This is a genomic window from Ewingella americana (assembly GCF_006438725.1).
In the GTDB taxonomy this organism is placed as follows: domain Bacteria; phylum Pseudomonadota; class Gammaproteobacteria; order Enterobacterales; family Enterobacteriaceae; genus Ewingella; species Ewingella americana_A.
In genome coordinates this window covers 1-57,671 of sequence record NZ_RCZD01000005.1, presented here as the reverse complement: position 1 = coordinate 57,671, position 57,671 = coordinate 1, and the positions used below count along the sequence as shown (strand labels likewise).

52 protein-coding genes (1 of these 52 running past the window's edge) are annotated in these 57,671 nt (G+C 53.5%); 32 read left to right on the top strand and 20 right to left on the bottom strand.

The window, feature by feature from the left end; all coding sequences use genetic code 11:
* A protein-coding gene (gene aaeR, locus EAH77_RS10330) for an HTH-type transcriptional activator AaeR (protein WP_140472339.1) crosses the window boundary here: on the top strand, nt 1-119 show its final stretch. 823 nt of this gene lie to the left of the window's left edge; the window shows 119 of its 942 coding nt (coding positions 824-942); its start codon lies beyond the left edge, outside the window; the stop codon is at nt 117-119.
* A 46-nt stretch (nt 120-165) separates the two neighbouring features.
* Here the strand turns inward: aaeR and tldD are convergent, their stop codons facing one another.
* The 8 genes from tldD to csrD all read right to left on the bottom strand — a co-directional run bounded on the left by tldD (nt 166) and on the right by csrD (nt 12,899).
* Complete coding sequence (tldD, locus tag EAH77_RS10325; RefSeq protein WP_140472337.1) at nt 166-1,611, bottom strand: metalloprotease TldD; 1,446 nt, start codon at nt 1,609-1,611, stop codon at nt 166-168.
* 150 nt (nt 1,612-1,761) lie between these two features.
* A complete protein-coding gene (gene yhdP / locus EAH77_RS10320; RefSeq protein ID WP_140472336.1) occupies nt 1,762-5,598 on the bottom strand; it encodes an AsmA2 domain-containing protein YhdP in 3,837 nt (1,278 codons plus the stop codon).
* Nucleotides 5,599-5,704: 106 nt separating this feature from the next.
* A complete protein-coding gene (gene rng, locus EAH77_RS10315; RefSeq protein WP_140472334.1) occupies nt 5,705-7,174 on the bottom strand; it encodes a ribonuclease G in 1,470 nt (489 codons plus the stop codon).
* Entirely contained in the window at nt 7,164-7,757 is a 594-nt protein-coding gene (locus tag EAH77_RS10310; RefSeq protein WP_140472333.1) for a Maf family protein, read from the bottom strand. The genes rng and EAH77_RS10310 overlap by 11 nt, the downstream gene beginning before the upstream one ends.
* A 7-nt stretch (nt 7,758-7,764) precedes the next feature.
* Complete coding sequence (mreD, locus tag EAH77_RS10305; protein WP_140472331.1) at nt 7,765-8,253, bottom strand: rod shape-determining protein MreD; 489 nt, start codon at nt 8,251-8,253, stop codon at nt 7,765-7,767.
* Complete coding sequence (mreC, locus tag EAH77_RS10300) at nt 8,250-9,257, bottom strand: rod shape-determining protein MreC (protein WP_140472329.1); 1,008 nt, start codon at nt 9,255-9,257, stop codon at nt 8,250-8,252. Before mreC ends, mreD begins: the two co-directional genes overlap by 4 nt.
* A 290-nt stretch (nt 9,258-9,547) precedes the next feature.
* Nucleotides 9,548-10,591, bottom strand: coding sequence for a rod shape-determining protein MreB (gene mreB, locus EAH77_RS10295; RefSeq protein ID WP_140472328.1), 1,044 nt, complete (start codon nt 10,589-10,591; stop codon nt 9,548-9,550).
* A 370-nt stretch (nt 10,592-10,961) separates the two neighbouring features.
* Nucleotides 10,962-12,899, bottom strand: a complete 1,938-nt coding sequence (csrD, locus tag EAH77_RS10290; RefSeq protein ID WP_140472326.1) for an RNase E specificity factor CsrD — start codon at nt 12,897-12,899, stop codon at nt 10,962-10,964.
* Between the two features lie 260 nt (nt 12,900-13,159).
* Between csrD and EAH77_RS10285 the strand changes: the two genes are divergently transcribed.
* The 19 genes from EAH77_RS10285 (at nt 13,160) to EAH77_RS10195 (ending at nt 31,297) form a co-directional block, all read left to right on the top strand.
* Nucleotides 13,160-14,140 carry an MDR family oxidoreductase gene (locus EAH77_RS10285; protein WP_140472324.1) on the top strand — a complete coding sequence of 327 codons (981 nt, stop codon included), beginning with the start codon at nt 13,160-13,162 and terminating at the stop codon, nt 14,138-14,140.
* A 163-nt stretch (nt 14,141-14,303) separates the two neighbouring features.
* Nucleotides 14,304-15,305, top strand: coding sequence for a protein-methionine-sulfoxide reductase catalytic subunit MsrP (gene msrP / locus EAH77_RS10280; protein WP_140472322.1), 1,002 nt, complete (start codon nt 14,304-14,306; stop codon nt 15,303-15,305).
* A gap of 30 nt (nt 15,306-15,335) precedes the next feature.
* Nucleotides 15,336-15,938, top strand: coding sequence for a protein-methionine-sulfoxide reductase heme-binding subunit MsrQ (gene msrQ, locus EAH77_RS10275; protein ID WP_140472320.1), 603 nt, complete (start codon nt 15,336-15,338; stop codon nt 15,936-15,938).
* A gap of 241 nt (nt 15,939-16,179) precedes the next feature.
* Nucleotides 16,180-16,632, top strand: coding sequence for a type II 3-dehydroquinate dehydratase (aroQ, locus tag EAH77_RS10270; RefSeq protein WP_140472318.1), 453 nt, complete (start codon nt 16,180-16,182; stop codon nt 16,630-16,632).
* A gap of 32 nt (nt 16,633-16,664) precedes the next feature.
* Complete coding sequence (gene accB, locus EAH77_RS10265) at nt 16,665-17,126, top strand: acetyl-CoA carboxylase biotin carboxyl carrier protein (RefSeq protein ID WP_140472316.1); 462 nt, start codon at nt 16,665-16,667, stop codon at nt 17,124-17,126.
* A gap of 11 nt (nt 17,127-17,137) precedes the next feature.
* Nucleotides 17,138-18,487: an acetyl-CoA carboxylase biotin carboxylase subunit gene (gene accC / locus EAH77_RS10260; protein WP_140472314.1), complete on the top strand. Its 1,350-nt coding sequence runs from the start codon at nt 17,138-17,140 to the stop codon at nt 18,485-18,487.
* Between the two features lie 85 nt (nt 18,488-18,572).
* Nucleotides 18,573-18,815 carry a YhdT family protein gene (locus tag EAH77_RS10255; RefSeq protein ID WP_140473044.1) on the top strand — a complete coding sequence of 81 codons (243 nt, stop codon included), beginning with the start codon at nt 18,573-18,575 and terminating at the stop codon, nt 18,813-18,815.
* Nucleotides 18,805-20,250 (top strand): sodium/pantothenate symporter, encoded by a 1,446-nt coding sequence (panF, locus tag EAH77_RS10250; protein WP_140472312.1) that lies wholly within the window; start codon nt 18,805-18,807, stop codon nt 20,248-20,250. Before EAH77_RS10255 ends, panF begins: the two co-directional genes overlap by 11 nt.
* A 42-nt stretch (nt 20,251-20,292) precedes the next feature.
* Nucleotides 20,293-21,177, top strand: coding sequence for a 50S ribosomal protein L11 methyltransferase (gene prmA, locus EAH77_RS10245; protein WP_140472310.1), 885 nt, complete (start codon nt 20,293-20,295; stop codon nt 21,175-21,177).
* Between the two features lie 155 nt (nt 21,178-21,332).
* Complete coding sequence (locus tag EAH77_RS10240) at nt 21,333-22,070, top strand: carbonic anhydrase (protein WP_140472308.1); 738 nt, start codon at nt 21,333-21,335, stop codon at nt 22,068-22,070.
* 414 nt (nt 22,071-22,484) lie between these two features.
* Entirely contained in the window at nt 22,485-23,450 is a 966-nt protein-coding gene (gene dusB, locus EAH77_RS10235; protein WP_140472306.1) for a tRNA dihydrouridine synthase DusB, read from the top strand.
* A gap of 21 nt (nt 23,451-23,471) precedes the next feature.
* The gene (gene fis / locus EAH77_RS10230) at nt 23,472-23,768 is read left to right on the top strand and encodes a DNA-binding transcriptional regulator Fis (RefSeq protein WP_004097144.1); all 297 of its coding nucleotides are present in this window, start codon (nt 23,472-23,474) and stop codon (nt 23,766-23,768) included.
* Between the two features lie 217 nt (nt 23,769-23,985).
* On the top strand, nt 23,986-24,417 hold the full coding sequence (locus EAH77_RS10225; protein ID WP_140472304.1) for a DoxX family protein: 432 nt from the start codon (nt 23,986-23,988) through the stop codon (nt 24,415-24,417).
* Nucleotides 24,418-24,832: 415 nt separating this feature from the next.
* Nucleotides 24,833-25,756 (top strand): kdo(2)-lipid IV(A) palmitoleoyltransferase, encoded by a 924-nt coding sequence (lpxP, locus tag EAH77_RS10220; RefSeq protein WP_140472302.1) that lies wholly within the window; start codon nt 24,833-24,835, stop codon nt 25,754-25,756.
* Between the two features lie 166 nt (nt 25,757-25,922).
* A complete protein-coding gene (locus tag EAH77_RS10215) occupies nt 25,923-26,618 on the top strand; it encodes a CTP synthase C-terminal region-related (seleno)protein (protein ID WP_206664887.1) in 696 nt (231 codons plus the stop codon).
* 369 nt (nt 26,619-26,987) lie between these two features.
* Nucleotides 26,988-28,013, top strand: coding sequence for an amino acid ABC transporter substrate-binding protein (locus EAH77_RS10210; protein WP_140472298.1), 1,026 nt, complete (start codon nt 26,988-26,990; stop codon nt 28,011-28,013).
* A 216-nt stretch (nt 28,014-28,229) separates the two neighbouring features.
* Complete coding sequence (locus EAH77_RS10205; RefSeq protein WP_140472296.1) at nt 28,230-29,408, top strand: amino acid ABC transporter permease; 1,179 nt, start codon at nt 28,230-28,232, stop codon at nt 29,406-29,408.
* Nucleotides 29,409-29,417: 9 nt separating this feature from the next.
* Entirely contained in the window at nt 29,418-30,527 is a 1,110-nt protein-coding gene (locus tag EAH77_RS10200; protein ID WP_140472293.1) for an amino acid ABC transporter permease, read from the top strand.
* Nucleotides 30,528-30,535: 8 nt separating this feature from the next.
* Nucleotides 30,536-31,297, top strand: a complete 762-nt coding sequence (locus tag EAH77_RS10195) for an amino acid ABC transporter ATP-binding protein (RefSeq protein ID WP_140472291.1) — start codon at nt 30,536-30,538, stop codon at nt 31,295-31,297.
* 686 nt (nt 31,298-31,983) lie between these two features.
* Here EAH77_RS10195 and EAH77_RS10190 read toward each other — a convergent pair.
* The gene (locus tag EAH77_RS10190) at nt 31,984-32,673 is read right to left on the bottom strand and encodes an LrgB family protein (protein WP_140472289.1); all 690 of its coding nucleotides are present in this window, start codon (nt 32,671-32,673) and stop codon (nt 31,984-31,986) included.
* Nucleotides 32,666-33,088: a CidA/LrgA family protein gene (locus tag EAH77_RS10185; RefSeq protein ID WP_140472287.1), complete on the bottom strand. Its 423-nt coding sequence runs from the start codon at nt 33,086-33,088 to the stop codon at nt 32,666-32,668. The genes EAH77_RS10190 and EAH77_RS10185 overlap by 8 nt, the downstream gene beginning before the upstream one ends.
* Before the next feature lie 113 nt (nt 33,089-33,201).
* Between EAH77_RS10185 and EAH77_RS10180 the strand changes: the two genes are divergently transcribed.
* Nucleotides 33,202-34,110, top strand: a complete 909-nt coding sequence (locus tag EAH77_RS10180; RefSeq protein WP_140472285.1) for a LysR family transcriptional regulator — start codon at nt 33,202-33,204, stop codon at nt 34,108-34,110.
* A gap of 40 nt (nt 34,111-34,150) precedes the next feature.
* Here the strand turns inward: EAH77_RS10180 and EAH77_RS10175 are convergent, their stop codons facing one another.
* The 3 genes from EAH77_RS10175 to EAH77_RS10165 all read right to left on the bottom strand — a co-directional run bounded on the left by EAH77_RS10175 (nt 34,151) and on the right by EAH77_RS10165 (nt 39,141).
* Complete coding sequence (locus tag EAH77_RS10175) at nt 34,151-35,800, bottom strand: Na+/H+ antiporter (RefSeq protein WP_140472283.1); 1,650 nt, start codon at nt 35,798-35,800, stop codon at nt 34,151-34,153.
* 715 nt (nt 35,801-36,515) lie between these two features.
* Complete coding sequence (locus EAH77_RS10170; protein WP_140472281.1) at nt 36,516-37,883, bottom strand: NCS2 family permease; 1,368 nt, start codon at nt 37,881-37,883, stop codon at nt 36,516-36,518.
* 589 nt (nt 37,884-38,472) lie between these two features.
* Nucleotides 38,473-39,141, bottom strand: coding sequence for a glutathione S-transferase family protein (locus tag EAH77_RS10165; RefSeq protein WP_140472279.1), 669 nt, complete (start codon nt 39,139-39,141; stop codon nt 38,473-38,475).
* 264 nt (nt 39,142-39,405) lie between these two features.
* Here EAH77_RS10165 and EAH77_RS10160 point away from each other — a divergent pair, with 264 nt between their 5' ends.
* Entirely contained in the window at nt 39,406-41,484 is a 2,079-nt protein-coding gene (locus tag EAH77_RS10160; RefSeq protein ID WP_140472277.1) for a putative bifunctional diguanylate cyclase/phosphodiesterase, read from the top strand.
* A 76-nt stretch (nt 41,485-41,560) separates the two neighbouring features.
* Here the strand turns inward: EAH77_RS10160 and EAH77_RS10155 are convergent, their stop codons facing one another.
* Entirely contained in the window at nt 41,561-42,346 is a 786-nt protein-coding gene (locus EAH77_RS10155) for an inositol monophosphatase family protein (protein ID WP_140472275.1), read from the bottom strand.
* 159 nt (nt 42,347-42,505) lie between these two features.
* On the opposite strand from EAH77_RS10155, the gene EAH77_RS10150 reads away from it, so the two are divergent.
* The 3 genes from EAH77_RS10150 (at nt 42,506) to modA (ending at nt 45,101) form a co-directional block, all read left to right on the top strand.
* Nucleotides 42,506-43,138 carry a LysE family translocator gene (locus EAH77_RS10150; protein ID WP_140472273.1) on the top strand — a complete coding sequence of 211 codons (633 nt, stop codon included), beginning with the start codon at nt 42,506-42,508 and terminating at the stop codon, nt 43,136-43,138.
* 94 nt (nt 43,139-43,232) lie between these two features.
* Nucleotides 43,233-44,306, top strand: coding sequence for an ABC transporter substrate-binding protein (locus EAH77_RS10145; protein WP_277752558.1), 1,074 nt, complete (start codon nt 43,233-43,235; stop codon nt 44,304-44,306).
* A gap of 54 nt (nt 44,307-44,360) precedes the next feature.
* Nucleotides 44,361-45,101: a molybdate ABC transporter substrate-binding protein gene (modA, locus tag EAH77_RS10140; protein ID WP_140472269.1), complete on the top strand. Its 741-nt coding sequence runs from the start codon at nt 44,361-44,363 to the stop codon at nt 45,099-45,101.
* A 36-nt stretch (nt 45,102-45,137) separates the two neighbouring features.
* Here the strand turns inward: modA and EAH77_RS10135 are convergent, their stop codons facing one another.
* Nucleotides 45,138-45,995, bottom strand: a complete 858-nt coding sequence (locus EAH77_RS10135; RefSeq protein ID WP_140472267.1) for a PA4780 family RIO1-like protein kinase — start codon at nt 45,993-45,995, stop codon at nt 45,138-45,140.
* Nucleotides 45,996-46,061: 66 nt separating this feature from the next.
* On the opposite strand from EAH77_RS10135, the gene EAH77_RS10130 reads away from it, so the two are divergent.
* On the top strand, nt 46,062-46,340 hold the full coding sequence (locus EAH77_RS10130; protein WP_140472266.1) for a hypothetical protein: 279 nt from the start codon (nt 46,062-46,064) through the stop codon (nt 46,338-46,340).
* Nucleotides 46,341-46,579: 239 nt separating this feature from the next.
* Nucleotides 46,580-47,695, top strand: coding sequence for an SDR family oxidoreductase (locus tag EAH77_RS10125; protein WP_140472264.1), 1,116 nt, complete (start codon nt 46,580-46,582; stop codon nt 47,693-47,695).
* 77 nt (nt 47,696-47,772) lie between these two features.
* Here the strand turns inward: EAH77_RS10125 and EAH77_RS10120 are convergent, their stop codons facing one another.
* The 3 genes from EAH77_RS10120 to EAH77_RS10110 all read right to left on the bottom strand — a co-directional run bounded on the left by EAH77_RS10120 (nt 47,773) and on the right by EAH77_RS10110 (nt 49,937).
* Entirely contained in the window at nt 47,773-48,396 is a 624-nt protein-coding gene (locus EAH77_RS10120) for a glutathione S-transferase family protein (RefSeq protein ID WP_140472262.1), read from the bottom strand.
* 62 nt (nt 48,397-48,458) lie between these two features.
* The gene (locus EAH77_RS10115; RefSeq protein ID WP_140472260.1) at nt 48,459-48,989 is read right to left on the bottom strand and encodes a GNAT family N-acetyltransferase; all 531 of its coding nucleotides are present in this window, start codon (nt 48,987-48,989) and stop codon (nt 48,459-48,461) included.
* 78 nt (nt 48,990-49,067) lie between these two features.
* Nucleotides 49,068-49,937 carry an AraC family transcriptional regulator gene (locus tag EAH77_RS10110; RefSeq protein ID WP_140472259.1) on the bottom strand — a complete coding sequence of 290 codons (870 nt, stop codon included), beginning with the start codon at nt 49,935-49,937 and terminating at the stop codon, nt 49,068-49,070.
* Nucleotides 49,938-50,129: 192 nt separating this feature from the next.
* On the opposite strand from EAH77_RS10110, the gene EAH77_RS10105 reads away from it, so the two are divergent.
* The 3 genes from EAH77_RS10105 to EAH77_RS10095 all read left to right on the top strand — a co-directional run bounded on the left by EAH77_RS10105 (nt 50,130) and on the right by EAH77_RS10095 (nt 52,131).
* A complete protein-coding gene (locus EAH77_RS10105; RefSeq protein WP_140472257.1) occupies nt 50,130-51,038 on the top strand; it encodes a DMT family transporter in 909 nt (302 codons plus the stop codon).
* A gap of 129 nt (nt 51,039-51,167) precedes the next feature.
* Entirely contained in the window at nt 51,168-51,548 is a 381-nt protein-coding gene (locus EAH77_RS10100; protein WP_140472255.1) for a tautomerase family protein, read from the top strand.
* 97 nt (nt 51,549-51,645) lie between these two features.
* The gene (locus EAH77_RS10095; RefSeq protein WP_140472253.1) at nt 51,646-52,131 is read left to right on the top strand and encodes a hypothetical protein; all 486 of its coding nucleotides are present in this window, start codon (nt 51,646-51,648) and stop codon (nt 52,129-52,131) included.
* A gap of 38 nt (nt 52,132-52,169) precedes the next feature.
* Here EAH77_RS10095 and hpxO read toward each other — a convergent pair whose 3' ends face one another.
* Both hpxO and EAH77_RS10085 read right to left on the bottom strand, forming a co-directional pair.
* Nucleotides 52,170-53,327 (bottom strand): FAD-dependent urate hydroxylase HpxO, encoded by a 1,158-nt coding sequence (gene hpxO / locus EAH77_RS10090; protein ID WP_140472251.1) that lies wholly within the window; start codon nt 53,325-53,327, stop codon nt 52,170-52,172.
* Between the two features lie 297 nt (nt 53,328-53,624).
* Complete coding sequence (locus tag EAH77_RS10085) at nt 53,625-54,194, bottom strand: single-stranded DNA-binding protein (protein ID WP_140472249.1); 570 nt, start codon at nt 54,192-54,194, stop codon at nt 53,625-53,627.
* A 286-nt stretch (nt 54,195-54,480) separates the two neighbouring features.
* Between EAH77_RS10085 and uvrA the strand changes: the two genes are divergently transcribed.
* Together uvrA and EAH77_RS10075 are read left to right on the top strand one after the other, a co-directional pair.
* Nucleotides 54,481-57,336 carry an excinuclease ABC subunit UvrA gene (uvrA, locus tag EAH77_RS10080; RefSeq protein ID WP_140472247.1) on the top strand — a complete coding sequence of 952 codons (2,856 nt, stop codon included), beginning with the start codon at nt 54,481-54,483 and terminating at the stop codon, nt 57,334-57,336.
* A 120-nt stretch (nt 57,337-57,456) separates the two neighbouring features.
* Nucleotides 57,457-57,671, top strand: a 215-nt coding sequence (locus EAH77_RS10075; protein WP_194150507.1) for a transposase domain-containing protein, incomplete at its 3' end; no start/stop codon positions are given.

Sequence of the window (57,671 nt, the reverse complement as noted above, 5' to 3'; positions counted from 1 at the left end):
ATAAAATGCCGCTGAAAGTGCAGGTGTGTATTAACTATCTGACCGGGTACTTCAAACAGGTTGGGAAGGTGTACCAGGGTTATCGGCAGGGAAAGGCAGGACCGAACGCATCGAAATAAAAACGGGAACCCTGAGGTTCCCGTTAATCTGCTGAAGAAGCCGGAATTACGCGCTGCCACCCACGGTAATGTTGTCCAGCTTCAGCGTCGGTTGGCCGACACCGACCGGCAGGCTCTGGCCCTCTTTTCCACAGACACCGACGCCTTTGTCGAGCGCCAGATCATTACCGACCATGGAGATCTGCTGCATGGCTTCAATACCTGAACCAATCAGCGTCGCGCCTTTCACCGGTTTGGTGATACGGCCATTTTCAATCAAATAGGCTTCAGTGGTGGAGAAGACGAACTTGCCAGAGGTGATATCCACCTGGCCGCCACCAAAGTTTGGCGCGTACAGACCGTATTCCACGCTGCTGATGATCTCTTCCGGCGTGGACTTACCCGCCAGCATGTAAGTATTGGTCATGCGTGGCATCGGCAGATGCGCGTAAGACTCACGACGGCCGTTACCGGTTGGCAGCACGCCCATCAGGCGCGCGTTCAGCTTGTCCTGCATATAGCCTTTCAGCACGCCGTTTTCGATCAGCACGTTGTACTGGCCCGGCACGCCTTCGTCATCAATGGCAAGCGATCCACGACGCCCTGGCATAGTGCCATCATCCACCACGGTGCAGAGTTCAGAAGCCACTAACTGGCCCATCTGACCGCTGAACATCGAGGTGCCGCGACGGTTAAAGTCCCCTTCAAGACCATGACCCACCGCTTCGTGCAACAGCACGCCCGGCCAGCCCGCGCCCAGCACGACGGGCATTCCGCCCGCTGGCGCTGCGACGGCGTTCAGGTTTAGTAATGCCATGCGAACCGCATCACGCGCGTAAGCTTCGGCACGTACTTCGCCGTCAACGCTTTCGAGGAAGTAGTCGTAACCGCAACGCCCACCGCCACCGCTGGAGCCACGTTCGCGGCGGCCATCATCTTCCACCAGCACGCTGACAGACAACCGCACCAGCGGGCGAATATCCGCCGCCAGTGTGCCGTCAGTGGCGGCTACCAATACGCTTTCATACACGCCGGTGATGCTGGCGCTGACTTCCTGCACCCGCTTGTCGGCGGCGCGCGCAACGCGGTCAACACGATGCAGTAATTCAATTTTGGCTTCACGCGACAAGCTTTGCAGCGGGTCGAGGATCGGATAGAGGGACTGATAAGCAATTTCGCCCAAGGTGTGGACTTTGCCATTGCCCTGTTCACGCACAATGCTGCGCGCCGCAGCGGCACTTTGGTTCAGGGCATTCAGGGTGATTTGATCCGCATAAGCAAAACCGGTTTTCTCACCGCTGACGGCACGCACGCCCACGCCCTGATCGATATTGTAAGAACCCTCTTTGATGATGCTGTCTTCAATCACCCAGGCTTCGTGGAAACTGGATTGAAAAAAGAGATCTGCATAGTCGAGACGGCGTTCAGCCAGTTGACCTAATACGGAAAACAGGTCTTGATGACTCAGATTATTAGCGGTTAGCAACCGCTCACTGACTAATGCCAGACTCATAGATTCTTCACTCTCTTTGGGATGAATTGATCCGGCCGGAAGAATTTTCATTCACGGCCAGGCAATGCCATCGTAACACGGGTTTTGATCAGCCTAACACAGCTCTGTCATGGATTCCTGCTGCGCTCAGGGCGCAGCAGGTGCGTTAGGTTACTTTGCAGGTCTTGGCTGGCGCAGAACCTCATTAATTTTTGGTTCTGCGATGGTGCCATCGATGTGATAGCGGATCAGCGAGATTTTATTCCACAGCGGTGCCAGAACTTTACTGGCCGCAAATACCGCCGCCCCGACAATCGGGTTGATAACGAACGCCGTTGCCACACCGACGGTCGCAGAGATTTCCGGGGCAATCACAGCCTCCATGTCCAGACGCTGGTTCACCAGGTCCATACTGCCTGTGATGGCGATATCGGCTGCAAGACCGTCAACCAGCAGGTCATCGGTATGGACGACGCCATCTTTAATCCACGCCGTAGATTTGATGGAGTCGAAATAGAACCCTTTGCCGAAGGTATCGCTGAAATCCAGCTGGAGTTTACGTATCAGGGCGTCAAAGCTGACCAGACGCAATAGTTGCCCGGCACGGCCGCCGCCGAGATTCACTATTTCGCCTTTGCCAAGATCGGTTTTCATCGTGCCGTTCAACGTTTTCAGATCCGGCTTCCACGGGATGGATTTCCAGTGCAGGTCAAAATCGAGAGTAAACGGAGCACCGCGCAATGGTGTCGTCACCCCGAAGAAAGAGGTGGCGGCTTCCACATCTTTCCCCGTCAGTTTACCTTTCAGCCCGGTACTTTCACCCGTGCCGTTCTGTTTCCAGTCACCCTGCACATCAAGCCGCGCCACGCCGGTATCGATAAGGCCATTGCTCAGCGTCAGTTGATCCCCACTCGGCGTCAGATCAGCATTGACCCGGCGGAAACTCTGCCCGAGGAACCAGCAGGCTTCACAGCGAATCTGCAACGCTGGCCAGTTTGAGAAGGAAATTTTGCCATCAGCAAACGGATTTTGCGACGCTTTGCCGCCACTCGCTGCATCGGCCGCGGTCCACTGCGGGTTAAAATAGAAATACTGTAAATCGGCTTTCCAGGGGCCGCGCTCACTCATCATCAGCGTCCCGTCGATCTCTTTGCCTTTCGCCATCACACTCATACCACTGTCGGTCTGCGTGGAGCGTAACAACAAGTCATTCCATACCTGTCCACCCAGCGTCAACTGAGGGGTGGTCAGCGTGATCTCATGCGGGAAACTGAACGCCGTCATGCTCTCCTTGCTGGAGCCTTTGCTGTTACTGCCAGTCTTGCTGGCCGGGGGGCTGTCTGCCAACAGCAAGGACATCCAGCTTCCACCATCGAGCGCTGGCAGATGCAGTGTCAGGCTGCTGGTTTCCGGCAACGCCGGGGTTTTCGGTGTATCCATCTGCCAGGACGCACGATCCAGTTTTAACTGTTTGCCCAGTAGCCAGCGGCTGTTAAAACGGTCTTTACCGCCCAGTACCCCGGTGAGATCGAAGCTTTTCAGGTCACCTTTGACGTTCACATTGAACGGCAGACTGTGACCCGGTTTTTTATCCAGCGGGCTGGGTAAGTCACTGCTCACACTCTTCAGGTCGGTATTGATTGCTACGCTGTAATTTGGCTCGCCTTTGTGCGGTAAAGAGACATCGACCGTGCCTTTCCATGGAGCACTACCACTGATTTTGCTGGCGGCAGCGGCAGGCATACCGGTGATTTTCGCCAGTTGCCAGTCGCCATCTAGCCCGACATTAATGGTGTAGTCATCCTTCAGTTCGTGGGTGCTGAACTGCACATTGAGTGGCTGACCGAACCAGTTGCCGGTGAGCTGAGTGCTTTGCAAGTTGCCGTTGTCATAACTGAACTGGCCGCTAAGGTGTTCAATGGTGCTGTTCAGCGGTTTGATAAACAGGCTGTTATTGTTGAGGCTGACGCCGCCCGATGCGCGAGTCATTTCACCATTGAGCGGAATATCCAAATGTAAGGGACCACTGACATCACCGCTGATCTGCAAGTCTGCCAAGGCAGCCCCCAGAGAATCTTTCAGCGGGGTATCCATAAAGTAGGCCCCAATGTCTTTGCCCGTCCCTTTGATCTCCGAATCAATGAACAGTTTTTCTTTAAGATAGTCAGGGATATTGGCGACGATGTTGTTGCCATCCACATTACCCAGTTTGGTATTGGCCGCTTTCATGAACAGACCGTCATTGAGAAAGTCGAGATCAATATCCAGATTAGTCAGCGCCGGCCATTCTGGCTGGAACTGGAAGGTCGAATGACGCAACGGCACCCAAACCTGGAACTGGCCTTGGTTATTTTTGAACGGAAAATCCTGTGGATTACCGTTAAAGGTGAGCGTCGCGTTATCCACCTGCCCGCCCTGAATCGCACCGGAGAGGTAATCCACCAGATGTTTGCCCATCAGGGTTTCAGGGAAGTAGCGCCAGGCCTGCCCGGCATCGTACAGGCGAATGCCCGCCAGAATGTTCAGCCATGGCTGGCCGTTGGCCGGACTGTCATAGTGGAAGTCGCCATGTGCCCACAGCGCATTAGCTTTCACGTCCACACCTTTGGCCCACAAACCCCATCCGTCTTTGTCATTGCTCCAGTCGAACGTCCCTTGTGCGGAGCTAACCTCGAGCGGCGCACGGAACATTTCGCCATACGGCAGTGTGCTGTCTTGCAAATTTACAGTCAGTTGGCCACGCTGGACGCTGCCTTTCAGTGCTCCGCTGAAATGATTGATGCCCGGCAGCAATTCCCAGCGCTGCCAGGTGACATCGTGCCATCTGGCATCAAAACGGGTGTGGTCGGGCTGTTTGAGCGGAATATCGAGAGCCAGCGCATCGATCGTCCCTTTGGGTTGCAGATCCTGCCAGCGTTCAAGCAGCTCCGGCGTAAGGAATGAAAAGGTCGGAATGATCGGTCCAAGGCGCTCAAGCTGAAGTTGCGTGCCGCGCAGGCGTAACTCATCCCCCGGTGACTGCCCGAGGAACCCGCTGTTTTCTGGCAGATACAATGCGCTCAGGCTGCCTTTTGGCCACGCCTGCCCGTCAGTTTTCAGATTAAGTTGCTGGGCATCCACCTGCCAGCCATTACCCTGCCGGCTGCCGTGCAGCGTCAGATTTTCCACATCCAGCCGGTGCCCTTGGCCACCGCTTGTCCAGGTCGCTGCGCCATTTTTCACCCAGACATCACCGGCATAGATATCGCCATTGCGCACCGTCAGCCAGGCCGCAAGGCTGAAATCAGCACTTTCCAGCCCGGTGTTGCTGCGTAACCAGCGGCTAAACCAGGGTTTCATGTCGATATCATCGGCCTGAAGGTAGATCTTGCCGTCGTTGAGCAGGCCATTATTGTCGTTGAGATCCATACGTAACTGCACGACGCCGTGCTGGCCGGTAAAGCTCGACAGACTCACCAGACCTTCGGCACGGTGACGGTCATGACTGTTAAGCCAGGTCATCTGGGGAACAGATATTTCGGCGCGCGAACCCGACGGTGTCAGGAAAGAGATGTGGCTATTGCGCAGATCGAAATGGTCGACCTGTTTGAGGAAAATATCACTGATGCGGTTGGCTTCGAATCCCTTGGTATCTTTAGCACTGCCGCCAAGCGTGGCGTTAGTATCTAAATCAAGGTTATAGAATGTCAGATCGCGGAACTGCCAGCGCATATGCAGCAATGACTGCCACACATCGAGCGCCAGCGTGACACGTTCCACTTTTACCGACGAGTCTGGCAGCGTTACGCTGAGCTTTTTCAGCTCCAGCGTCGGCCCGAAAGTTTGCCAGTTACCACTGATTTGGTCGAGGGTAATGGGTACACCAGTGATCGACTGCACCTTGTCAACCAACTGCTCCTGGAAGCGATGGAGTTGAGGTAAGGCCAGACGCAAACCACTGATCACCAGCGCCACAATGACGACAATTGTTGCGCACGTGGTTAACAATATTCCGGGCAATCGCCTCACACACCTCTCCTTGTCTTCCATTCTGCGCGGTGCTTCACCGGCTCAGACTGCAATGGAAATTACTCCCGCCACTGCCTCATGCCAGACCCATGAAGCCGCTACGGATTTACATCATGACGACGTCAAATTGTTCCTGGTTATACAACGGCTCAACCTGAACTTTGACCTGTTTACCGACAAAGATTTCCACTTCAGCCAGCGCATGCGACTCTTCACTTTTCAGCGCTTCGCCGACGGCAGCAGAGGCATAAACCAGGAAACGGTCTGAATCATAGGCGTGATGAACCCGCACAATTTCACGCAGGATTTCATAGCAGACGGTTTCAACCGTTTTCACCGTGCCACGGCCGTGACAGGTCGGGCAATCACTGCACAACACATGCTCGACACTTTCGCGGGTGCGTTTACGCGTCATTTCGACCAGACCCAGCGCCGAGAAACCGTGGATACCGGTTTTTACGCGGTCTTTCGACAGCGCTTGTTCAAGTGAATGCAGTACGCGGCGGCGGTGGTCTTCATTAGACATATCAATGAAGTCGATGATGATAATGCCGCCGAGGTTGCGCAAACGCAGTTGGCGTGCAATGGCCTGAGTGGCTTCGGTGTTGGTATTGAAGATGGTCTCTTCGAGGTTGCGATGACCGACAAACGCACCGGTATTGATGTCCACGGTGGTCATGGCTTCGGTCTGATCAATAATCAGGTAACCGCCTGACTTGAGTTCGACTTTACGCTCCAGTGCTCTCTGGATTTCGTTCTCAACGTCAAACAGGTCAAAAATAGGCTGCTTACCGCTGTAGTGTTCGAGCTTGGCGGTCATTTCAGGAATGTATTCGCTGGTGAATTCCACCAGTAACTCATAGGTCAGACGCGAATCGACGCGGATCCGGTCCAGCGCCTCACCGGCAAAATCACGCAGTACGCGATGTGCCAGCGCCAGTTCACCATACAGTTTATATTTGGTTTTATTGCGGCGTTTGCGCTCCATCACTTTGGTCCACAAACGCTTGAGGAAGGCGGCATCTTGTTTAAGTTCTTCTTCGCCAACCCCTTCAGCGGCGGTGCGGATAATATAGCCACCGTGCTCATCACAATATTCCGACACGACCTTTTTCAGGCGATCGCGTTCGGCTTCACTTTCAATACGCTGAGAAACACCCACGTGTGACGCACCCGGCATAAAGACCAGATAACGCGAGGGCAACGTGATGTCTGTGGTCAGACGCGCTCCCTTGGTGCCGAGCGGGTCTTTCACCACCTGCACCATCAGGTCCTGGCCTTGATGCACCAGCTCTGCGATGTCACGCACGTTGAAGTTTTTCTGCTCATCACGAGCCACACACTCGGTGTGCGGCATGATGTCCGATGCGTGTAAAAAAGCGGCTTTTTCTAAGCCAATATCTACAAAGGCCGCCTGCATGCCCGGAAGAACCCGGCTCACGCGCCCTTTGTAAATATTGCCTGCTATACCGCGCTTGGCTTCACGCTCAATGTGGATCTCTTGCAAAATACCACCGTCAATGTAAGCCACGCGGGTTTCCGACGGGGTGACATTGACCAGTAATTCAGCTGTCATGCTTTCTCCTAAGCTCGCGTAATGCAACAAAGTCACCGTACAGCTCCTGAGTCTCCACCAGAGGAAGCCCCATGACTGCGTAGTAACTGCCGCGAATTTCACGGACGAAACAACCGCCCTTTCCCTGAATACCGTATGCGCCCGCTTTATCCATGGGCTCTCCGCTCAGAATATAGTGCTGAATATCCTCCGCGGATAGTGAACGGAAGGTGACATCAGTCACAACCAGCGTACTGCGATATGTATTTCGGTCAGCAAGCGCCACAGCGGTCATCACCTGATGCTGACGACCCGAAAGCGCGGCAAGCATTTGAGCCGCATGCGTTTCATCGCGCGGCTTCTCCAGCACGTTACCATCGAGGACCACAATTGTGTCCGCACCGAGCACCGGAAGATCCTGCGGGGCAACGTTCACCCCGGCCAGCGCTTTATCACAGGCGAGCCGAACCACATAGTCGGCCGGTGCTTCATCCGGCTGTTGTTCTTCCGTCACATCGGTAACCAGACGCTCAAATGCGTATTCAAGAACAGCAAGTAATTCACGACGGCGTGGAGAACCGGAAGCCAGATAAAGTGCGGTCATTATTTCCTCATTGAACAGCGAACTGACGGCGAATTTTACGCATCAGCAGGAACAGCCATGGCCACAGAATACCGTCCACCACACTATTCCAGAAAACCTCAGGGCGGAACGAGACGTTAACCACCAAAAACTCGGCCCAGAAAACCATCACATCCACGGCCAGCGATAGCAGCATGACAATCAATGCCTGCTGCCAAAGTGCCATATTGCGAAACAGCTGGAATTTGAACGCCACCAAATAGGCCGTCATTGCCAGCGCCAGGGCGCGAACACCCAGCGTGGAACCGAGGACCAAATCCATCACGAACCCAACGATAAAACCGGAACCTACGTTAACCCGATGCGGCAGTGCCATGACCCAGTAAATCAGGATCAGCATCAACCACGATGGCCGGAACATGTAAATTTCATCGGGCCACGGCATGACCTGCAATAACATGGCTATCAAAAAGGATAGCCAAATTATCCAGCGTCCGTGGCTCCGGTAGCGATTCATTGCGTGCCCCGGGTGGCAGGTTTTGGCGATGCCGGAGTGGTAACTGTCCCTGTTGCCGGTTGTGGAACCGGCGCCGGAGGGCCCATGTCACCCGGAGGTGGCAGGACCTGTGGCATCATTTGCATCAGACGCTCATTGGCAACACGGTGGACTTCTTCAGGAGGCAGCGGTTTATCCCCGTTGCGATCCGAACCCCACAGCAGTAACAAATAGCGCAAGCGCTGCAGACCCGCAGTAGGCCGCGCCTGAATCACCGTGTATGCACGCTGATTATCGACTTTCACCGAGGAGACCACGGCAACCGGATATCCTTCAGGGAAGCGTCCGCCCAGGCCGGAGGTCACCAGTACGTCACCTACGCGAATATCCGTATTGCTTGGTAAATGTTCCAGCTGGAGATCGTCGGTACAACCGCTCCCGGCGGCAATGACGCGGATGTCATTACGTAATACCTGAATCGGCAAGGCATGCGAGGCGTCGCAAATCAGTAATACGCGGCTGGTCAGAGCACCGACGGCAACCACTTGCCCAACCACACCTTTGTCACTGATCACTGGCTGGCCGACATAGACGCCGTTTTTGCTGCCCTGATCGATAACGACCTGGTCGCTATACGGGTCATTGCTGGTCGACAGTACCTGCGCCACCATTTTGTGCTCGTCCTGACGCAATGGTGAACCCAGCAGTTCACGTAGCCGGGCATTTTCCTGTTTGAATTGACCAAGCAGCAGCAGATCGCTGTTTTTAAGGAGCAATTCCTGACGCAATGCGCGGTTTTCGAGTTCAAGGGACTGGCGGGTCGCGAACGTCGTGGAGACCTGATCCAGGAATTCACGCGGCGCATTCGACAAAAAATAGAAAGGGCTGACGGCAGTGTCCATATAAGTACGGATCTTAACGAACGTACCTATTTTACTGTCGGCAAAAATCAGGACAATGGCCGTAAGAATAGCCAAAAAAAGTCGCAGCTGCAGGGATGGCCCCCTGCTAAAAATCGGCTTCATAAAATATGCGAGTTCCTCGGCAACAAAAGGTTTCAGCCAATCGAAGTGAAAGACAACCCTGACAGGAAAAGCAGCAAGCGAATGGGATCGTGCACGCTCTGCCCGAATAATTGCTCATTCGGGCAGTTTAGCGCTCGACTCCAATTTGACACTGCATACTTTAACGCAGCAGGTTTCACCAGACAGACAGCCACCTTTGCGGGCAAGACTATTTTTCGCTAAAAGAGCCTTCGCTAAAAAGAGTCTTTGCGAAAGCGAACTTCGCTGAAACTCTAAACACTTCGCTCAGATTACTCTTCGCTGAATAAGTCGCCGCCGTGCATGTCGATCATTTCCAACGCTTTACCACCACCGCGCGCAACGCAGGTCAGTGGATCTTCTGCAACAATCACCGGAATACCGGTTTCTTCCATCAGCAGACGATCGAGGTTACGCAGTAATGCGCCCCCCCCGGTCAGAACCATGCCTCGCTCGGAGATGTCTGAAGCGAGTTCTGGTGGACACTGTTCAAGAGCAACCATCACCGCGCTAACGATTCCGGTCAGAGGCTCCTGAAGTGCTTCCAGAATTTCGTTGGAATTCAGGGTAAAGCCGCGCGGAACGCCTTCAGCCAGGTTACGGCCACGCACTTCGATCTCGCGGACTTCATCACCTGGGTAAGCAGAACCGATACCGTGTTTGATACGTTCGGCCGTTGCTTCACCGATCAGTGAGCCATAGTTACGGCGCACATAATTGATGATGGCTTCATCGAAGCGGTCACCGCCGATACGAACAGAAGAAGAGTAGACAACACCGTTAAGCGAGATGACGGCCACTTCTGTGGTGCCACCACCGATATCAACAACCATAGAACCTGTTGCTTCGGAAACAGGTAAACCTGCACCGATCGCCGCAGCCATTGGCTCTTCAATCAGGAACACTTCACGGGCACCCGCACCTTGTGCAGATTCACGGATGGCACGACGTTCTACTTGCGTAGCGCCGACCGGCACACAAACCAACACGCGCGGACTCGGGCGCATGAAGCTGTTGCTGTGAACTTGCTTGATGAAGTGCTGCAGCATTTTTTCGGTCACGAAGAAGTCGGCAATAACGCCATCTTTCATCGGGCGAATGGCCGCAATGTTGCCGGGAGTACGACCCAACATCTGTTTAGCATCATGGCCGACAGCCGCAACACTTTTAGGTGAACCAGCACGATCCTGACGAATAGCCACAACTGAGGGCTCATTCAGCACGATGCCTTGTCCTTTTACATAGATGAGGGTATTGGCGGTACCCAGGTCGATGGACAAGTCGTTGGAAAACATGCCACGAAATTTCTTAAACATAACGAAAGGATAATCCTGCTAGCTGGGGGCGGAAAATAAAATCCGCCTACTTTACCAACCACGCGAAGCAGCGACAAGGCGCAAAAACATCCTGCTTCGGTGAAATTGTCCACGATGTCGGCCGCTTAACCTGCAATTACTCTGACTGCAAAAAAATACCGCATTCAATTTCCGAATCCCAGATTCAGATACTCTGATTGCAGATTTTTTGCAGGAATAAACATAAGCACCAACACCGCACATGAATTCTTGCACTTACACCGGGATCCCCTGCTAAAGCAAGCTGCTTAAGTCATAACACAGGCTTTCTGTAACAAGAACCGGTTAAAGGCTGGGCCATTCTACGTTAAATATTCCCATTACGGTCAGTTTAAACATCACCGTTGTGTGAATATTTTTTGCTGACGGGATCGACGGCTTGCGGGACGGCAAAAAAATCACCTTGGCCACCGTGAATGCCCTTTTCAACCAGCATTGCCCACTCTTCTTTGGTGCGGACACCCGAGGCAAATACTCTTGCTTGTGTTCCCTCACACGCGCTGATCAGACTTTGCACAAACAGTTGATTTTCAATCCTCTTATCAATATCGCGCACCAACCCAGGGTGGAGTTTGACCCGTTCTACTGGGAACGTTTTGAGATAAGAAGTACTGACCACGGTCAATCCGGCCTGAGAAACGGCCAGACGGCACCCCATTCCCTGCAACAAACGTACCGCAGGGCGCAGGCGGTCAGTATGTTGACAGAGATCGGCCTCTGCAAGTTCAATCAAAATCCGATGACGCTGTGCTTTTTGACACTGCATCAGCGTATCACGCAACCAGCGGATAAAAGAGCGCTGCAATAATGAATCAACCGTCAGGTGAAATGCCAACGTTTCGTCCGGCCAGCGGCTCAGTAACGGAATAATCTGAGAAAGCATCCGCCGATCATAACTTTGAGACATGCCAAACTGCACCACCAGCGGAATAAACTCCGCCGCAAGCAGTTCGTGTTCGCCATCAAATACGCGCCGCTGCACTTCACGGTGGTCCAGTTTGCGCGCCGTCGTGAAGGCCGGTTTCTGGTACAGGCGAGGCCCGCCGCGTGCCAAGGTGTTTTCCAGCAAGGTGCGCCACTTCACACTGCCGCGCCCTTTTTCAGGCACTTTTCTGTCGTAGATCAGCCAGCTGTTACTGCCCTGGAACGCCGCATTGCGGGTTGCCTGCTCGGCATAATCCATGACTTCTTCTGGCCGCTGACCAAAACGGTAGGCACTGATACCCATATAAAGCAGCGCATCGCGATCGATATTATTTGACGTTGGCAGTGCGCCGAGCGCATTGACGAGCTGCGCTGCCATCACTTCAGCCTCTTTCAGGGTGCGGTGAGGGAGCAACACGGCGAAATCACTGTGGAAATAGCGGGCCAGCAGGGCATCAGAATAACGCATGACAAAAGTAGAGAGCAGATTGACCATCGCCGAGCGTAACTCGTCAACGTGTCGCTGGCCGTGTGTGTCACGCAGCGTGTCGAAGTCCGGCAGGCGCAGCAGCATGACAATACCGTGAGCCCCCCCCTCTTCCAACTGCGTCGCCAACTGATTATCAAAAAAGAGCCGGTTGCTCAGCCCGGTCTGGGAATCCTGCTGGGCGAACGCGCGGATCAGGGTATCTACGCGGCTACGCTGTTCTCGGGCTTCGCTGAGATCGGCCAGCAGGAGATCAATCGCGCTGCTGGCAAAAGGCGGCCACTCGTTGATATCGCCCCGCGTCAGGTTCTCACGCTCACCGCGCAAAATTCGTGAAGCGCGGTCTTCCAGCTTTTCCAGCCCGGCGGTTTCAGCACGCAGCCAGCGAAAACTGAGCAATACCGCGATGATCATCAACACAATGGCCATGCTGATGGTAAAAGTAGAGCGCAGCGAACGGGTATAGGTCCCGATAGGATCCACATAGACCACGCGCATCGACATCGATGGATGTTGCATCAGAGGGAGGGTCATGGTGACGTAATCGGGATAACTGCTTTCCCAGGCGCTGTGCAGATCGGGAGTCTCGCGGTAAGAAAACACCGTGCTTTGGTGCTCAAGAATAGTGACTTCGGAGATATCGAGCATACGCATCGCCATTGGCATCCAGCGTTCCGGTTGCTGAGGGGATTGCGAAAGAAGAGATTGATCGTAGGTGGTTGCCAGTGCGCGTAAATGTTGTTCGGTATTTTGCTTGTTTAAATAGACAAAACTGAAAGTCACACCCAGCAACATCAACAACATTGCCAGTGCAACCAACATGGAAATCAGCGCCGCCAGTCTGTTAGTAAATCGCATCCCTGTGCCTTACCCGTTACTGTGGAAATGAATGAGACAATCCCCGGCAAAAGCCTTTCATCACAGACCGCCATTAAAACGCCGCCACTATAAAACAGAAGCACCGCAATGCCGGTAAGGTTTTATGCGAATTTGTGAATAAGGTTCTGCTCACCTGCACCATAGTTGTCTCACGTCAGCCCATGAGGTGTAAGTTGGGTTATATTCATAGCATAGCAACTGAATTATCAATCAATTCAGAATTCTTATGGAGATCGGTAATGCGAGCACTTTTGTTAGAGCAAAACGACGGTAAAACCCTGTCTTCCATCGGCCAGATTAGCGCCGAACAGCTGCCAGAAGGTAACGTTGTCATTGATGTTGACTGGTCCAGTCTGAATTATAAAGACGCGATGGCGATCACCGGGACGGGTAAAATTATCCGTCATTTTCCGATGGTTCCGGGGATAGATTTCGCCGGGCGCATCAGCAGCAGTCAGGACAAACGCTACAGTGTGGGCCAACAGGTGGTGCTTACCGGTTGGGGCGTGGGTGAAACCCATTGGGGCGGTCTGGCAGAACAGGCTCGCGTCAAAGGCGACTGGCTGGTTCCGCTACCTGAAGGACTCGACGCCCGCCATGCGATGATTATCGGCACGGCCGGTCTTACCGCCATGCTCTGCGTAATGGCGTTGGAAGAAGGCGGCGTGCTGCAAGACAGCGGCGATGTCATTGTCAGCGGTGCCAGTGGCGGCGTGGGCAGCACAGCGGTTACTCTGCTGGCGACACTGGGCTACAACGTCGTCGCCATCAGCGGACGCGCCAGTAATACCGACTACCTGACCAAACTCGGCGCCAAACGGGTGTTGACCCGTGAGGAGTTCAATAAAGAGGGGCGCGCCCTGGATAAACAGCTATGGGCCGGTGCTATCGATACCGTAGGTGACCAAACGCTGGCGACGCTGCTGTCGCAAACGGTGTATGGCGGTACCGTTGCGGCCTGCGGCCTGGCAGGGGGTTATCAGCTACCGACGACGGTGATGCCGTTTATTCTGCGCAACGTGCGTCTGCAGGGCGTTGACTCCGTGATGTGTCCGCTGCACCGGCGTATGGAGGCGTGGGAACGCCTGGCGCAAACCTTACCGGCTGCGTTCTATCAGAATGCAGCCACGGAAATCAGCCTGGAGCAAGTGCCTGAAACCGCTGCCGGAATCATGGCGAATACGGTCACTGGCCGGACACTGGTAAAAGTACGGGTGTAATACCCTTATTTAATACAGCGGGCATTCGTGCCCGCGAAATTGCCTAAGCATTTGTAAGGAATTTCAAATTTCCCTCCTGCCCTCTCGCTAAATCGACGTTTACCCATCATTCTTTAGTCATATCCATCAATAACTATAATGATCAAATAATACCGGAGCGGGTATGAGCAAACATCGCAAGCTGACTGAGGCGGACGTCACGCCAGAAAGTATTTTCCACGACCGCCGCAAAGTGCTGCAGGCATTAGGGATTAGCGCGGCTACGCTGGCATTGCCACAAAGTGCGAAAGCCGATGTGCTCTCATGGTTCAAAGGTCATGACCGCCCAAAAGCCCCGGCGGGCAAACCTCTCGACTTCACCAAACCAGCGGCTTATCAGAATGATTTGGCGCTGACGCCGGAAGATAAAGTCACTGGTTATAATAACTTTTACGAATTTGGGTTGGATAAAGCCGATCCGGCAGCCAATGCCGGCCAGTTGGTGACGACGCCGTGGAAAATTGTCATTGATGGCGAAGTCGGAAAACCGATCACCCTCGATATGGATGACATCATGAAGCGCTTCCCGCTCGAGCAACGTATTTACCGCATGCGCTGCGTGGAAGCCTGGTCGATGGTGGTTCCATGGATTGGCTTCCAGCTAAGCAACATTATTAAATTGGCTGAACCTAACAGCAACGCGCGGTTTGTGGCCTTTAAAACGCTGTATGACCCGGAGCATATGCCGGGCCAGAAAGACCGCTTCATCGGTGGCGGGCTGGATTATCCCTACGTTGAGGGTCTGCGATTGGATGAAGCGATGAACCCGCTGACCATGCTGACCGTTGGTGTCTACGGCAAAGCGCTGCCACCGCAAAATGGTGCGCCTATTCGCCTGACCGTACCGTGGAAATACGGTTTCAAGGGGATAAAATCTATCGTGAATATCAGTCTGACCAAAGATCAGCCGCCAACCACCTGGAACCAGATCGCCACCAACGAATACGGTTTTTATGCCAATGTGAACCCGCAAGTCGACCACCCGCGCTGGTCGCAGGCCACGGAACGCTTTATCGGCTCCGGCGGCATTCTTGACGTAAAACGCCAGCCGACGCTGCTGTTTAATGGCTACGGCGAGCAGGTTGCCTCGATGTACCGCGGACTGGATCTGCGCACTAATTATTAATTGTCGGGGTAAACAGATGAGGGAAGCGCAATGCGGCGTTTGAGTCTGACACAGATCACATGGCTGAAAGTCGTCATCTATATGGCGGCTTTTTTGCCGTTTCTGTGGCTATTACTGTCCGTCAATCAGGGCTGGTTCAGCGCCGATCCGGCTAAAGATATCCAGCATTTTACTGGCCGAATGACGCTGAAACTGCTTTTGGCAACCCTGCTTATCGCGCCGGTGGCGCGTTATGGCAAACAGCCATTGTTGATCCGCGTGCGCCGTCTGGTGGGTTTATGGTGTTTTGCCTGGGGAACTCTGCATCTTCTGAGTTACGCCTTCCTTGAGCTCGGCATTAACAATCTGGGGCTGCTTGGCAGTGAGCTGATTTCACGGCCTTATCTGACGCTCGGTATCATCAGTTGGATTATCCTGCTGGCGCTGTCCTGTACTTCAACTCTGTGGTCACAGCGCAAACTGGGCGGCAAGTGGCAAACGTTGCACAACTTTATCTATGTTGTCGCCATCCTGGCACCTATTCACTATCTGTGGTCAGTCAAAATCTTGTCGCCACAACCCATCATCTATGCCGTAATTGCAGCGATATTGTTGGCATTTCGCTATAAAAAATTCCGTCAGTGGCTGCGGTGATGTGCGGAACTTTTCTGTGTCCTACCCCTCAAATTCCCATAGTGAAAACCCTCAGCTTCAGTCTGAGGGTTGATTATCTTCGCTGATAAGACCAGTATTTAGCTGCGAATTGCCACGATATCATTATAATGCCCGACCTCGTGCTAAACAGCCGGGTGGATTTGCCGCGAAAAAGGTGACAAATCGGTGACATCAGGGTATTTTCTACAATCTTTGTCTAATTGCCGGAGATAGGCTCACAATGGCGGATAAGTTTGACATTTTGCTACTCAACGGTCCTAACCTGAACTTGTTAGGGACGCGTGAGCCTGAAACCTACGGAAGCACCACGCTCAACGATATTGTTAAAGGTTTAGAACAGCAGGCCGCAGCGGCGAATATTGCGCTGAGCCATCTGCAATCGAACGCAGAGCATCTCCTGATTGATAGAATCCATCAGGCGCGCGGAAATACCGATTTTATCTTGATTAACCCCGCAGCCTTTACCCATACCAGCGTGGCGTTACGCGATGCGTTGCTGGCAGTGCAGATCCCGTTTATCGAGATCCATCTGTCGAACGTACACGCCCGTGAAGCCTTCCGGCACCACTCCTATCTTTCCGATATCGCAGTGGGCGTTATCTGTGGACTTGGCGCAGATGGCTACCATTTTGCTTTACAGGCAGCGGTTAACCGCTTGTCTAAAACCCATTAATTTCTACGCAAAAAGAGTACGGAATCACACCCATGGATATTCGTAAAATCAAAAAACTGATCGAACTGGTTGAAGAATCAGGCATTTCTGAACTGGAAATTTCTGAAGGCGAAGAATCAGTGCGCATCAGCCGTGCAGCACCTGCACCGGCTTATCCTATGATGCAACAAGCTTACGCCATGCCAATGCAACAACAGCCGGGTCTGGCTGCTGCCGCACCGGCGGCGGCTCCTGTTGAAGCGGCTCCGGCGGCGATCAGCGGACACATCCTCCGTTCACCGATGGTGGGGACTTTCTACCGTACACCAAGCCCGGACGCGAAAGCCTTCGTGGAAGTCGGCCAGAAAGTTAACGCAGGTGACACCCTGTGCATCGTTGAAGCAATGAAAATGATGAACCAAATTGAAGCAGACAAATCTGGCGTGGTTAAAGCCATTCTGGTGGAAAACGGCCAGCCGGTTGAATTCGACGAGCCGCTGGTCGTCATCGAATAACGAGGCGTACCATGGTAGATAAAATTGTTATAGCGAACCGCGGCGAGATCGCGTTACGTATCTTGCGTGCCTGTAAAGAACTGGGCATCAAAACCGTAGCCGTCCACTCCACTGCTGACCGCGATCTGAAGCACGTCCTGCTGGCAGACGAAACCGTCTGTATTGGCCCTGCGCCTTCAGTAAAAAGCTATCTGAACATCCCGGCTATTATCTCTGCGGCTGAAATCACTGGCGCGGTGGCTATCCACCCTGGCTACGGTTTCTTGTCCGAGAATGCCGACTTCGCTGAACAAGTTGAACGTTCTGGCTTCATCTTTATCGGCCCGAAAGCAGAAACCATTCGCCTGATGGGCGACAAAGTTTCGGCTATCAGTGCGATGAAAAAAGCAGGCGTCCCCTGTGTGCCGGGTTCTGACGGCCCACTGGGCGACGACATGGACCAAAACCGTGCCCATGCAAAACGCATTGGCTATCCGGTGATCATCAAAGCCTCTGGTGGCGGCGGTGGTCGTGGTATGCGTGTTGTACGTGCCGACAAAGATCTGGAACAGTCCATCACCATGACCCGTGCGGAAGCTAAAGCGGCTTTCAACAACGACATGGTTTACATGGAAAAGTACCTGGAAAACCCACGCCATATCGAAATTCAGATTTTGGCCGACGGTCAGGGCAACGCCATTTATCTGGCAGAGCGTGACTGCTCCATGCAGCGTCGTCACCAGAAAGTGGTTGAAGAAGCACCTGCGCCGGGCATCACCGCAGAAATGCGTCGCTATATCGGCGAACGTTGCTCTAAAGCCTGTGTGGACATCAATTACCGCGGTGCGGGGACCTTCGAGTTCTTGTACGAAAACGGCGAGTTCTATTTCATCGAAATGAACACCCGTATTCAGGTAGAGCATCCGGTTACCGAAATGATCACCGGCGTTGACCTGATCAAAGAGCAGCTGCGTATTGCTGCCGGTCAGCCGCTGTCAATCAAACAGGATGAAGTACGCATTCAGGGCCATGCGGTCGAATGTCGTATCAATGCTGAAGACCCGAATACCTTCCTGCCAAGCCCTGGCAAAATCACCCGTTTCCACGCTCCTGGTGGTTTTGGCGTGCGCTGGGAATCGCACATTTACGCTGGCTACACTGTGCCGCCGTACTACGATTCCATGATCGGCAAGCTGATCACTTACGGTGAAAACCGTGATGTGGCGATTGCCCGCATGAAGAACGCACTGGCTGAATTGATCATCGATGGCATCAAAACCAACATTGATCTGCAAATGCGTATCATGACCGACGAAAACTTCCAGCACGGTGGCACCAACATCCACTATCTGGAAAAGAAACTCGGATTGCAGGAAACTTAAGAACGTATCCTTGTGTACTTTCTTACTAAGGCCGGATATTCCGGCCTTTTTTCGTTTGGGACTTTTGATGATGAAGACTCAGAAAATAGATAAGCGCTTTCTACAAGCCAACCGGGAAGCCCGCTGGGCGTTCGGTTTAACGCTGGCCTACCTGCTGGCATGGTGTCTGGCAGCCTATATACCGGACGACAAACAGGGCATTACCGGCCTTCCACACTGGTTTGAGATGGCTTGTCTGCTGGTTCCGTTGATATTTATTCTTTTGAGCTGGCTGATGGTTCGCGTGATTTACCGCGACATTCCGCTGGAGGACCCTCATGCAGACTGAAGTCTTATTGCCGCTGGTGGCCTACTTGCTGTTGGTCTTTGGGCTGTCGGTCTATGCCTATACCCGCCGACAGGAAGGCAGCTTCCTCACCGAGTATTTTCTCGGTAACCGCTCGATGGGCGGTTTCGTTCTGGCGATGACCCTTACCGCCACGTACATCAGCGCCAGTTCTTTTATCGGCGGTCCCGGTGCGGCGTACAAATTTGGTCTCGGCTGGGTCTTGCTGGCGATGATTCAGCTGCCCGCCGTCTGGCTTTCGCTCGGCGTACTCGGCAAGAAATTCGCGATTCTGGCGCGGCGCTATAACGCGGTCACCCTTAACGACATGCTGTATGCGCGGTATAAAAGCCGTCTGCTGGTGTGGCTCGCGAGTTTCAGCCTGCTGGTCGCCTTCCTCGGCGCCATGACCGTACAGTTCATCGGTGGTGCGCGATTGTTGGAAACTGCCGCCGGTATTCCCTACGACACTGGCCTGCTGATCTTCGGCATCAGTATTGCACTGTACACCTCGTTTGGTGGCTTCCGAGCCAGCGTACTTAACGACGCTATGCAAGGACTGGTGATGCTACTCGGCACAATCTTGCTGCTCGTCGCCGTGATTCATGCTGCGGGCGGCCTGCACAGTGCGGTGGATAAACTGCAGCAGATTGATCCGAAACTGGTGTCTGTGACGGGCGCCGGGGACGTGCTTTCTCTGCCGTTTATGGCGTCGTTCTGGGTGCTGGTGTGTTTTGGCGTGATTGGTCTGCCGCACACCGCCGTGCGCTGTATCTCCTACAAAGACAGCAAAGCGGTTCACCGGGGCATTGTGCTCGGTACCATCGTGGTCGCCATCTTGATGTTTGGTATGCATCTGGCCGGTGCGCTGGGCCGGGCTATTTTGCCGGATCTGAAAATTCCTGATCAGGTTATCCCGACGCTGATGATCACCGTTTTGCCACCGTACGCCGCAGGGATTTTCCTTGCTGCGCCGATGGCGGCGATTATGTCGACCATCAACGCCCAGCTGTTGCAGTCATCTGCGACTATCGTTAAAGACTTGTATCTGGGCGTTCGTCCGGAACAGATCACCAATGAGAAGCGCCTGAAGCGTTTTTCCAGCTGGGCGACCTTCGTGCTTGGCCTGCTGGTATTGCTGGCCGCGTGGCGTCCGCCAGAGATGATTATCTGGCTTAATCTGCTGGCCTTCGGCGGGCTGGAAGCGGTGTTCTTGTGGCCGCTGGTTCTTGGACTTTATTGGGAACGTGCTAACGCGGCAGGAGCGCTCAGCTCAATGATTGTTGGTGCGGTTTGTTATACCCTGCTTGCCAGTTTTGACCTGCATCTCGCCGGTCTGCACCCGATTGTACCGTCGCTGTTACTCAGCCTGATGGCTTTTTACATCGGCAATAAGTTTGGCGACCGCCATACTGAATCCGCGCTGCAGCCGTCCTGACGGGCGGCTCCATTTTTACCGCATGCTTAGAAGAGAATTGCTATGCCTTGGATCCAACTAAAAATTAACACCACGGGTAACGACGCGGAAACGCTCAGCGACGCGCTTATCGACAGTGGTGCCGTGTCAGTGACCTTCCTCGACACCCATGACAACCCGGTGTTTGAACCGCTGCCGGGGGAAACTCTGCTGTGGGGCGACACCGACGCCATCGGCCTGTATGACGCGGAAACGGATATGGCCGCCGTGGTCGCCATGCTGGAAAACGAACCGCTGCTGGGCAAAGGTTTTGCACATAAAATCGAGCAACTGGAAGACAAAGACTGGGAGCGTGAGTGGATGGATAACTTCCACCCAATGCGTTTCGGCCAGCGCCTGTGGATCTGCCCGAGCTGGCGAGACGTGCCGGACCCAACCGCCGTGAACGTAATGCTCGACCCCGGTCTGGCGTTCGGAACAGGAACTCATCCAACCACGGCCATGTGCCTCGAGTGGCTGGATGGGTTAGACCTGCAAGGCAAAACTATCATCGACTTCGGTTGTGGCTCTGGCATTTTGGCGATTGCCGCCCTGAAACTGGGTGCAGCACAGGCTATCGGCATTGATATCGACCCGCAGGCCATTCAGGCCAGCCGCGATAACGCGCAGCGTAACGGTGTCTCAGAGCGTCTGTCGCTCTATCTGCCCGAAGACCAGCCGGACACTCTTTCTGCCGATGTCGTGGTGGCTAACATCCTTGCTGGCCCATTGCGTGAACTGGCACCGCTTATCAGCATATTGCCGGTTGCCGGTGGTCATCTCGGATTGTCGGGTATCCTTGCCAGCCAGGCCCAGGGAGTGGTTGATGCCTATCAGGCGCTGTTTGAGCTTGATCCGATTGCCGAAAAAGAAGAGTGGTGCCGCATTACCGGTGTTAAAAAAGGCTAATGCTTTCCGTCCGTTTTGCAACGTGTAGCAGAACGGGCGGTTCCCTCATTTCCCAATACCCCCCCTCGCGACTTCCCGCTATAATCTGCCGCGGCCAAAAAGGCCATATTTAAAACAGGGTTATTATTCTCCATTGGCATTGAAAGGGATATTTCATGAAAGCGAAATTATTGGCGGTCGTTCTGGCGGCATTCTGTTCTCAGGCGATGGCACAAGACGCCGCACACTGGTCTTATGAAGGTGAAGCCGCACCGCAAAACTGGTCGAAACTCAATCCCGAGTTTATGTTGTGCGAAAAGGGTAAAAACCAGTCACCGGTGGATATTCATGGCGCGCTGCAAACACATTCTCAACCACTGAACATCGACTACAAACTGGCTCCAGAGAGCGTCATCAACAACGGTCACAGCATTCAGGTTGATGTGAAAGAAGGTGATGTCCTGACCCTGGATGGCGAGAGATTCGTTCTGCAACAGTTCCATTTCCATGCGCCAAGCGAAAATACCATTAATGGTAAATCCTTCCCGCTGGAAGCCCACTTTGTGCATATGGATGCGGCCGGTGAAATCGCAGTCGTCGCGGTAATGTTCGACATCGGTAAATCAAACTCCGCGCTTGAGAAAATCTGGCAGCGTATTCCTGCGCAAATCGGCCAGAAAGCCCCACTGACGGAAAAAGTGGATCTGAACAACTTGCTGCCAAAAAACCTCACCCACTACCGCTTCAGCGGTTCTCTGACCACCCCACCTTGTACCGAAGGTGTGCGTTGGTTAGTGGTGCAACAGCCGATGACCGTGACCGTTCAGCAACTGAACGCGTTCACCTCGGTTATGCACCATGCTAATAACCGCCCAGTGCAAAAACTCGACGGCCGTGTGATTGTCAGCGAATAAACTGATGCGACGCAGTGGCGCTTTACCTTTACGGTGACGCGCCGTTTTTCTGCCTGCTGGTGCTGCACACAGGGTGTTATTGATTATTACCCCGGATGACTCACTTTTTAACCAAATCAAGATCTACATCACAGAAAATTTGCGGTTATTGCTACTTTAAACAACAATTTTAACCTTAGATTCAACTGGCTTACCCTGTATATACAGCGAGTTTTAAGGAATTTTCACAAGCGCACAATTTAACCAACCACACCTAACTTAATGTTTTTTATAAATAAAAATACCCTATCGACAAATAACACCTTTCAGAGAAGTGTTTTGCAGGAGTATTGGTCAAAGTTTGGCCTTTCATCTCACTCCAAAAATGCGTAATATACGCGCCCTTGCGGACATCAGTATGGTCATTCTAAGTCTATGCGCATCGGACACCACCAGCTTACAAATTGCCTGATTGCGGCCCCAATGGCCGGTATAACAGACCGACCGTTTCGTGCCTTATGTCATGCGATGGGAGCTGGAATGGCAGTCTCCGAAATGCTCTCTTCCAATCCGGAAGTGTGGCGGACGGACAAGTCGCGATTGCGTATGGTACATAACGATGAACCGGGTATCAGAGCCGTGCAAATTGCCGGTTGCGATCCCGAAGATATGGCGGCTGCCGCCCGAATTAATGTGGCGAGCGGTGCGCAAATCATTGACATCAATATGGGTTGCCCGGCCAAGAAAGTGAACCGCAAACTGGCAGGATCTGCCTTGTTGCAGTATCCGGATCTGGTCAAACAGATTCTCTCTGCCGTTGTGAATGCGGTAGATGTGCCAGTCACGTTGAAAATTCGTACTGGTTGGGCACCGGAACACCGTAACTGTGTACAAATTGCCCAATTGGCTGAAGACTGTGGAATTCAGGCCCTGACAATTCATGGCCGAACCCGTGCCTGCCTCTTCAATGGAGAGGCGGAATACGACAGTATTCGGACAGTTAAGCAGAGTGTTTCCATTCCGATTATCGCGAATGGCGACATAACTGACCCGCATAAAGCCAGGGCAGTACTCGACTACACCGGAGCTGATGCTCTGATGATTGGACGTGCTGCTCAGGGGAGACCCTGGATCTTCCGGGAAATCCAGCATTATCTGGACACAGGGGAGCTGTTACCACCGCCACCAATTGGGGAGGTTCAGCACTTGTTGTTAGGGCACATACGGGAATTGCACGACTTTTATGGTCAAGGCAAGGGATTCCGTATCGCCCGTAAGCACGTTTCCTGGTATCTCCAGGAGCATGCCCCGAATGACCAGTTTCGGCGCTCCTTCAACGCCATAGAGGATGCCAGCGAACAGCTGGAGGCGTTGGAAGCATATTTCGAAAATCTTGCGTAACAAAAAAGAGCTGACAGAACTATGTTCGAACAACGCGTGAATTCTGACGTACTGACCGTTTCTACCGTTAATTCTCAGGATCAGGTAACCCAAAAACCCCTGCGTGACTCGGTAAAACAAGCACTTAAGGGCTATTTTGCTCAGTTAAATGGTCAGGACGTGAATGACCTGTATGAGTTGGTATTGGCTGAAGTTGAACAGCCACTGTTAGACATGGTGATGCAGTATACCCGTGGCAACCAGACTCGTGCGGCCCTGATGATGGGTATCAACCGCGGTACGCTGCGTAAGAAACTGAAAAAATACGGCATGAACTGATACTAGTCAGTAGTCTGTTGATAAAAGGCGCTTTTCCGCAAGGGGAGCGCCTTTTTTGTGATGATTTTTTAGGGTGAAAGTGTCGAATCAGAGAGCGTGAGGAACGAAATTGCGCAAAACTTAACCCAGATCAAGTTGAATGAGAATAATTACACCATTGATCTGGTGGATACGTCGTAATTTAATAGGACAAAAAGACACCTCTGAGGACACGACCATGTTACAGAAAATTATCACTCGCTTTAACGCGTCTTTAAGTAAACCGGATCTGGCTAACCTGCTGTTACGTCTGACTTTCGGTCTACTAATATTCCATGGCTGGCATAAACTTCACGGAGGTATTGGCGGCATACAGTCTATGCTCGAAGCTCACGGCATTCCGGGGTTTGTGGGTTATGGGGTACTGGTGGGTGAATTCATCGCCCCTATCATGATCATCCTTGGCATCTTTACCCGCCCGGCGGCACTGGTGGCGGCCGTGACGATGCTGGTTGCCTGGCTGTTGGTGGGTATCTCGCATACCTTCGAGCTTTCGCAGACCGGTGCCTGGGCGATTGAAGATATTGTCTATTACTTCATGGTGGCGGTGGTTATCGCACTGCTGGGTTGTGGCCGTTATTCGGTGATGAAAAATCCACTGTACCGCTAATGTTATCAATCTCGTGAAAATGCGCCTTAGCCGGGCGCATTTCTTTTTTGGTTTTTACCTATGCGATTAAGCGCTGTGCAAAAATTTGCTGTAATCCATTATTCCTGAAGACATTTTAAAAGTGTGCAAAATTAGACATCAAATAGTGGGGTTCTCGGACTATCCCCCACTCTGGATTCACATATGGCCGTGATATACTTTAGGGCAAGAGTCGTTCTCGTCCCGCTCATCGTCTACGGAAAGTCTATTAGCAACGCGATCCGGCCTTTTAATGTAAAGATTGCGTCAAGTTCGGTGCCGTTTCAAACATTGCCCCACTTATGTTGTCCCAATCTTTGCTACACAACCCGTATCGCTGTTGAGCTTTCTCTATCCGCGGTACCTCAGATTCTTCAATACCGATGATTGAGCTTATATGACATCTCCATCCCGCTTTCGTGCCTCATTTCTGCACCCCCGTTACTGGCTGACCTGGTTCGGCCTGGGCATTCTGTATCTTCTGGTGCAACTGCCTTACCCCGTGCTTTATCGCCTCGGTAACTGGCTTGGCCGCACTTCCATGCGCTTTCTGAAACGCCGCGTGTCTATTACCCGCCGCAACCTCGAACTGTGCTTTCCTCATCTCGACAAAGTCCAGATTGAACAGCGGATCGTCAGCAATTTTGAATCCCTGGGGATGGGTTTGCTGGAAACCGGCATGGCCTGGTTCTGGTCAGATGCACGGGTAAAACGCTGGTTTGATGTCAGTGGGCTTCACAACCTGAAGAAGGCGCAGCAAGACAACAAAGGTGTACTGGTGATTGGTGTGCACTTTATGTCACTGGAGCTGGGTGGCCGCGCAATGGGTCTCTGCCAGCCAATGATGGCGATGTATCGCCCGCACAACAACAAAGCCATGGAATTCGTACAAACCTGGGGCCGTATGCGCTCGAATAAAGCCATGCTGGATCGCAAAGACCTGCGCGGTATGGTACATGCGCTGAAAAAAGGCGAAGCGGTATGGTTTGCACCGGATCAGGATTATGGTCCGCGTGGTAGCGTGTTTGCCCCACTGTTTGCCGTTGATCAGGCCGCCACCACCAGCGGCACTTACATGCTGGCGCGTCTGGCAAAACCGGCACTGGTCACCGTCGTGTTGATCCGTAAAGAAAAAGCGAAAGGCTATGATCTGGTGATCCAGCCCGCCCTGAAAGATTATCCTATCGACGACGAAATGGCGGCGGCGGCCTACATGAACCGCGTCGTGGAAAAAGAGATTATGCGTGCGCCGGACCAGTATCTCTGGCTACATCGCCGCTTCAAAACGCGCCCGGAAGGGGCCCCGTCGCTCTACCTGTAAGCGATTGATGATTCAAAAAGCCTGACGAAAACGTCGGGCTTTTTTTATGTCCGCTATTGAGCAGTACCTCATCATCAAAATCCTTCATGGTCCGATAAAAATTATTCTCACGACGCCAGCTTAACTTTTCTATAACATCTCCTTTTACCTGCCCAGGAGAGAAGTGATGAGTAAGCAAATCCGTCTGGCGTTGGTCGGGGACCACAACCCCGCTATTCTTGCCCACCAGGCTATACCCCTCGCAATAAACCTTGCTGCACAACAGCTTGACCTTGATATTGATACACTCTGGCTCGCCACTGAATCCCTTGACGAAAACCTGCCCTTAGACGGTTTCGACGCCTTTTGGTGCGTACCCGGCAGCCCTTATGTCTCGGCTGAAGGTGCGTTACGCGCCATCCGCTTTGCCCGTGAAAATAACAAACCTTTCCTCGGCACCTGCGGCGGATTCCAACACGCTATCATCGAATATGCCCGTAACGTGATGGACTGGCAGGACGCAGGCCATGGCGAAACCGATACCGAAGGCCGCCTGGTGATTGCGCCGCTGGCCTGTGAAATGGTGGAGAAGAAGGCAGGGATCCGACTGGTTGCCGGCAGCATTCCTGCACGCGCCTATGGCACTTTGGATGTTGAAGAAGGCTATCACTGCCGATATGGCATCAACCCTGAGTTTCAGGATGCGCTGGAAGCACAACCGTTGAGGATGGTTGGTCACGATCAGGCCGGCGAGATCCGCGTGGTCGAACTGCCCGGCCATCCGTTCTTTGTGGCCACGCTGTTCCAGCCGGAACGTGCGGCGCTGAAAGGCCAGCTTCCCCCGCTGGTTGCAGCACTGATTCAGGCCGCAAGAAAACCATAAAGAAAACGACATACACTCTCAGACCGCCTGGTCTGGGAGTTTTTAGACCTGCCCGCAATTAACCATCACTTAACTATGCAACAACATTCATTTCACATCATCAACGCTGAGATCCAGTTCCAAATAGTGAAATAAGCCGCACCACTTTGTTGCATCCGTATTGACCGCGCACCGGATTGGGGCAATAAATTCAATAACGCGCATCAATGTTACTGTGCAATCCCCCCTCGGTACTTGATTGATGGACGTTTTGAATGTTGGCACTCCCCTTGCAATGACTCGTGCAGAGGGCAATGCCCCCATAAACAGACAGGGTGCTTCGCGCACTCACACAATAATAATTTTCGGTTTTGTCTCACAGGACGATTTATGAAAAAAATACTGCTCTCAACACTGATTGCCGCAGCAAGCTTTGCCACTTTGGCTGGTCAGGCACATGCAGGCACAACGCTGGATGCCGTGAAGAAGAAAGGATTTGTCCAATGTGGGATCAGCGATGGTTTGCCTGGTTTCTCTTACGCTGACTCAAAAGGTAAGTTTACCGGTATCGACGTTGATGTTTGCCGTGCTATCGCCGCAGCCGTTTTTGGCAATGCAGAAAAAGTAAAATACACCCCGCTGACCGCGAAAGAGCGTTTCACCGCGCTGCAATCGGGCGAAGTAGACATCCTGTCACGTAACACCACCTGGACCTCCTCGCGTGACGCAGGCATGGGTATGATCTTCGCTGGCGTGAACTACTACGACGGGATCGGCTTCCTGACTCACCAGAAAGCGGGCTTGAAAAGTGCTAAAGAGCTCGACGGCGCAACCGTTTGCATTCAGGCAGGTACAGATACCGAACTGAACGTTGCCGACTACTTCAAAGCCAATAAAATGACCTATACCCCAGTCACTTTCGACCGTTCAGATGAAAGCGCCAAAGCGCTGGACTCAGGCCGTTGTGACACGCTGGCTTCTGACCAGTCTCAGCTTTATGCACTGCGTATTAAACTCGGCAAGCCTGATGATTTCATCGTACTGCCGGAAGTTATCTCCAAAGAACCTCTTGGCCCGGTGGTTCGCCGTGGTGATGAAGACTGGCTGGAAGTGGTGCGCTGGTCACTGTACGCCATGCTGAATGCCGAAGAGATGGGTGTGACCTCTAAAAACGTTGAGCAGATGGCCGCTAACCCGACCACACCTGACATGAGCAACCTGCTGGGTAAAACCGGTAAATATGGCGAAGATCTGAAGCTGCCAAACGACTGGGTAGTGAAAATCGTCAAACAAGTGGGTAACTACGGCGAGAGCTTTGACCGCAACGTCGGCGCAGGTAGTGAGCTGAAAATCAAACGCGGCCAGAACGCCCTCTGGAATCAGGGTGGGATTCAATACGCTCCACCGGTACGTTAAATATTCTTTGTTCTTGAAGCTGTGGCGGTGTTGGCAGCGCTCTGGCCCCCGAATCACTGACCTGTGTCAGCTCATCGGGATGCCCTCCCTTGCCGCCTTGCCACAACTCCAATAACTTCGAATATTCATAGTATTGACGTGTTTTAAGAAAGAAGACGCCAGCCGTTCCCTGGCGTCTTCTTTTCTCAGGTTTACCGTATATCGAGGTTCACCCTTATGTCGCAACGCCCAGCCGAAAAAAAAACATTCTCGCTAACCAATCCGGCGGTCCGTGCCTGGCTTTACCAAATTTTCGCGGTGGTGTTGCTGGTGGCTTGTCTCGGCTACCTCCTGCACAACACCATTACCAATCTGACAACACGAGGCATCACCTCGGGCTTTGATTTCCTCAGCAGAGGTGCCGGTTTCGGCATCATTCAGCACCTTATTGACTATCAGGAGGGGGATACTTACGCGCGCGTTTTTGTCATTGGCCTGCTCAACACTTTATTAGTGTCAGCGCTGTGTATCGTGTTCGCCTCGATTCTCGGTTTCATCATCGGCCTGGGGCGGCTGTCTGATAACTGGCTGATCCGCAAAGTCTCCACTGTCTATATCGAAATTTTCCGCAACATCCCGCCTCTGTTGCAGATTTTCTTCTGGTACTTCGCCGTACTGCGTAACCTGCCCGGTCCACGCCAAAGCCTTGAGGCATTCGGCGTCGCGTTCGTCAGCAACCGTGGGCTTTATCTGCCGTCGCCTGAACTGGCGCCGGGCAGTCTGGCCACGTTTATCGCTCTTCTTTTAGCCGTGTTCGGCATTATCGCTTTGCAGCGCTACAACCATTTTAGGCAGATTCACACCGGTCGGGTCTGGCGTATCTGGCCCTGGGCGATTGTCTTGCTGATCGTGTTCCCTGCATTGGCACATTTGTTCTTCGGCCCGGCACTGCACTGGGATATCCCCGCGCTGCACGGTTTCAACTTCCGTGGCGGCATGGTGCTTATTCCTGAACTGGCCTCGCTGACGCTGGCGCTGTCGGTGTATACCTCAACATTTATTGCCGAAGTGATCCGCTCCGGCATTCAGTCGGTTTCCCATGGCCAGCACGAAGCGGCCCGCTCGCTCGGCCTGCCCAATCCGGTCACGCTGCGGCAGGTGATTTTGCCGCAGGCGATGCGGGTGATCATTCCACCGCTGACCAGTCAGTATCTCAACATCGTTAAAAACTCCTCGCTGGCAGCGGCTATCGGCTACCCAGATATGGTGTCGCTGTTTGCCGGTACGGTGCTCAATCAGACCGGTCAGGCGATTGAAACCATTGCCATCACGATGTCGGTCTATCTGATCATCAGTCTGGTGATTTCGTTCTTAATGAACATCTACAACCGGCGTATTGCGCTGGTCGAACGTTAAGGGAAACGAATGACGATGAGCACACTTCCCCATCCTCTGCGGGTTGCCAAACCCGGTACACCCGTCGGTACCGCCGTACTGTGGGCGCGTAAAAATCTGTTCTCCAGCTGGTTTAACAGCCTGCTGACTCTCTTCTGTTTGTGGTTGCTGTGGATAGTGATCCCTCCTTTGTTCAACTGGGTGATTTTCCAGGCCAACTGGGTGGGAACCACCCGCGCTGACTGCACCAAACAGGGTGCGTGCTGGGTGTTTGTTCATGCCCGCTTCGGCCAGTTTATGTATGGGTTGTATCCGTTTGAGGAGCGCTGGCGCATCAACCTGACGCTTATCGTCGGGCTGCTCACACTGATCCCGATGTTTGTACGCGCCATGCCGCGCCGTGGGCGATATATCACCGCCTGGATAGTCCTGTTCCCCATTTTCACCTGGTTCATGCTGTACGGCGGTTTCTTCGGCCTGCCGGTGGTGGAAACCCGCCAGTGGGGCGGGCTGACGCTGACGCTGATTATCGCCGCCGTAGGGATCGCTGGCGCACTACCTCTGGGGATTTTGCTGGCACTGGCGCGACGTTCACGGTTGCCGATTGTGCGCATACTGTCCGTCATTTTTATCGAGTTCTGGCGTGGTGTACCGCTGATCACTGTGCTGTTTATGTCCTCGGTGATGCTGCCGTTGTTTATGCACGAAGGCACCAACATCGACAAACTGGTGCGTGCGCTGGTAGGCGTGGTGTTGTTCCAGTCAGCGTATGTGGCGGAAGTGGTGCGTGGCGGTTTGCAGGCACTGCCGAAAGGCCAGACTGAGGCCGCAGAATCGCTGGCGCTGGGTTATTGGAGAACGCAGGGGCTGGTCATTCTGCCGCAGGCATTAAAGATGGTGATACCGGGTCTGGTCAATACCATCATCGCGCTGTTCAAGGACACCAGCCTGGTGATCATCATCGGTCTGTTTGATCTCTTCAGCAGCGTCCAACAAGCCACCGTCGATCCGGCGTGGCTCGGCATGTCGACCGAAGGTTACGTCTTCGCCGCCGCCGTTTACTGGATTTTCTGTTTCAGCATGTCGCGTTATAGCCAACATTTGGAAAGACGCTTTCACACCGGACGTTCCGCACACTGAGGTAAACCATGAGCGACCATCAAGTCACTGAACCTAAAAAAATGATGATCACGCTGCAAGACGTGAACAAGTGGTACGGACAGTTCCACGTGTTGAAAAACATCAATCTGAACGTGAAGTCGGGTGAGCGCATTGTATTGTGCGGCCCTTCAGGTTCGGGCAAATCAACCACCATCCGCTGCATCAACCATCTGGAAGAGCATCAGCAGGGGCTTATCGTGGTAGACGGCACCGAGCTCAATGACGATTTACGCAACATCGAACGGGTGCGCACCGAAGTGGGCATGGTGTTCCAGCACTTCAATCTGTTCCCGCATCTGACGGTATTACAGAACTGCACGCTGGCGCCATGCTGGGTGCGTAAGATGCCGAAGAAGGAAGCCGAAGAACTGGCGATGCACTACCTGAAACGGGTACGTATCGCCGAGCATGCTCACAAGTTTCCTGGTCAACTCTCAGGCGGCCAGCAGCAGCGCGTGGCGATCGCCCGCTCACTGTGTATGAAGCCGAAAATCATGCTGTTCGACGAACCAACATCCGCGCTGGACCCGGAGATGGTGAAAGAGGTGCTCGATACCATGATTGGCCTGGCAGAAGAGGGCATGACCATGCTGTGTGTTACCCACGAAATGGGGTTTGCGCGGACGGTGGCAGACCGGGTGATCTTTATGGATCGCGGGGAGATCGTGGAGGAGGCGCCTCCGTTGGAGTTCTTTGCCAATCCGAAGTCTGCCCGGACGCGGGAATTCCTTTCACAGGTTATTCATTAACGCGCTAATGTTGTGGGCTGCGGCCCACATCGGTAAACCTTGGGCTGCCGCCCAAACCTGCTTTTAAATCTTTAAATTCAAGGTCAAGATCGTGGGCTCGCCGCCCACACTGGCCCAAGGGAGGCGTAAACGCGCCTCCCTTGGAACCCTGCGTTTTTTAACTGCGCGCTATCGCTGAATCGGGATGGACGTGTTTCAGGTACCGCCGTGATAGCCGCAAAATGCCGCCGCTTAGGCGGTTCCTTCGCTGCGGGTTCCAACCCGCGAAAAAATACTCGCGGTTTTTCACCTCTTGCTCAGCGCCATTTTTGAATGCGGCCTCGACATTTTAAAAGATAAACACAGTCTGGATTTTGAATTTAGCAAAGCTTCGGCCGCGTTCAAAACGACGTCGAGGGAGAGGCGCAAAACCGCGCGGGGGTTTGCGCGGGTTGGAGCCCGAACTGAGAGAACCGCGGAGCGGCGGAGTTTGCGGCTGTCGCTGATATACCTGAAACACGGCCATTGTGACCTGCGCAGCTGCTGTTTTTAAAAAGCTCGGATTCCAAAGGCCCGAGCGACTGCGGGCCTTTGGTCGGTGTGGGCCGACGCCCACGACCTTGAATTTGAATTTGAATTTGAATTTGAATTTAAAGATTTAAAAGCGGGTTTGGGTAGCAACCCAAAGTCTTAGCGCTGGTGGTCGCCTACCACATCAAAACACTGATTAAGGGCGCCACCACCACCGTGATCACCCCCGCCAGCATCATCACCAGACTGGAAACCACCCCTTCTTCTGCGCCGATTTCATAGGCTTTCGCCGTGCCCGCGCCATGAGAGGCGGCACCTAAGCCTGCCCCTTTTGCCAGCCCGCTTTTTACCGCCAGCCGCAGGAATAAAATATCGCCGACCGCCATGCCAAATACGCCGGTGATCACCACAAACAGCGCGACCAAATCCGGCTGGCCGCCCAACTGTTTGGCGGCGGCCAGCGCGAAAGGCGTGGTGATGGAGCGCACCGCCAGACTGCGCTGGATCTCTTCCGGCAACGTCAACAAACGCGCCAGCCAGACAGAGCTGAAAACTGCCACAATAATGGCGGTCACCACGCCTGCCGACAATGATAGCCAGTGGCGGCGGATGATCGCCATATTCTCGTAGACCGGCACAGCAAACGCGATAGTCGACGGGCCCAGCAGCCACAGCAACCAGTGGGTTTCACCGATGTAATCCTGATAGGAAACATGCGTCACCACCAGCAATACCACCAGCACCACCGGCGTCAGGACCAGCGGCATAAACAGCAGTGTGCGCCGCTGGCGATAGAGTTTTTTATTGGCGAAATAGAGACCGAGCGTCACCAGAAAACAGGCAATGCTGATGATGATGTCAGTCATGACGCGCTCTCCTCGCGGCAAGCTTCTGCTCGAGGCGATAAACCCGGTCAACCACCAGCGATGTCGCCCCGAGTGTCAGCATCGTGCTGATACCAATCACCAGAAAGATCTTCCAGCCTTCGACCATCAGCAACTGCGCATAATTCACTACCGCCACCACGGCAGGTACGAAGAACAACAGCATTTCCGCCAGCAGCCAGCGTGAACCGGCTTTTACCCATTTCAGCGGCAACACGCGGAACATAATCAGTAACAACAGCATCAACATGCCGACGATATTGGCCGGCAGGGGTAAATGCAGCAACGTGACCAGACGGTCCGCTATCAGGAACAAAATGGCATACAGCACCACCTGAATGGGTACCTGACAGCGATTCAACAGGGACGGCGCTCGTGTGCGCAACGCCAACAACATGGGGAACGACCTCGAAGGACGAAAAAAGAACTGGCTGAATTATACGTTGGCAGGAAACCTGTGAAGAAATGAATTAAAATCATCCAAATGATTCCAAAATGGAATAGTTAATAATGGATGTCCGCACGTTACGTTATTTCGTCGAAGTGGTCCGCCAGCAGAGCTTTACCCGCGCGGCCGAAAAGCTGTTCGTCACTCAGCCGACCATCAGCAAAATGCTGCGTCATTTAGAAGAAGAGCTGGAATGTACACTGATCGTCCGGGAAGGGCGTCGCCTGCGCCTGACCGACAGCGGACAGGCGGTGTATCAGCGTGGCCTGAATATTCTGGAAGAGTTCCGCCAACTCGAGGTCGAACTGGAGGATATCAACACCGTCAAACGCGGGCGGCTGCGTTTGGGGATCCCGCCGATGGTCGGTACACAGATGGCACCGTTGATCGGCGAATTCCGCCAAAAATATCCAGGCATTGAGCTGATCATCTCAGAGTTTGGCGGCCTGACAGTCCAGCAGGCGGTGATCTCTGGCGAACTGGATTTGGCGCTGACCGCCCTGCCCGCCGACGCGGTTCCTTCAATTACGTCGCTGCCGCTCTTCAGTCACCCGCTGTGTGTGGTCGTGCCGCGCAGCGAGAAATGGCTTAACCGCACCCGAGTGCCGATTACCGAGCTGGCTGATGAAAGCATTCTGATTTATAACGAAGACTTTGCGCTGTACCGCATGCTGATGGAAGCCTTCAGCAGCCACGGGTTTACCCCTAAAATCGCTGCCCGCAGCGGCCAGTGGGACTTCCTCGCCGCCATGGTGCAGACCGGCATGGGCATCGCCATTTTGCCGGAACCTATCTGCCAGCGGCTGGATAAAAACAGTCTGATGTGGATACCGCTGGATCCCGCTATGCCGTGGCAGTTGGGGCTTATCTGGCATCAGGGAAGTTACTTGTCGCACAGTGCGCAGGCGTGGATTGCGCTTTGCCGGGCGTATTGGCAGCAGGAAGGAGAGGAAGGCGCGCACGCCGGATGACGTGCGCGCTGTAGTAGAAAAAGAAGTCGGTTGGAGACGATCACACTTCTTTTTCTACCAGCAACGCTTCGAGCAGGTCGAGATCATGCAGCAGTTTTTGCAGGGTTTCGTTACTGATTTTCTGCGTCGCACGCAGATGATACAGCTCGCCGCGCTCGGCCCGCAGCGCCGTCAGACGAAAGCGCCGTTCGAGGTTTTCCAGCTTCAGCGCGGTTTCCATGTCATCTTTATTGGCCGTTCGTCGCCGCAGCGTCCCTATTACCCGCGAGCTGATCTCCTTGAGCGTCTGCTCGTCGATGTTCTCTTCGGCATCCGCCGCCAGGCGTTCTTCCATTTTATGCAGGCTTTCGATCGCCACTTCGGCGGCAATCGACTTCGCCATGCGCTCCTCTTCCCGGTAGACCGAACCGTCGGCAAGCACCACACCTTTGAGCAGGAATGGCAAGGCAATCACCCCTGCAATCAGTGAGAACAGGATCACCCCGGTGGCCAGAAACACCAACTGGTAACGCGACGGGAAAGCGGTGCCATCCGTGAGGAACAGTGGAATAGAGAGCACACCGGCCAGGGTTATCGCTCCGCGCACTCCGGCAAAAGAGGCTATCCACAATTCACGCGTACTGTAACTGCCAAACAGCAACGGTTTCTTTTTCAGAAAACGGTTACTGATATTTTTCATCACCCACAGCCAGACAAAGCGCAGCAGCAGCAGCGCAAAGTAGATGATGCCGACGTCAGCAAACAGGTGCCAGGTGACGATAGAGGGATCATGGGTGGCCTGGTCGAGGGAGTTCTCCAAAATACCCGGCAGTTGCAAGCCCAGCATGATGAACACCATGCCGTTGAACACAAATTCGAGCATCGCCCAGACGCTGTTGGCTCGCAGGCGCATTGCCAGCGGCGCGTTACGGATAATGCCAGACTGGCTGATGGTCATACCGGCGGCCACGGCGGCCAAAATACCCGACACGCCGATGTGTTCGGCAATCAGGTAGGAGGCAAACGGCAACAGCAGCAGGAAAACGATTTGCGTCGCCGGGTCATCCCCGCTCCAGCGGCTCATAATGCGCAGCGATTTACTGTACAACCAGGTCACCGCCACACCGGCCATCAGGCCGCCAATCGCTACTTTGAGAAACTCGACCGACGCGCCGCCGACGGTGAAAATCATGGTGCCCATGGCTACCGCGATAGCAAATTTCAGCGACACCAGACCAGACGCGTCATTCATCAGCGCCTCGCCCTCCAGCACGCCCATGATCGATTTCGGAATACGTCCTTTGCCGACAATCCCGCCGAGCGCCACGGCATCGGTCGGAGAAAGCACCGCCGCCAGCGCAAAAGCCGCCACCAGAGGAATACCCGGCACCATCAGGTAAATCAGGTAACCGATGCCCACGACGGTCAGCAACACCAGGACCAGCGCCAGCCCGAGAATTTCGCGCCCGTGGTGCAAAAACTCACGCGTCGGGGTTTTCCAGCCATCGGCGAACAGCAGCGGGGGAATGAACAGCACTAAAAACAGCTCAGGGTCGAAATCCACGTGCAGACCAAAGTTGGGCCAGGCCAGCAATGCCCCGACCAAGATTTGCATCAAAGGGAGGGGAACTTGAAACGGCAACATCCTGGTCACGACACCGGAAAGTGACACCACCAGGATCAGAATCAGAATGGTAAAGAAGATTTCCATGCTTTCCTTGGACTCTTATTTTTATGATTTCAATCAGACGGGGTCTGACACATACAGGGGAATAGTAGATCAAAAAAGACGTCTTTTTAAATCAGAGCGTGCTTAAACCCGCTTTTAAACGTCCAAACCGTGGGCTAGCCGCCCACACGGGCCCAAAGGAGGTTTAAACGAACCTCCTTTGGAATCCTGCGTTTTTTAACTGCGCGCTTGGCTGGGACGAAGGACATGTCTCGTAACTTCCGAGTGAGGCGCAAAATGTCACGGCTTCGCCGTCCCCGTATTTCGGGTTCGAGCCATAGGTCTCGAACCTCTCATCCGGTGCCATTTTTGACTGCGCCTTAGTGGCTATATAAATCAAAAGATAAAAGACTAAAGACAACGCCTGGCTCTGTTTTGTCTTTTAAAAAAGTCCGGGCCGCATTCAAAAATGGCGCTGAACGAGAGGTGGAAAACCGCGTGTCTTTATTACGCGGGTTGGAACCCGAAGTGAAGGAACCGCAACGCGGCGGCATTTTGCGGCTATAACAGCGGCACCTGAAACACGGCCATTGTGACCAGCGCAGCTGCCGGTGTTCCATGAAAAAGCCCACGACTTTGACCTTGAATTAAAAAAGCGAGTTCGGATCGCAACCCGAAACTCGCCCGGTGTGGGCCGACGCCCACGACTTGGAATTTGATTTTAAAAAGGCGTTACATTTTTTCGCCCAAAAAAATCTTAAATGGCCCATCCACCGGCGTAGAACGCCACTAACGCCACCGCGATGATCACGGTGCCGACGTTCAGCTTGCGCCATTCGCCGGAGAAGATACGGCCGATGACCAGTGCGCTGAAGCCCAACATAATACCGGTCACGATATTACAGGTAAGCACGATGAAAACAGCGCACAACAGGCCGGACATCGCGTCGACGAAGTCATCAAAGTCCAGTTTGGTAACGTTACTCAGCATCAGCAGGCCGACATACATCAGCGCCGGTGCCGTGGCGTAAGCCGGAACCAGATAAGAGAGCGGAGACAGGAACAGCATCAGCAGGAACAACACGCCGACCACCGTCGCCGTCAGGCCAGTTTTACCGCCCGCCGCCGTACCCGCCGCAGATTCGATATACACCGCTGCCGGTGCTGCACCAACCAGACCCGCTAACATGCTGCTGATAGAGTCAGAAGTCAGCGCTTTACCACCGCTGATGATCTGCCCATCTTTATCCAGCAAGTTAGCCTGTCCCGCTACGGCGCGAATGGTGCCTGTGGCATCAAATACTGCCGTCATCACCAGTGCCAGCACGCTTGGCAGCACGGCCATTTTCAGCGCACCCATAATGTCGAGATTAAACAGCACTGAGCGCCCATTGGCATCAGACAGGGACGGCATCGCGAACAGACCCTGATATTTCACCGCCGGATCAAACATCAGGCCGATGATAGATATCACGATGATCACCAGCAAAATGCCGCCGGGAACGCGTAGTTTTTCCAGGCCAAAAATCACCGCCAGCCCCAGCAGCGTCATGATCACCGGGAAAGAGGTGAACGCACCGAGCGTGACCGGTAAACCGTCAAGAGGGTTTTTGATCACCAGGCCGACACCGTTAGCGGCAATCAGCAGCAAGAACAAGCCAATACCAATGCCGGTGCCATGCGCAACGCCCATCGGTAAATTGCGTAATATCCACGAACGGATGCCCGTGACAGAAATGATGGTAAACAGCACCCCCATCAGGAAGACCGCACCCAGCGCCACGGGCACGCTGATGTGCTGACCCAGCACCAGACTAAACGCAGTAAACGCCGTCAGGGAGATAGCACAACCGATAGCCAGTGGCAGGTTAGCCCACAGACCCATTAATAGTGAACCGAAACCCGCCACCAGACAGGTGGCGACAAAAACAGCACTTGGTGAGAAACCGGCTTTACCCAACATGCCTGGGACAACAATTACGGAATACACCATGGCAAGAAACGTCGTGAGACCGGCAATGACCTCCTGACGGACATTGCTGCCGCGGGCAGAAATTTTGAAAAAAGCATCAAGCGAACCGGTTGGCGCAACAGCACCGCCCGTTTTGCTGTGTGAACTAGACATGTGCAACCCTCTGAAGTGTCTTGCTGAAAAGCCTGCGTGGTCATTACGAAACCGTTTCGTCACGTTCGCTTCCCTACCCGGTGAAATGCGTGCCGACAAACAGGCAGGATCGACGCGCAAAACCAAGGCAAACGTTTAACTCTCATCGCGTAAGGCGGAAATAAAAACCACGGGTACTGCAAAGCAAACGATTATCCAGCCATTAACCCCCTCTTTTCAACTCCCGTTCACGACAAATTGGTCTTATTTGTGCATTTAAAAAGCATATCGCCCAGGAATTTGCGCAAACCCGTTCTTTTTGGCGTTTTGCAAGATACGTAAATGACGTACAGATTTATTTCGTCCGAAATTCAGGCAATACGGGCAAACGAAAAAAACGGTATGCAGAGGAGGATTTAAGATAAATCGTACGGTTCTCCCCCCGGTAAAATAAACACGGGAGGGGTTATCTCCGGCTCACTCATAATAATAGAGCAACACCGTAAAACAGATAATAGGTTTCACTTATGCTTTACCGGAAGTGTATAAAACCGAATAAATGTTCCGGCAAAACATAATATATTTGCTCAACCCGCTCTGAATCAATTAATTAACTGCCTATATGGTACACACCGCCCTGCTCCAGCGCTTTCTGATAGGCCGGACGGGCTTGTATCGTGGTTAACCATGTGCGCAGATGCGGATATCTCTCCAGCCCGCCGCGCGACACCATCGCTTCAATCGGAAAACTCATCTGAACATCTGCGGCGCTGAAGTCACGGCCCGCAAACCAGCGGTGGTCAGTCAGGTGTGTTTCGAGATAAGCACCGTGGGTGGCCAGTTGTTTATCCAGATATTTATCCTGCACGCCTTTGCCGATAGCCCCCGCAATGGGGCGAATCAGCCATGGCATGGGCGGCTTGCCGAGACGGCCAAAAATCAGCTTCATCACCAGAATTGGCATCAGTGATCCTTCGGCATAGTGCATCCAGTAACGAAACTGCTGCCGGGCGAAGTGATCGGTTGGCTTAAGATTCCCTTGTGCGTCGTAGGTTTCCTGCAAATATTCGATAATCGCGCCGGACTCGGCCAAGGTGAGATCGTTATCAACCAAAACCGGGGATTTCCCCAGTGGATGCACTTTTTTGAGTGAATCGGGCGCCAGCATGGTTTTTTCATCGCGTTGATATCTTTGGATTTGATAAGGGACTTCCAGTTCCTCCAGCATCCAGAGAATTCTCTGCGAACGTGAATTATTTAAATGGTGTACCGTTATCATGTATTTACTCCCAATTGATTAGCTTGTTTAATACTTAACTATAGCCTATGACATCACGGTCATAATTCCAGTCGACCAAAAACCCTATAATTAATAAGCCTAATAACCTGAGCCTGCACATTTTTATATTTTTCATCACACCCTTATCCTTAAGTGAATTTAATATAAAACCGCTATTTCGTTAGCGTTTATTAATTTTTAATGCCATGATCGCCGCGCTCAAATAGCCGTTTAAATAACCACTTTATTGTGTGGAGTCTTTGCATGCTTTCCAGTAATTATAACGATGTGCTCATCCTTTTTTCCTTCATCGTTGCCATGCTCGCTTCTTATACTGCTCTCGACATGGCAGGACGGGTAGCGACCACGCAGGGAAAAGCATCTCGTTTATGGCTGGCAGGCGGCGCACTGTCGATGGGAATTGGCATCTGGTCGATGCACTTCATCGGCATGCTGGCCTTCAGCCTTCCTGTCTCAATGGGTTACGACCCACTGATCACCCTGCTTTCCATGATAATCGCTATCATCTCATCAACCTTTGCCCTGTGGTTGGTCTGCCAGGAACGCTTGCCCACACGAAGTCTGCTGCTCGGAGCGCTGCTGATGGGCGGCGGGATTGCGGCAATGCATTACACTGGCATGGCGGCGATGCGCATGATGCCCGCTATCAGTTACAACACAGGCTGGGTGACACTGTCGGTGGTGGTCGCCGTGGTGGCCTCCGGCGCGGCGCTGTGGATGGCGTTTCACCTGCGCCAACAGTCGCCGAACGTCAAAATGCTGCGCGTCGGCGCGGCGGTGCTGATGGGCGCGGCCATTGTCGGCATGCACTATACCGGCATGGCGGCCGCCAATTTTCCGCACAATACCCACAGCATGGCAGCCTATTCGGGGGTCAATAACAACTGGCTTGCCCTGCTGGTGATTGTCGTCACGCTGGCGGTTCTGGCCATCACGTTAATCATTTCTGTGCTCGATGCCCGGTTGCAGGCGCGCACCTCGGTGCTGGCCTCCTCGCTTGCGCAAGCTAACCGTGAACTGACGCAACTGGCGCTGCACGACAACCTGACTAAATTGCCTAACCGCCTACTGCTGGAAGATCGCCTGAGCCAGGCTTTACAGAAAGCCGCACGCAATGAGTCGCCCTTCGCCCTGCTGTTTCTCGATCTCGACGGTTTCAAGGCGGTAAACGATGCTTTCGGCCACCACGTGGGTGACCTGCTTTTAGTGGCCGTGACCGAAAGGATACTGGCAGAGGTGCGCGCCGCAGATACCCTGGCGCGCCTCGGCGGCGATGAATTCGTGTTGCTGGTGGAAATTGCAGAGCCCAATGATGCCGCGACGCTGGCCGACAAACTGGTACATCTGATCGCCAGACCTTTCTATGTCTCACGCTATGAATTACTGGTTTCCGTCAGCATCGGAATTGCAGTCTATCCGGGCGACGGCCACGATGAGCGCGAACTGATGCTCAACGCCGATGCGGCGATGTACCACACCAAAAATTCAGGCCGCAGCGGGCATAGCTTCTTCCAGCCGTCGATGAATGCTAATGCGCAAGAACAGCTGCAATTGTTGAATGATTTGCGCATGGCAATTGAACACGATGAATTACGCCTGCAATACCAGCCCAAATTTATTGCCCCGCATGGCCCGGTGACAGGCTTCGAAGCGCTGTTGCGCTGGGAGCGTCATGGCATCATGCTCAGCCCGGACACCTTCCTGCCGATGGCGGAGAAGACCGGTTTGATTATTCCTATCGGCGAATGGGTGATTAACGAAGCCTGCCGCCAGTTGCGTCAGTGGCATCTGTCCGGTCACAGCAGCTGGACAGTGGCGGTGAATCTGTCGGCCTTACAGTTTGAACAGGCCAATTTGGTCGAGATGGTGATCGCCACCATCGAGCGGCATCAAATCCCGCCGCAGATGCTGACGCTGGAAGTGACCGAAACCACCGCGATGCGTGACCCGGACACCAGTGTGGCGATTCTCGAACAACTGACGAACTATGGCGTTAAGGCTTCAATCGATGACTTCGGCACCGGTTATTCCAGCCTGCTGTATCTCAAACGACTGCCTGCCAGTGAGCTGAAAATTGACGGTGCATTCATCAATGACCTGATTGCCGGCAGCGAAGATGCCAGCATTGTGCAGGCCATCATCGCACTCGGCCAGACGCTGAACCTGAAAGTTGTGGCCGAAGGCGTGGAAACGACCCAGCAGCAGGAGTTCCTCACCAAGCTCGGTTGTGACACCTTGCAGGGTTATCTGCTGGGCCGCCCGATGACGCCACAGCAGATTGCACAACGCCCGGATACAGAGTGGGAAGCGAAAGAGGGGTGAGAGGCGGGTCGCGGGTCGTTTTACATTCTGAGTCAGCACCGTGGAACCACCCAAACCTTGCCATTGCCTCTCTGATTTACCGTGGCTGCAAATCCCACAGCGGCCTGACGGCGGTCATCAATCCTGGCGTGCCCGCTGCTACGGACAAATGTCGGATATTTTCCGAACCAAAGCTGACCACGGTTTCCAGCCCCGCTTCCTGACATAACACCGCGCCACCGGCGATATCCCACAGCGTGGTGCGGCGTTGCAGGTGGCCGTCGGTAATGCCTTTCGCGGCGAAGACCATGCCAATGGTGGTGCAGCGATAGCATTGCACCGACCAGTCGGCGGCCCGCAGCCCCTGATAAAACTGTGCGGCTTCATCGAGTTTGTCATCCGAGCTGTCACCCAGCGAGACAATCTGCACATCGCCAAAGCGGTCATCGCGCACGAAAGGCTGGCCGTTGCGGAAAATGCCTTTACCACTCTCGGCAGCAAACTGCTCGTTGAGTACCGGCAGTGCGACTACGCCAATCACCGGTTTTTTATGTTCTACCAGCCCGAGGGAAACGCCCCACAGCGGCGAACCGCGCAGAAAATTGGACGTGCCGTCGATGGGGTCAATAACCCAGCAGGGTGCATCCGTTAAGTCACCCCCCAGTTCCTCACCAATGATGGCGTCATGCGGAAAATATTCCGCCAGTTGCGCACGGATAAACGTCTCGACGGCGACATCGGCCTGCGATACAAAGTCCTGCACCTTTTTGCTGCTGACCTGGATTTCATCACGACGATTAAAATAATCCAGCGCCAGTTCGGCCGCATGTGCGGCAATCTGGCTGGCCTTCGCCAGACGCACGGACATATCGTTATTGATCATCAATTTTTCCTGTTTTAAAAAAGCGTCAAAGCAGTCTGCCACGCCATGATGTAATTGAAATGACAACTCATCAGAGACTTGCCAAAACAGTCTAAAAAGCTCTATATCTGTTGCTTGATTATTTGTTAAATGCCTGCCCTTTCAGCCCCGGAGAATGCCATGCCTGACGCCGCCCATCTGTTACCTTTTATGCTGATTGCTTTTGGACTGGTGCTGACGCCCGGTCCCAATATGATTTATCTCATCTCCCGTTCACTGTGTCAGGGGCCAAAAGCCGGGCTGATTTCTCTTGGCGGCGTTGTGTTGGGTTTTCTGTTTTATATGGTATTTGCAGCGCTGGGTATTACGGCGTTACTCATGGCTGTTCCTTTTGCCTATGACACACTGCGCGTATGCGGTGCGGCATACTTGCTGTATATGGCGTGGCAAGCCATCAAACCGGGCGGAAGATCGCCTTTTCAGGTCAAAGACTTACCGCATGACAGCCCGAAGAAATTATTCACCATGGGCCTGGTCACCAACCTGCTGAATCCAAAAACTGCCGTACTTTATCTGTCACTGTTACCGCAATTTATCGTGCCTGAACAGGGCCATGTGTTGGCGCAATCTTTAGTGCTGGGCAGTACTCAAATTCTGATCAGTATGAGCATTAATGCACTGATTGCGATTTGCGCCGGTTATATCGCCGTCTTTCTGGCGGGCCGCCCGCTGTGGTTGCTGGTTCAGCGCTGGCTGATGGCGACGGTACTCAGCGGTTTGGCGGTGCGTATGTTGGTTGAAGCACGTAAGTAACCTGCCGTTTCTGAAACCGGTTGGGTTTTAGTCATTTGATGATAAAGCGCATCGTTATATAATCCTTTACACAACGAATCAGAGGATTACTACCGTGCGCGTTTTACCTTCCGTTTTTCTGCTCGGCCTTGCGCTGAGTTTTGCTCCCCTTTCATCATGGGCTTCGCGCCAGGTTACCGACCAACTCGGACGGCAGGTGACCCTTCCCGATAACGTCGATCGCGTGGTGGTGTTGCAGCATCAAACCCTGAATCTTCTGGTACAACTGGATGCCACTAAAGATATCGTCGGTGTCCTGAATAACTGGCAGCAACAGTTAGGCAGCGGTTATGTGCGTCTGGCGCCTGCGCTGGAGAAAACACCGGTGGTCGGCGATCTGACGACCGTCAATCTCGAAAGCGTCGTCGCGCTGCATCCGCAGGTGGTGTTTGTCACCAACTATGCGCCGCAGGAGATGATCGACCAGATCAGCCAGACCGGCATCGCAGTAGTGGCGATCTCACTGCGTGACGATCCGAAAGGTGAAGAACACAAAATGAACCCGGCGCTGCCCGATGAAGATCAGGCCTATACCGACGGGCTGAAGAATGGAATTCGGTTGATCGGCGAAGTGGTAAACCGTCAGAAACAGGCCCAGGAATTGATCGACTATACTTTTTCTCAGCGCCAGTTAACCGGCGAGCGGCTGAAAGCCCTTCAGGCAGACCAGCGCATTCGCACCTATATGGCCAATCCTGAACTGACCACTTACGGCTCCGGCAAATATACCGGGCTGATGATGGCCCATGCAGGCGCGATGAATGTGGCCGCGGCCACGGTGAAAGGCTACAAACAGGTGTCACTGGAACAGGTTATCGCCTGGAACCCACAGGTGATCTTCGTACAGGATCGTTACCCTGAAGTAGTGGACCAGATTAGCCAGGATCCGAAGTGGCAGGTGATCGACGCCGTAAAACATCACCGCGTTTATCTGATGCCTGAATACGCCAAAGCCTGGGGCTATCCGATGCCGGAAGCGCTGGCCATTGGTGAATTATGGATGGCGAAGAAGCTTTACCCGCAGAAGTTCGCTGACATCGACATGCAAACACAGGCTGACGCCTATTATGAACGCTTCTACCGGACCGACTTCAAGCCCGCCACAGAAGCGCCGCACGCGGGGAAATAACCTCATTCCCGGCGTCGTGATCTTTTCTTGAGACCAATATGATAAGGAGACCTGATGACAAAATCGATAAAAGTGCTGGCCGCAGGTAGCCTGCGCCGGGCGTGGGCGCCACTGTGTGAGGCTTTTCAGGCAGAAAGTGGCACGAATGTCGTGACAGAGTTCGGCCCTGCCGGGCTGCTTCGCGAGCGCATCGAACAGGGCGAAAAAGTGGACCTGTTTGCTTCGGCCAATACGGCGCATCCGCTGGCGCTGCAACAGCACGGCAAAGCCCTGCACGTCGAGACCATGTGCGGCAACAGCCTGTGTGTCACGGCACGCAAAGGGCCCGAACTGGAAAAGCTGAACTGGTTGAGCGTACTGCTCGACCCGCGCTTTCGGCTGGCGACGTCAACGCCGCTCAGTGATCCTTCCGGTGATTATACCTGGCAGATGTTCGAGCTGATTGAACGGCGTCATCCCGATGCCGGGGCCATTTTACGCAATAAAGCGCTGCGTCTGGTGGGGGGTGAAAAATCGGCAAAAGTGCCGGAGGGGAAACTGGCGGCAGAATGGTTGATTTGCACCGGGCAAGCCGATGTATTTATCGGCTATACCAGTTACGCCGCCCTGCTGCGGGAAAATGATACGCTGGAGGTGTTCAACATACCGGCAGATTACAACGTGCGCGCGAATTATGCGCTCGCGACCTGCACAGAAAAAGCCACACCGCTGGCGGCATTTATTCTTTCTGAAACCGGCCAGCATATTTTGCAGAATGCCGGTTTTTGTGGCCGCGATTCGGTGATGCGCGACTAGCCCTATGTTGAACAGCCGAGGGGGTTTAGACGCAAATCAGTCGTTGAAATCACGTTCCTTCAGCGCACGCTGACGGTCGTAATATTCATCTTCTGCGGCGATGATTTCATCCAGCAGCGAATCCACATCCGCTTTCGTGGTGTCTTCTGCAAACTGGCCGGTCAGGACACTTTCCGGCGTCAGTTTGCCATCTTCATAAAGCGCCCAAATCTCTTTGGCAAAACGCGTTTCCAGCAACTCTGGGGCGAACTGGCTGTAGTAGCCGCGCATGTTGTTCACGTCGCGTTCAAACATCGACTCAGCGTGGTTGTTGGCAGACGCATCCACCGCTTGCGGCAAGTCGATGATCACCGGCCCGCTGGCGTCCATGAGTACGTTGAACTCTGACAGGTCCCCGTGCACGATACCGGCGCACAGCATGCGCACAATATTGCGGATCATCGTGTCGTGGTCGGCAAGCGCCTCTTCTGGCGTTAGCATGACATCACTCAAGCGCGGCGCGACCAGCCCTTCGGCATCGGTGATCAGTTCCATCAGCAATACCCCATCAAGGCAAATGTAAGGCTGTGGGACACGCACCCCGGCGTTGGCGAGGCGAAACAGAGCATCCACCTCGGCAGTCTGCCAGGTCTCTTCCTGCTGCTTTTTACCGAACTTTGAGCCCTTCTGCATAGCACGGGCGCTGCGGCTGTTACGGACTTTACGCCCTTCCTGATATTGCACCGCCTGCTTAAAACTGCGCTGGCTGGCTTCTTTATAAACCTTGGCGCAACGGATCTCTCCACCGCATAACACGGTGTAAACGTCGGCTTCTTTGCCGCTTTTCAGTCGACGGACCACATCGTCTATCAGGCCGTCATCCACCAGAGGTTGGATTCTATTTGGGATTTTCATGCAGCCTTGTACCTTATTTACGCGCGCGAGGGAATCACCAGCTTAATATTCCCTTCAGGGACACCGATGAAGACTCCTGATTTCATCCCGTTATCGGCATCCTTTACGCTCACTATAACACTCCGCGCGCTCTCATTTTTTGGTGCGCACCTATTTATGCTTCAGTTTATCTTAATGCAGAAGCAGTGCCTACTTCCTGCGCAAAGTGTGCATGAACCAGCCACACCTGAAACGGGCCTTTGCAACCAGCGTAACAAAAACCACGACAGTCAGACAAAACCGATTTTGTCTGTGAGCTTCACGCCAGCGGAAAACAGCACGGAAAATCATAAAAATTATTCCTGAGCCTGCTAATTTGTGAAAAGCCCCACCTGACAGTGCTTCACTATAATTAATTAATACTCTTTATTACCAGATGTAATAAAGCAAAGCAGAATATATCCACATTCTCATTCTGTAATAACTCCCGTTATTTACGACTCCTTTTCGTTTACCTTACGTTTATTTATCACCTGACTTGGTATACATGCGGTTTACAGTCGCGGTGATACTGTGCGGTTACTTTCACGATATAGGTAATCGTTATGCCAAACATTTTAATTACCGGCGCATCAGGTTTTGTCGGTGGCGCTGTGGTTGAACATATTCTCCGCCAGCAATCTATGGATGATGTTCAATTACTCTTATTAGTCAGGGCAGACGATAAACAGGCAGGGCTTGGCCGAATCATTAATAATTTGAAGAAATTTGAGTTAAGTGAAAAATTACTTTCTTTGATCACCGAAGATTCAATTTTAATCGGGGATCTCGGTGAACCAGAAAACTTTATTAATGACCCGCGTCTCGACAGCGTCACTCACGTGATTAACTGCGCGGCCATCGCATCCTTCGGTAATAATCCGGTGCTGTGGAAAGTGAACGTTGATGGTTCACTGGTCTTTGCCAAACGTATGGCGCAGGTGAAAAGCCTGCAACGCTTTGTACACGTCGGCACCGCAATGGCCTCAATGCCGGATAAAGGCAGCGTGTTCTACGAAGATATGCCTGATAACGAGCACAATGAAGACCTGGTGCAATACACTGCATCCAAGCGCGCTATTGAAGTACTGATCCGTCAGGAATGCCCGCAGATGCCATTTGTGGTGGCACGCCCTTCTATCATCGTCGGTCATACACAATTCGGTTGCCGTCCATCCAGCAGTATTTTCTGGGTGTTCCTGATGGCAATAAAATTGAAGAAATTCACCTGTACGCTGGATGACAATGTTGACGTCATTCCTGTGGATTATTGCGCGATGGTGCTGGTGAACTTATGTCTTAAAAAAGATATCGAGCATGATTTCTATCATATTTCGTCGGGAGAAGCGATGTGTACGCCATTCCATGAAATTGATACTTTCGTCGCGAAAGCCAACAATGTTGATACGATTATCGGTGAATATAAACAGATCAGTTATCAGGATTTTACCGGCATCAGAAAGCAGTTCAAAGATATTCTGGGGCCATGTAATGATAAGATTATCTTACGTGCCATTAAATTATACGGCGGGTTTGCCGAATTAAATGTCAAATTTGATAACCAGCGTTTAATGGATATGGGTATGCCTAAACCGGCCCCCTTCAGAAGTTATATTGATAAATGCGTCACCAGCACACGTGGCCAGTCCATTTCTGAATTGATGATGGTCGATTTTAAATAATCTCGTCACCGTGAAAGCGTGATATTAGACAGTAAAACGGCGCAGAATTGATCATTCTGCGCCGTTTTTATTTGCGTTCAGGCAATGCCGTTACGACCAAACAGGCGAAAACCTTCCCGCTGATTCAGTCTTTCATAGTAAGCCGCGACCGCAGGCAACGCCGGGCGTGACATCGGCGTCATCAACCAGCGGTTGACCGCCAGCCCGATAGGGACGTCGGCCAGCGTAAAATTATTCCCAAGCATGTAGTCGCCGCTGCGCTGTAACTGCTCTTCAATCATCTGCACATGACGGTTCCAGTCACTGACACCAGCATCAATCAGTGTCTGATCGGTATGCTGCGGACTGTTGCGCGCCAGCGCAGGGAACGCATAACGCCAAGAGTTATTCAGTTCCCCGGCCTGCCAATCCATCCATTGCTCGGTAAGGGCGCGGTTTTGCGGATCGGTCGATAACAGATCGCTGCGTCCTTCTTTTGCTACCAGATAACGGCAAATGACGTTGGACTCCCACAAGACAAAATCACCGTCGAGAAGCACCGGCACCATTGCATTGGGATTGAGCGCCTTGAATTGCGGTGTCTCTGTTGGCTGAAATCCTGCACCGAAATCTTCGCGTTCGAAATCCAGCCCGAGCTCATGGCAGGTCCACAACACTTTGCGCACGTTTATCGACGACGCCTTTCCCAATATTTTCAGCACAAGCCCTCCTCACTAAAAGAAAAACTTCCGGTATGACTTCCGATCAGTTATGACTTCCGATATTAAAAGCGCGGTCCGCTGCGTTTGAAAATACGCGTCACGGCACCGTGATATAACGCGTCACTTTGTGCAACAAAGCCACATTTTTCGGCCAGGCGAATAGATGCCAGATGCTCCGGCGCAATAATGCAGCACAGCTGGCGATCCAGATGAGCATCCGCCCATTCCAGCACCCGACGCGCGGCTTCAAACGCATACCCTTTCCCGTGAAAAGCAGGGGAAATCACCCAGCCCATTTCGGCCAGCCCGGCAAGCGAGGGGGACATATCCCGCTGATAATCTGCCAGGCCAATTTCGCCAACGAAGGTGCCATCTTTAAGAGAAACAGCCCAATAACCGAACCCCATCATCTGCCAGTGGCCCGGATAGCGTAACAGGCGGCTCCAGCTGGTTTCGCGTGAAGACGGCGTGCCGCCAATATATTTCACCACGTCAGGATCGGCCCATTGCGTGGCAATAGCCTCGAAATCGTCCACGCGGTGAGCACGTAAAATAAGGCGTTCGGTTTCTAAAACGGGGGCAGAGGTATACATGGTTCAGGCTCATTAACGATCAATGAATCATAAGCTAGCACTGAATAAAGACAGGGGGAATGAGGTTTTGCGTGCGGGTTATTTTTGCCGTAGCGCCGTCGGCGTCATACCGCGCATGGCTTTAAAACGGTTACTGAAATGACTGGTGGAGCTGAAACCGCATTCAAGGCCGATGGCGGTGATATCCAGCGCGCTGTTGCGCAGCAGATTTTCGGCCTGGATCAGCCGTGCATTCATCACGTATTGATGGGGAGCCAGTCCCATACTCTGTTTGAACATGCGGGCAAAATGGAACTCACTCAGCCCCGCAATAGCGGCCAGTTCGGCCAACAACAGCGATTGAGACAAGTTGACGTGAATATACTCTTTGACCCGATTAAGCACCGTCGGAGAGAGGCCGCCGCGCACCGTCGGCAGCGACCATTGCAGATGCGTATAATTTTTTACCAGATGCGCCATCAGTAACGTGGTTGCGCTACTGAGCATCAGATGATTGCTGTTTTCCTGCCACTGGCTGCTCAGTAAAAACTGGCGATAAAGCAGCGTTATCTGCGGATCTTCAGCGAACGTGCGCTCTTCCAGCTGGATGCTGGCCGGGCTGCGCTCCCAGGTCTGTTCTACCAGATGCCGCAGATGCTGATCGCTGCAATACAGATGCACGAAAGAGAGATCATCGCGCACATCCCAGCTCGACATGCTGTTTTTGGGCATGATGCAGAAACGGTCCGGCCCGCCGCCGTTGCGCCAGCCCGCGCGCGTCTTGTGGTAGGTTTCGTAGCCGTCAGCGACATACAGACTCAGAGTATGGTGATCAGGATTTTCCTGCGTCACGCAGTCATTTTTATTCGACCAGGCCGCGAGCTGAATGCCAGAGCCCAGCTCCACGCTGTCATGCAGCACAGCGTTGTGCTTCCTGAGCGTTTCGAAAGCCTGATATCCCTTGGTCATATCGCGTACCGTCTGAGTGAATAAAGAGCGCCAGTGTACCGTTTGAGTGGGCCTTACAGCCAGATGTTGCTGCCCGGCGGGGCAAAAAAAAGCGCAAGAATATGCAACCGGCAGCAAGGGGCTGAAAGCAGCGAGCGAGGATTTTAGGGATACTTCTACCCAACCCGTTGTTTTCTATTACTGAGTAATGCCATGAACGCGCTGTTATATATTTCTGTGATCCTGATTTGGGGCACCACCTGGTTTGCCATCTACCTGCAACAAGGTGATGTGCCTGTTCCGGTGTCCATTTTCTACCGCTTCCTGCTGGCGGCGATCATTATGCTGGTTGCGCTGCTGGCAACACGCCGCCTGCGCCGCTTGCCGCTGCGCGATCACCTGTTCTGTATCGCGCAGGGCTGTTGTGTATTCGGCTTCAACTTCTACTGTTTTTACCACGCGGCGTCGTACATCAGCAGCGGGCTGGAGTCGGTAATTTTTTCGATGTCGGTGCTGTTCAACGCCATCAACGGCATGTTGTTCTTCCGCCAGAAACTCAGCCCAACGTTTATTCCTGCCGCGCTGCTTGGCATGGCGGGTATTGTCACACTGTTCTGGCATGATTTAACGGCTGCACACATCGCCCCGGAATTACTCAAAGGCATTGGCCTGAGTCTGCTCGGCACTTACGGCTTCTCGCTCGGCAATATGATCAGCACCCGCCACAAACAGCGCAGCCTGGATGTTTTCTCCACCAACACCTACGCGATGTTTTACGGCACGGCGGTGATGGGAGTACTGAGCCTGGCTCAGGGCGCGTCATTCGCCATCGACCTGACGCCGCAATACCTCGGCTCGCTGGTTTATCTGTCGGTATTCGGCTCCGTGCTGGCATTCGGAATTTACTTCAGCCTGGTCGGGCGTATCGGTGCCAGTCAGGCCGCCTACAGCACACTGCTGTTCCCGCTGGTTGCCCTGACCGTCTCGACGTTTGGTGAAGGCTACCAGTGGCATACCAACGCCGTCATCGGCCTGGGGATGATCCTGCTGGGCAATCTGGTGATGTTTGCCAGACCTGGGTGGCTGGGGATTTTTCACAAAACAGAAAAAGTGCTGAACTGAGTCAGAATGTGAGGGCCGGAAAATTCAGCTAGACTTTAACGCCTGAATTGTTCATACCTGACAGGGCGTGCGGCGCAACCAAGACCCGCACGCCGTTGCATTCATTAAGCACTCTTTTAAGGATGAACCATGCCATTAGTTCGCGTTGATATGATTGAAGGCAAACCCAGCACCTTCCGTAAAGCCATCGGTGACGTGATTTATAACGCGTTAAGAAGCCACCTTAATGTGCCGGAAAATGACCGTTTTATTATTTTCGCCGAACATACCCCCGAAGAGATGATGATCTCTCCCGACTACCTCGGGATTGAGCGCACACAGAACTGCATTATCGTCCAGTTGACCCTCAACAGTGGCCGCACGCTGGAGATGAAGAAAGCCTTTTATCACGCGGTGGCCTATGGTCTTCACGAGCAAACCGGGATGCGTCTCGAAGATGTGTTTATCAGTCTGGTTGAAGTCCCGAAAGAGAACTGGTCATTCGGCAACGGCGAAGCGCAGTACGCCTGAGGGTAAAGCCTGAATGAACCGTGCACGAGAATTGCCTCATCGGGATGGACCCGAGTACCCCGATCTCTCGCTGCCCCATACTCAGACAAAGGTGCATATGACCTCATCGACGGTTTTATTACATATTGGCAGCGAACAGACCAAGGTGACGGTGCGCAAAGAAAACGGCGACGTGACGCAGCTGCTGTTAACGCTAGGTTCCCAACTGACCTCGCTGGGGTATTTCCGTCACACGCCGCCAACGCCGGAGGAAATGGAAACGGCCATTATGGTGGTCGAAGATGAGATCATGCGCGTCCGTCATGATATTCCCGCGGGTGCCAGACTGGTGAGCAACGACAACGATATCCGCGCTATTGCACGCTTGGCTGGCGTTGCAGAAAATGAATCCATGCCACTGTCAGTCGATGCCGTCGAGCGCACATTTGACCGCCTGGCCCTGGTGATCAACGGCCACCCCGCCCGCTTCGAAGGCATCCCCGACGGCAATGACTTCGCCGCGACGCTGCTGATTTTACGCGAGTTTATGCATCATTTACAGTTTGCGCAGATTGTGGTGAAAGGGACAAAATTTGTGTTCTAAAAGCCCGCACAGGGGCTTTTAGACATCGTCTTTCAGCGCTATTCAAGCGGCCCGCCCAGAATAGTGTCGCACATGCCGGAAAGAATACGTTCGCCGGTCTCCTGTTTCAGATCCTCGTACCATTGCCCGGTGACTGCCATGTCTTTGCCATGGGTGACGTCGCAGCGTTTACGCGCTTTCAGCACTAAATCCTTCACGCGGTCTGCCCGCTTTTCCTGATACCGTAGCAACGCATCTTCAATGCCCAGAGAATTGGTTTGCAGCATATTCGCCAGCACGACCGCATCTTCCATCGCCGCGCAGCCGCCCTGCCCAATGTCCGGCGTGGTGCTGTGACCGGAATCGCCCAGCAGCGCAATTCGGCCTTTGACCAGTTGCATAAAGGGGTCGATGTCGTGGATTTCCACGCGGTTGGTGGTTTCCGGGTTGATCAGGCCGATCAGTTTCTGCACCGGTGCCGCCCAACCCGCAAAATAGCGCTGTAAATCCTCGCGTACCGTGGCGCGGTCTTGCAGCAAACCTTTCGGCAGCGGCACGTCGAAAAAGAAATAGAATCGGTTGCCACTTACCGGCATCAGGGAAACGCGTTTACCCTCACCGACGAAGGTGGTCCACTGATCGGCAGGGGCGATACTTTCGTCGATGTCGACCAGCCCGTTCCAGTTCACATAACCGGCATAGCGGCGCTCGGGAGCGAAGCCCAAAACGTGCTGGCGAATAATGGAGTGCGTACCGTCGGCTGCGATCAGCAAATCACCGGTCGCGGAGGTGCCATCGTCAAACCAGGCGGTCACGCTGTCAGCGGACTCTTCGACATGCGTCACCCGCTTGCCAAACTGCACGCTATCGCGACCATAGGTATCGAGCAGCATCGACTGAAGTTCAGCGCGTGCCACCGGATACGGCTGTTCACCGACGCTCTGAATCAGTGGATCCATACTAAAACGCGTCATGGTCTGGCCGTGCTGATACTCTTTGTACGCCATGTAGCGCATCTGTCCACCAAGCTCACGCAACGCGTCTTTCATGCCGAGATAATTCAGGCATTTCACGCCGTTTGGCCAGATGGAAATCGCCGCCCCCACCGGTTTGATCTCTTTTACTGCCTCGTATACCGCAGTCTCGATACCAAAACGCTTCAGCGCAATCGCCGCACATGTACCGCCAATACCGCCACCAATCACGATCGCTTTCATGTATTTCTCCTTGAAGCCTCACAAGGAAAAAGCAATTTCTGTACCACAACGGGGAATTACCGCCAAAGCCTTGTATACAATCTTAAGGTAAATTGGCGTTACGCCAGAACGGAAAACATTGCGCTAAAACAAGGCGTGAATTCGGCGCAATGAACCAGTCTGGTGCGCAGATGTAGCGATGGGTGTTTGGGGCTGTGAGGACGGTTTGAGATGCTGAAAACGTTAAACGCTGCATAACACAAAGCCCCTTTCGGGGCTTTGTGTTTGTTCTAACATTGATGCCCGAAGGCCAACCCATCAGAACGGGATATCGTCGTCGAAATCCATTGGGGGTTCATTGCTTTGCGCTGGCGCGTTGTTCTGCTGTGGGGCAGGACGCGATTGTTGACCGCCGCTGAACTGGTTGCTGCCGCCTTGTGGCTGCTGAGGTTGACCCCAACCGCCCTGACCGCCCTGACCGCTCTGAGAATCATGACCGCCTGAAGCCTGGCCACCCGTTGCTGGTGCGCCGCCGCCGGCACGGCCGCCGAGCATCTGCATGGTGCCGCCCACGTTAACCACCACTTCGGTGGTGTATTTTTCAACGCCAGCCTGATCGGTCCATTTACGGGTCTGCAATGCGCCTTCGATGTAAACCTGAGAGCCTTTACGCAGGTATTCACCAGCCACTTCAGCCAGTTTGCCGAACAGCACTACACGGTGCCATTCCGTTTTTTCTTTCTGTTCGCCGGTGGCTTTGTCACGCCAGCTTTCAGAGGTTGCCAGAGTAATGTTGGCAACGGCACCGCCGTTAGGCATGTAGCGGACTTCCGGGTCTTGACCCAAATTCCCTACAAGAATGACTTTGTTTACGCCTCTGCTGGCCATGTGGACTCTCCGATGAGTTAAATTCTATACAGTATAAACGAGGAATTTTAGCACGCGATGATTCCGTATCATACCTGCAATACGGAATCAGAAAATGTTTAGCAACCCGACACCCGTTACATCGAGTACTGGATATACATTCAGGTTTTGAGGTGGCATAGACTGTGATTTGTGTCATAATTGCGCGTTACGTTCTTCTCTGTGCCCGATTCGCTGACCGCAGCAATACCAGATTTATAGACGGTCACCGGCATGGTGAGCTATCAAGTTAATCCGGGAATGATGAATGGATAAGATCGAAGTTCGGGGCGCACGCACCCATAATCTCAAGAATATCAACCTGATTATCCCGCGCGACAAACTGATTGTTGTCACCGGCTTATCGGGCTCAGGCAAATCTTCACTGGCGTTTGATACTCTGTATGCAGAAGGCCAGCGCCGCTACGTTGAGTCGCTGTCTGCCTATGCCCGCCAATTTTTATCTTTAATGGAAAAACCGGACGTCGACCATATCGAAGGTCTCTCTCCGGCTATTTCTATTGAGCAGAAATCGACGTCGCACAACCCGCGTTCCACCGTCGGTACCATTACTGAGATCCACGACTACCTGCGCCTGCTGTTTGCCCGCGTGGGTGAGCCACGCTGCCCTGATCACAATGTGCCGTTGTCGGCGCAGACCGTCAGCCAGATGGTGGACAACGTTCTGGCGCAGCCCGAAGGCCAACGCCTGATGCTGCTGGCGACCATTATCAAAGATCGCAAAGGCGAGCACACCAAAACGCTGGAAAATCTGGCGGCGCAGGGCTACATCCGGGCACGTATCGATGGCGAAGTCTGCGACCTTTCTGATCCTCCAAAGTTGGAGCTACAGAAAAAGCACACCATCGAAGTGGTGGTTGACCGCTTTAAAGTGCGCGAAGACATCGCGCAGCGTCTGGCAGAATCTTTCGAAACTGCGCTGGAGCTCTCCGGTGGTACCGCCGTAGTCGCCGACATGGATGACCCGAAAGCCGCCGAAATGTTGTTCTCCGCCAACTTCGCCTGTCCGATTTGCGGCTACAGCATGAGTGAGCTTGAACCGCGCATGTTCTCGTTCAACAACCCGGCCGGTGCCTGCCCGACCTGTGACGGTCTGGGCGTGCAACAGTTCTTCGACCCGGAACGCGTGGTGCAAAACCCTGAGCTGTCGCTGGCCGGTGGCGCCATCCGTGGCTGGGATCGCCGTAATTTTTACTATTTCCAGATGCTGCGCTCATTGGGTGAGCACTATAAATTTGATGTGGAAGCGCCGTACAACGATCTGAGCAACGATGTGAAATACGCCATCCTGCAAGGTTCCGGCAAGGACACCATCGAGTTTAAATACATTAACGATCGCGGTGACACCTCGATTCGCCGTCATCCGTTTGAAGGCGTTTTGCACAACATGGAGCGCCGTTATAAAGAGACGGAATCAAGCGCCGTACGTGAAGAGCTGTCGAAGTACATCAGCAACCGCTCCTGCTCTTCCTGTAAAGGCACACGCCTGCGCGAAGAAGCCCGCAACGTGTTTGTTGAAGAGACCACGCTGCCGGAGATTTCCGATTACAGTATCGGCCACGCGCTGGACTTCTTCCGCAATATGAAGCTGACCGGTCAGCGTGCGCAGATCGCCGAAAAAGTGATGAAAGAGATCGGCGACCGCCTGAAATTCCTGGTTAACGTCGGCCTGAATTACCTGTCGCTGTCACGGTCGGCGGAAACGCTTTCTGGCGGCGAAGCCCAGCGTATCCGCCTGGCGAGCCAAATTGGTGCCGGGCTGGTGGGCGTGATGTACGTGCTGGACGAACCGTCTATCGGCCTGCATCAGCGTGATAACGAACGTCTGCTGGAGACCCTGATCCACCTGCGTGATCTGGGTAACACGGTAATTGTGGTTGAGCATGACGAAGACGCCATCCGCGCTGCCGATCACGTGATTGATATCGGGCCAGGTGCCGGTGTACACGGCGGTCATGTCGTCGCTGAAGGGACCGTTGATCAGATCATGGCAGTACCGGAGTCGCTGACCGGGCAGTTCCTCAGTGGCAAACGTGAAATCGCTCTGCCGGAACATCGCGTACCGGCTGACCCGACGAAAGTACTGAAGCTTTCCGGCGCCAAGGGCAATAACCTGAAAGATGTCACGCTAACGCTGCCGGTCGGCCTGTTTACCTGTATTACCGGCGTGTCCGGCTCGGGTAAATCCACGCTGATTAACGACACCCTGTTCCCGCTGGCACAGCGCGAGTTGAACGGTGCGACGCTGGCCGAAGCTGCGCCTTATCGCGAAATCGACGGTCTGGCGCATTTCGATAAAGTCATCGATATCGACCAAAGCCCGATTGGCCGTACGCCGCGTTCCAACCCGGCGACCTACACCGGTATTTTCACGCCGGTGCGCGAACTGTTTGCCGGTGTGCCGGAATCGCGTGCGCGCGGCTACAACCCTGGGCGTTTCAGCTTTAACGTCAAAGGCGGGCGCTGCGAGGCCTGTCAGGGCGATGGCGTGATCAAAGTCGAGATGCACTTCCTGCCGGATATCTACGTACCGTGCGACCAGTGCCGTGGCAAACGCTATAACCGCGAAACGCTGGAGATTAAATACAAGGGCAAGAGTATTCACGAAGTGCTGGAAATGACCATTGAAGAGGCCCGTGATTTCTTCGACGCCGTTCCTGCACTGGCGCGTAAGCTGCAAACCCTGATGGACGTCGGCCTGACCTACATCTGTCTCGGCCAGTCAGCCACCACGCTATCGGGTGGTGAAGCCCAGCGTGTGAAACTGGCGCGTGAGCTGTCCAAGCGCGGTACTGGCCAGACGCTGTATATCCTCGATGAACCGACGACCGGCCTGCACTTTGCCGATATTCAGCAACTGCTGGCGGTCCTGCATCAGTTACGCGATCAGGGCAATACCATCGTGGTGATTGAGCATAATCTGGACGTGATTAAAACCGCAGACTGGATTGTCGATCTGGGGCCGGAAGGCGGCAGCGGCGGTGGCGAAATCCTGGTGGCCGGTACGCCGGAAACCGTGGCTGAATGCAAAGAGTCGCACACCGCACGCTTCCTGAAACCGCTGCTTGAACACCATAAGCAGAAGGCGAAGAAGTCGGCGTAATGCTTTGGTTTCGCCCATAAAAAACGCCACCTTCGGGTTAATGCCGATCGTTTAAGAGTACTTGAACGATCCTGCCAGTAAGAGACAATCCGGGAACAGCCTTCTGTTCCCGGATTTTTTATGTCTGAAGATGACATGGATTTTGTTGTTGATGCTTTCTCCTCTGAGATCGATGCCTTTTCACGTTCACTTGACCCTCTCTGGATCCACCAGGCCCTGACTGCCTGCCAGAAGGCCAGTATTCGCAGGCGTCGTCTGCCTGCTGAGCAGGCTGTATGGCTCATCCTGATGATGGGGTTGTTGCGTGATTTATCCATCAAAGATGTCTGCCATCA

What these genes read in the sequence shown, in the direction of transcription:
- EAH77_RS10085 (WP_140472249.1), bottom strand. Translation starts at nt 54,194, where the DNA reads ATGGCCAGCAGAGGCGTAAACAAAGTCATTCTTGTAGGGAATTTGGGT.
- EAH77_RS10125 (WP_140472264.1), top strand. Translation starts at nt 46,580, where the DNA reads ATGCCAAACATTTTAATTACCGGCGCATCAGGTTTTGTCGGTGGCGCT.
- EAH77_RS10175 (WP_140472283.1), bottom strand. Translation starts at nt 35,800, where the DNA reads ATGGAAATCTTCTTTACCATTCTGATTCTGATCCTGGTGGTGTCACTT.
- EAH77_RS10115 (WP_140472260.1), bottom strand. Translation starts at nt 48,989, where the DNA reads ATGTATACCTCTGCCCCCGTTTTAGAAACCGAACGCCTTATTTTACGT.
- EAH77_RS10210 (WP_140472298.1), top strand. Translation starts at nt 26,988, where the DNA reads ATGAAAAAAATACTGCTCTCAACACTGATTGCCGCAGCAAGCTTTGCC.
- EAH77_RS10165 (WP_140472279.1), bottom strand. Translation starts at nt 39,141, where the DNA reads ATGATAACGGTACACCATTTAAATAATTCACGTTCGCAGAGAATTCTC.
- msrP (WP_140472322.1), top strand. Translation starts at nt 14,304, where the DNA reads ATGAGCAAACATCGCAAGCTGACTGAGGCGGACGTCACGCCAGAAAGT.
- EAH77_RS10215 (WP_206664887.1), top strand. Translation starts at nt 25,923, where the DNA reads ATGAGTAAGCAAATCCGTCTGGCGTTGGTCGGGGACCACAACCCCGCT.
- prmA (WP_140472310.1), top strand. Translation starts at nt 20,293, where the DNA reads ATGCCTTGGATCCAACTAAAAATTAACACCACGGGTAACGACGCGGAA.
- aroQ (WP_140472318.1), top strand. Translation starts at nt 16,180, where the DNA reads ATGGCGGATAAGTTTGACATTTTGCTACTCAACGGTCCTAACCTGAAC.
- EAH77_RS10095 (WP_140472253.1), top strand. Translation starts at nt 51,646, where the DNA reads ATGACCTCATCGACGGTTTTATTACATATTGGCAGCGAACAGACCAAG.
- mreC (WP_140472329.1), bottom strand. Translation starts at nt 9,257, where the DNA reads ATGAAGCCGATTTTTAGCAGGGGGCCATCCCTGCAGCTGCGACTTTTT.
- lpxP (WP_140472302.1), top strand. Translation starts at nt 24,833, where the DNA reads ATGACATCTCCATCCCGCTTTCGTGCCTCATTTCTGCACCCCCGTTAC.
- EAH77_RS10205 (WP_140472296.1), top strand. Translation starts at nt 28,230, where the DNA reads ATGTCGCAACGCCCAGCCGAAAAAAAAACATTCTCGCTAACCAATCCG.
- EAH77_RS10130 (WP_140472266.1), top strand. Translation starts at nt 46,062, where the DNA reads ATGAAGACTCCTGATTTCATCCCGTTATCGGCATCCTTTACGCTCACT.
- EAH77_RS10200 (WP_140472293.1), top strand. Translation starts at nt 29,418, where the DNA reads ATGACGATGAGCACACTTCCCCATCCTCTGCGGGTTGCCAAACCCGGT.
- msrQ (WP_140472320.1), top strand. Translation starts at nt 15,336, where the DNA reads ATGCGGCGTTTGAGTCTGACACAGATCACATGGCTGAAAGTCGTCATC.
- EAH77_RS10225 (WP_140472304.1), top strand. Translation starts at nt 23,986, where the DNA reads ATGTTACAGAAAATTATCACTCGCTTTAACGCGTCTTTAAGTAAACCG.
- EAH77_RS10285 (WP_140472324.1), top strand. Translation starts at nt 13,160, where the DNA reads ATGCGAGCACTTTTGTTAGAGCAAAACGACGGTAAAACCCTGTCTTCC.
- tldD (WP_140472337.1), bottom strand. Translation starts at nt 1,611, where the DNA reads ATGAGTCTGGCATTAGTCAGTGAGCGGTTGCTAACCGCTAATAATCTG.
- hpxO (WP_140472251.1), bottom strand. Translation starts at nt 53,327, where the DNA reads ATGAAAGCGATCGTGATTGGTGGCGGTATTGGCGGTACATGTGCGGCG.
- uvrA (WP_140472247.1), top strand. Translation starts at nt 54,481, where the DNA reads ATGGATAAGATCGAAGTTCGGGGCGCACGCACCCATAATCTCAAGAAT.
- EAH77_RS10310 (WP_140472333.1), bottom strand. Translation starts at nt 7,757, where the DNA reads ATGACCGCACTTTATCTGGCTTCCGGTTCTCCACGCCGTCGTGAATTA.
- EAH77_RS10110 (WP_140472259.1), bottom strand. Translation starts at nt 49,937, where the DNA reads ATGACCAAGGGATATCAGGCTTTCGAAACGCTCAGGAAGCACAACGCT.
- EAH77_RS10180 (WP_140472285.1), top strand. Translation starts at nt 33,202, where the DNA reads ATGGATGTCCGCACGTTACGTTATTTCGTCGAAGTGGTCCGCCAGCAG.
- csrD (WP_140472326.1), bottom strand. Translation starts at nt 12,899, where the DNA reads ATGCGATTTACTAACAGACTGGCGGCGCTGATTTCCATGTTGGTTGCA.
- EAH77_RS10190 (WP_140472289.1), bottom strand. Translation starts at nt 32,673, where the DNA reads ATGACTGACATCATCATCAGCATTGCCTGTTTTCTGGTGACGCTCGGT.
- EAH77_RS10150 (WP_140472273.1), top strand. Translation starts at nt 42,506, where the DNA reads ATGCCTGACGCCGCCCATCTGTTACCTTTTATGCTGATTGCTTTTGGA.
- EAH77_RS10185 (WP_140472287.1), bottom strand. Translation starts at nt 33,088, where the DNA reads ATGTTGTTGGCGTTGCGCACACGAGCGCCGTCCCTGTTGAATCGCTGT.
- accC (WP_140472314.1), top strand. Translation starts at nt 17,138, where the DNA reads ATGGTAGATAAAATTGTTATAGCGAACCGCGGCGAGATCGCGTTACGT.
- EAH77_RS10240 (WP_140472308.1), top strand. Translation starts at nt 21,333, where the DNA reads ATGAAAGCGAAATTATTGGCGGTCGTTCTGGCGGCATTCTGTTCTCAG.
- EAH77_RS10105 (WP_140472257.1), top strand. Translation starts at nt 50,130, where the DNA reads ATGAACGCGCTGTTATATATTTCTGTGATCCTGATTTGGGGCACCACC.
- EAH77_RS10100 (WP_140472255.1), top strand. Translation starts at nt 51,168, where the DNA reads ATGCCATTAGTTCGCGTTGATATGATTGAAGGCAAACCCAGCACCTTC.
- EAH77_RS10155 (WP_140472275.1), bottom strand. Translation starts at nt 42,346, where the DNA reads ATGATCAATAACGATATGTCCGTGCGTCTGGCGAAGGCCAGCCAGATT.
- rng (WP_140472334.1), bottom strand. Translation starts at nt 7,174, where the DNA reads ATGACAGCTGAATTACTGGTCAATGTCACCCCGTCGGAAACCCGCGTG.
- panF (WP_140472312.1), top strand. Translation starts at nt 18,805, where the DNA reads ATGCAGACTGAAGTCTTATTGCCGCTGGTGGCCTACTTGCTGTTGGTC.
- accB (WP_140472316.1), top strand. Translation starts at nt 16,665, where the DNA reads ATGGATATTCGTAAAATCAAAAAACTGATCGAACTGGTTGAAGAATCA.
- mreD (WP_140472331.1), bottom strand. Translation starts at nt 8,253, where the DNA reads ATGAATCGCTACCGGAGCCACGGACGCTGGATAATTTGGCTATCCTTT.
- EAH77_RS10135 (WP_140472267.1), bottom strand. Translation starts at nt 45,995, where the DNA reads ATGAAAATCCCAAATAGAATCCAACCTCTGGTGGATGACGGCCTGATA.
- mreB (WP_140472328.1), bottom strand. Translation starts at nt 10,591, where the DNA reads ATGTTTAAGAAATTTCGTGGCATGTTTTCCAACGACTTGTCCATCGAC.
- fis (WP_004097144.1), top strand. Translation starts at nt 23,472, where the DNA reads ATGTTCGAACAACGCGTGAATTCTGACGTACTGACCGTTTCTACCGTT.
- modA (WP_140472269.1), top strand. Translation starts at nt 44,361, where the DNA reads ATGACAAAATCGATAAAAGTGCTGGCCGCAGGTAGCCTGCGCCGGGCG.
- dusB (WP_140472306.1), top strand. Translation starts at nt 22,485, where the DNA reads ATGCGCATCGGACACCACCAGCTTACAAATTGCCTGATTGCGGCCCCA.
- EAH77_RS10160 (WP_140472277.1), top strand. Translation starts at nt 39,406, where the DNA reads ATGCTTTCCAGTAATTATAACGATGTGCTCATCCTTTTTTCCTTCATC.
- EAH77_RS10195 (WP_140472291.1), top strand. Translation starts at nt 30,536, where the DNA reads ATGAGCGACCATCAAGTCACTGAACCTAAAAAAATGATGATCACGCTG.
- EAH77_RS10170 (WP_140472281.1), bottom strand. Translation starts at nt 37,883, where the DNA reads ATGTCTAGTTCACACAGCAAAACGGGCGGTGCTGTTGCGCCAACCGGT.